At 73.3% G+C, this 56,119-nt stretch carries 54 protein-coding genes (2 of these 54 only partly in view); 38 read left to right on the plus strand and 16 right to left on the minus strand.

What is annotated here, in order from left to right:
• Together ACIRRS_RS20705 and ACIRRS_RS20710 are read right to left on the minus strand one after the other, a co-directional pair.
• A protein-coding gene (locus tag ACIRRS_RS20705) for a PKD domain-containing protein (protein WP_402972616.1) crosses the window boundary here: on the minus strand, positions 1-779 show its start. It extends 1,678 nt beyond the left edge of the window; only the first 779 of its 2,457 coding nucleotides appear in the window; it begins with the start codon at positions 777-779; the stop codon falls past the left edge of the window.
• 221 nt (positions 780-1,000) lie between these two features.
• Positions 1,001-3,442: a PKD domain-containing protein gene (locus tag ACIRRS_RS20710; protein ID WP_402972618.1), complete on the minus strand. Its 2,442-nt coding sequence runs from the start codon at positions 3,440-3,442 to the stop codon at positions 1,001-1,003.
• A gap of 203 nt (positions 3,443-3,645) precedes the next feature.
• Between ACIRRS_RS20710 and ACIRRS_RS20715 the strand changes: the two genes are divergently transcribed.
• The 6 genes from ACIRRS_RS20715 to ACIRRS_RS20740 all read left to right on the plus strand — a co-directional run bounded on the left by ACIRRS_RS20715 (position 3,646) and on the right by ACIRRS_RS20740 (position 10,680).
• Positions 3,646-4,971: a radical SAM protein gene (locus tag ACIRRS_RS20715; RefSeq protein ID WP_402972620.1), complete on the plus strand. Its 1,326-nt coding sequence runs from the start codon at positions 3,646-3,648 to the stop codon at positions 4,969-4,971.
• Positions 4,968-5,972 (plus strand): aminotransferase class I/II-fold pyridoxal phosphate-dependent enzyme, encoded by a 1,005-nt coding sequence (locus ACIRRS_RS20720; RefSeq protein ID WP_402972622.1) that lies wholly within the window; start codon positions 4,968-4,970, stop codon positions 5,970-5,972. The genes ACIRRS_RS20715 and ACIRRS_RS20720 overlap by 4 nt, the downstream gene beginning before the upstream one ends.
• 7 nt (positions 5,973-5,979) lie before the next feature.
• On the plus strand, positions 5,980-6,672 hold the full coding sequence (locus ACIRRS_RS20725; protein ID WP_402972624.1) for an SMI1/KNR4 family protein: 693 nt from the start codon (positions 5,980-5,982) through the stop codon (positions 6,670-6,672).
• A 42-nt stretch (positions 6,673-6,714) separates the two neighbouring features.
• Complete coding sequence (locus ACIRRS_RS20730) at positions 6,715-7,452, plus strand: ABC transporter ATP-binding protein (protein ID WP_402972626.1); 738 nt, start codon at positions 6,715-6,717, stop codon at positions 7,450-7,452.
• Entirely contained in the window at positions 7,446-9,806 is a 2,361-nt protein-coding gene (locus tag ACIRRS_RS20735; protein WP_402972628.1) for an FtsX-like permease family protein, read from the plus strand. The genes ACIRRS_RS20730 and ACIRRS_RS20735 overlap by 7 nt, the downstream gene beginning before the upstream one ends.
• A 115-nt stretch (positions 9,807-9,921) precedes the next feature.
• Positions 9,922-10,680, plus strand: coding sequence for a DUF4239 domain-containing protein (locus tag ACIRRS_RS20740; RefSeq protein ID WP_402972630.1), 759 nt, complete (start codon positions 9,922-9,924; stop codon positions 10,678-10,680).
• 4 nt (positions 10,681-10,684) lie between these two features.
• Here ACIRRS_RS20740 and ACIRRS_RS20745 read toward each other — a convergent pair whose 3' ends face one another.
• Positions 10,685-11,587 carry a 5'-3' exonuclease H3TH domain-containing protein gene (locus ACIRRS_RS20745; RefSeq protein ID WP_402972936.1) on the minus strand — a complete coding sequence of 301 codons (903 nt, stop codon included), beginning with the start codon at positions 11,585-11,587 and terminating at the stop codon, positions 10,685-10,687.
• 66 nt (positions 11,588-11,653) lie between these two features.
• Positions 11,654-12,697 (minus strand): cation diffusion facilitator family transporter, encoded by a 1,044-nt coding sequence (locus ACIRRS_RS20750; RefSeq protein WP_402972632.1) that lies wholly within the window; start codon positions 12,695-12,697, stop codon positions 11,654-11,656.
• Positions 12,698-13,153: 456 nt separating this feature from the next.
• On the opposite strand from ACIRRS_RS20750, the gene ACIRRS_RS20755 reads away from it, so the two are divergent.
• Genes ACIRRS_RS20755 through ACIRRS_RS20775 form a run of 5 tightly spaced genes read left to right on the plus strand, consistent with a single transcriptional unit; the run spans position 13,154 to position 17,808 of the window.
• Positions 13,154-14,059: a class I SAM-dependent methyltransferase gene (locus ACIRRS_RS20755; protein WP_402972634.1), complete on the plus strand. Its 906-nt coding sequence runs from the start codon at positions 13,154-13,156 to the stop codon at positions 14,057-14,059.
• Positions 14,060-14,072: 13 nt separating this feature from the next.
• A complete protein-coding gene (locus ACIRRS_RS20760; RefSeq protein ID WP_402972636.1) occupies positions 14,073-15,548 on the plus strand; it encodes an MFS transporter in 1,476 nt (491 codons plus the stop codon).
• A gap of 13 nt (positions 15,549-15,561) precedes the next feature.
• Complete coding sequence (locus ACIRRS_RS20765; protein WP_402972638.1) at positions 15,562-15,837, plus strand: acyl carrier protein; 276 nt, start codon at positions 15,562-15,564, stop codon at positions 15,835-15,837.
• Positions 15,834-17,054 (plus strand): beta-ketoacyl-[acyl-carrier-protein] synthase family protein, encoded by a 1,221-nt coding sequence (locus ACIRRS_RS20770; RefSeq protein ID WP_402972639.1) that lies wholly within the window; start codon positions 15,834-15,836, stop codon positions 17,052-17,054. The genes ACIRRS_RS20765 and ACIRRS_RS20770 overlap by 4 nt, the downstream gene beginning before the upstream one ends.
• 13 nt (positions 17,055-17,067) lie before the next feature.
• Positions 17,068-17,808, plus strand: coding sequence for an SGNH/GDSL hydrolase family protein (locus ACIRRS_RS20775; RefSeq protein ID WP_402972641.1), 741 nt, complete (start codon positions 17,068-17,070; stop codon positions 17,806-17,808).
• Between the two features lie 58 nt (positions 17,809-17,866).
• On the opposite strand, the gene ACIRRS_RS20780 is transcribed toward ACIRRS_RS20775, so the two are convergent.
• Positions 17,867-18,580: a gamma-glutamyl-gamma-aminobutyrate hydrolase family protein gene (locus ACIRRS_RS20780; protein WP_402972643.1), complete on the minus strand. Its 714-nt coding sequence runs from the start codon at positions 18,578-18,580 to the stop codon at positions 17,867-17,869.
• 165 nt (positions 18,581-18,745) lie between these two features.
• Here ACIRRS_RS20780 and ACIRRS_RS20785 point away from each other — a divergent pair, with 165 nt between their 5' ends.
• The 3 genes from ACIRRS_RS20785 (at position 18,746) to ACIRRS_RS20795 (ending at position 22,282) form a co-directional block, all read left to right on the plus strand.
• The gene (locus ACIRRS_RS20785) at positions 18,746-20,131 is read left to right on the plus strand and encodes a glutamine synthetase family protein (protein ID WP_402972645.1); all 1,386 of its coding nucleotides are present in this window, start codon (positions 18,746-18,748) and stop codon (positions 20,129-20,131) included.
• A gap of 5 nt (positions 20,132-20,136) precedes the next feature.
• Positions 20,137-20,940, plus strand: a complete 804-nt coding sequence (locus ACIRRS_RS20790) for a 3-oxoacyl-ACP reductase (protein ID WP_402972647.1) — start codon at positions 20,137-20,139, stop codon at positions 20,938-20,940.
• 112 nt (positions 20,941-21,052) lie between these two features.
• Positions 21,053-22,282: a DUF2510 domain-containing protein gene (locus ACIRRS_RS20795; RefSeq protein ID WP_402972649.1), complete on the plus strand. Its 1,230-nt coding sequence runs from the start codon at positions 21,053-21,055 to the stop codon at positions 22,280-22,282.
• 166 nt (positions 22,283-22,448) lie between these two features.
• On the opposite strand, the gene ACIRRS_RS20800 is transcribed toward ACIRRS_RS20795, so the two are convergent.
• A complete protein-coding gene (locus ACIRRS_RS20800) occupies positions 22,449-23,369 on the minus strand; it encodes a lytic polysaccharide monooxygenase (protein WP_402972651.1) in 921 nt (306 codons plus the stop codon).
• A 264-nt stretch (positions 23,370-23,633) separates the two neighbouring features.
• The gene (locus ACIRRS_RS20805) at positions 23,634-24,845 is read right to left on the minus strand and encodes an alanine racemase (RefSeq protein ID WP_402972653.1); all 1,212 of its coding nucleotides are present in this window, start codon (positions 24,843-24,845) and stop codon (positions 23,634-23,636) included.
• Between the two features lie 90 nt (positions 24,846-24,935).
• Here ACIRRS_RS20805 and ACIRRS_RS20810 point away from each other — a divergent pair, with 90 nt between their 5' ends.
• Positions 24,936-25,709: an SseB family protein gene (locus ACIRRS_RS20810; RefSeq protein WP_402972655.1), complete on the plus strand. Its 774-nt coding sequence runs from the start codon at positions 24,936-24,938 to the stop codon at positions 25,707-25,709.
• A gap of 51 nt (positions 25,710-25,760) precedes the next feature.
• On the opposite strand, the gene ACIRRS_RS20815 is transcribed toward ACIRRS_RS20810, so the two are convergent.
• Positions 25,761-26,138 (minus strand): DUF1844 domain-containing protein, encoded by a 378-nt coding sequence (locus tag ACIRRS_RS20815; RefSeq protein WP_402972657.1) that lies wholly within the window; start codon positions 26,136-26,138, stop codon positions 25,761-25,763.
• Between the two features lie 461 nt (positions 26,139-26,599).
• On the opposite strand from ACIRRS_RS20815, the gene infC reads away from it, so the two are divergent.
• The 8 genes from infC to ACIRRS_RS20855 all read left to right on the plus strand — a co-directional run bounded on the left by infC (position 26,600) and on the right by ACIRRS_RS20855 (position 35,138).
• Positions 26,600-27,364: a translation initiation factor IF-3 gene (infC, locus tag ACIRRS_RS20820; RefSeq protein WP_402972937.1), complete on the plus strand. Its 765-nt coding sequence runs from the start codon at positions 26,600-26,602 to the stop codon at positions 27,362-27,364.
• A gap of 137 nt (positions 27,365-27,501) precedes the next feature.
• Positions 27,502-27,696 carry a 50S ribosomal protein L35 gene (gene rpmI, locus ACIRRS_RS20825; RefSeq protein ID WP_396284618.1) on the plus strand — a complete coding sequence of 65 codons (195 nt, stop codon included), beginning with the start codon at positions 27,502-27,504 and terminating at the stop codon, positions 27,694-27,696.
• Positions 27,697-27,803: 107 nt separating this feature from the next.
• The gene (gene rplT / locus ACIRRS_RS20830; RefSeq protein WP_030395970.1) at positions 27,804-28,199 is read left to right on the plus strand and encodes a 50S ribosomal protein L20; all 396 of its coding nucleotides are present in this window, start codon (positions 27,804-27,806) and stop codon (positions 28,197-28,199) included.
• Positions 28,200-28,320: 121 nt separating this feature from the next.
• Positions 28,321-29,187: a TrmH family RNA methyltransferase gene (locus ACIRRS_RS20835; RefSeq protein WP_402972660.1), complete on the plus strand. Its 867-nt coding sequence runs from the start codon at positions 28,321-28,323 to the stop codon at positions 29,185-29,187.
• Positions 29,188-29,352: 165 nt separating this feature from the next.
• Positions 29,353-30,456, plus strand: a complete 1,104-nt coding sequence (locus tag ACIRRS_RS20840; RefSeq protein WP_402972662.1) for an ATP-binding protein — start codon at positions 29,353-29,355, stop codon at positions 30,454-30,456.
• A 159-nt stretch (positions 30,457-30,615) separates the two neighbouring features.
• Positions 30,616-31,737, plus strand: a complete 1,122-nt coding sequence (pheS, locus tag ACIRRS_RS20845) for a phenylalanine--tRNA ligase subunit alpha (protein ID WP_402972664.1) — start codon at positions 30,616-30,618, stop codon at positions 31,735-31,737.
• Positions 31,737-34,238, plus strand: coding sequence for a phenylalanine--tRNA ligase subunit beta (pheT, locus tag ACIRRS_RS20850; protein ID WP_402972666.1), 2,502 nt, complete (start codon positions 31,737-31,739; stop codon positions 34,236-34,238). Before pheS ends, pheT begins: the two co-directional genes overlap by 1 nt.
• A 168-nt stretch (positions 34,239-34,406) precedes the next feature.
• Entirely contained in the window at positions 34,407-35,138 is a 732-nt protein-coding gene (locus ACIRRS_RS20855) for a hypothetical protein (protein WP_402972668.1), read from the plus strand.
• A gap of 412 nt (positions 35,139-35,550) precedes the next feature.
• On the opposite strand, the gene ACIRRS_RS20860 is transcribed toward ACIRRS_RS20855, so the two are convergent.
• Complete coding sequence (locus ACIRRS_RS20860; protein ID WP_402972670.1) at positions 35,551-36,420, minus strand: 3-hydroxybutyryl-CoA dehydrogenase; 870 nt, start codon at positions 36,418-36,420, stop codon at positions 35,551-35,553.
• Between the two features lie 306 nt (positions 36,421-36,726).
• Between ACIRRS_RS20860 and ACIRRS_RS20865 the strand changes: the two genes are divergently transcribed.
• Positions 36,727-37,545, plus strand: a complete 819-nt coding sequence (locus ACIRRS_RS20865; RefSeq protein WP_402972672.1) for an SDR family NAD(P)-dependent oxidoreductase — start codon at positions 36,727-36,729, stop codon at positions 37,543-37,545.
• A 36-nt stretch (positions 37,546-37,581) separates the two neighbouring features.
• Here ACIRRS_RS20865 and ACIRRS_RS20870 read toward each other — a convergent pair whose 3' ends face one another.
• Positions 37,582-38,493, minus strand: coding sequence for a polysaccharide deacetylase family protein (locus ACIRRS_RS20870; protein ID WP_402972673.1), 912 nt, complete (start codon positions 38,491-38,493; stop codon positions 37,582-37,584).
• Between the two features lie 219 nt (positions 38,494-38,712).
• Here ACIRRS_RS20870 and ACIRRS_RS20875 point away from each other — a divergent pair, with 219 nt between their 5' ends.
• Together ACIRRS_RS20875 and ACIRRS_RS20880 are read left to right on the plus strand one after the other, a co-directional pair.
• A complete protein-coding gene (locus ACIRRS_RS20875) occupies positions 38,713-39,591 on the plus strand; it encodes an SAM-dependent methyltransferase (RefSeq protein WP_402972675.1) in 879 nt (292 codons plus the stop codon).
• 9 nt (positions 39,592-39,600) lie between these two features.
• Positions 39,601-40,146, plus strand: coding sequence for an HD domain-containing protein (locus ACIRRS_RS20880; protein ID WP_402972676.1), 546 nt, complete (start codon positions 39,601-39,603; stop codon positions 40,144-40,146).
• 3 nt (positions 40,147-40,149) lie between these two features.
• Here ACIRRS_RS20880 and ACIRRS_RS20885 read toward each other — a convergent pair whose 3' ends face one another.
• Positions 40,150-40,527 (minus strand): RNA-binding S4 domain-containing protein, encoded by a 378-nt coding sequence (locus ACIRRS_RS20885; protein ID WP_402972678.1) that lies wholly within the window; start codon positions 40,525-40,527, stop codon positions 40,150-40,152.
• Positions 40,528-40,597: 70 nt separating this feature from the next.
• Positions 40,598-41,002 carry a VOC family protein gene (locus ACIRRS_RS20890; RefSeq protein ID WP_402972680.1) on the minus strand — a complete coding sequence of 135 codons (405 nt, stop codon included), beginning with the start codon at positions 41,000-41,002 and terminating at the stop codon, positions 40,598-40,600.
• 82 nt (positions 41,003-41,084) lie between these two features.
• On the opposite strand from ACIRRS_RS20890, the gene ACIRRS_RS20895 reads away from it, so the two are divergent.
• Positions 41,085-42,254: a methyltransferase gene (locus ACIRRS_RS20895; protein WP_402972682.1), complete on the plus strand. Its 1,170-nt coding sequence runs from the start codon at positions 41,085-41,087 to the stop codon at positions 42,252-42,254.
• Here the strand turns inward: ACIRRS_RS20895 and ACIRRS_RS20900 are convergent.
• Genes ACIRRS_RS20900 through ACIRRS_RS20915 form a run of 4 tightly spaced genes read right to left on the minus strand, consistent with a single transcriptional unit; the run spans position 42,244 to position 45,883 of the window.
• The gene (locus ACIRRS_RS20900; protein WP_402972684.1) at positions 42,244-42,951 is read right to left on the minus strand and encodes a response regulator; all 708 of its coding nucleotides are present in this window, start codon (positions 42,949-42,951) and stop codon (positions 42,244-42,246) included. The genes ACIRRS_RS20895 and ACIRRS_RS20900 overlap by 11 nt on opposite strands.
• The gene (locus ACIRRS_RS20905; RefSeq protein ID WP_402972685.1) at positions 42,944-44,221 is read right to left on the minus strand and encodes a sensor histidine kinase; all 1,278 of its coding nucleotides are present in this window, start codon (positions 44,219-44,221) and stop codon (positions 42,944-42,946) included. Before ACIRRS_RS20905 ends, ACIRRS_RS20900 begins: the two co-directional genes overlap by 8 nt.
• Before the next feature lie 5 nt (positions 44,222-44,226).
• Positions 44,227-44,967 (minus strand): ABC transporter permease, encoded by a 741-nt coding sequence (locus ACIRRS_RS20910; RefSeq protein WP_402972686.1) that lies wholly within the window; start codon positions 44,965-44,967, stop codon positions 44,227-44,229.
• A gap of 1 nt (position 44,968) precedes the next feature.
• Positions 44,969-45,883, minus strand: coding sequence for an ABC transporter ATP-binding protein (locus tag ACIRRS_RS20915; RefSeq protein ID WP_402972687.1), 915 nt, complete (start codon positions 45,881-45,883; stop codon positions 44,969-44,971).
• 163 nt (positions 45,884-46,046) lie between these two features.
• Here ACIRRS_RS20915 and argC point away from each other — a divergent pair, with 163 nt between their 5' ends.
• The 11 genes from argC to ACIRRS_RS20970 all read left to right on the plus strand — a co-directional run.
• On the plus strand, positions 46,047-47,075 hold the full coding sequence (gene argC / locus ACIRRS_RS20920) for an N-acetyl-gamma-glutamyl-phosphate reductase (RefSeq protein ID WP_402972689.1): 1,029 nt from the start codon (positions 46,047-46,049) through the stop codon (positions 47,073-47,075).
• Positions 47,072-48,244, plus strand: a complete 1,173-nt coding sequence (gene argJ, locus ACIRRS_RS20925; protein ID WP_402972691.1) for a bifunctional glutamate N-acetyltransferase/amino-acid acetyltransferase ArgJ — start codon at positions 47,072-47,074, stop codon at positions 48,242-48,244. Before argC ends, argJ begins: the two co-directional genes overlap by 4 nt.
• Positions 48,245-48,334: 90 nt before the next feature.
• The gene (gene argB, locus ACIRRS_RS20930) at positions 48,335-49,210 is read left to right on the plus strand and encodes an acetylglutamate kinase (protein ID WP_402972939.1); all 876 of its coding nucleotides are present in this window, start codon (positions 48,335-48,337) and stop codon (positions 49,208-49,210) included.
• Positions 49,207-50,442 carry an acetylornithine transaminase gene (locus ACIRRS_RS20935; RefSeq protein ID WP_402972692.1) on the plus strand — a complete coding sequence of 412 codons (1,236 nt, stop codon included), beginning with the start codon at positions 49,207-49,209 and terminating at the stop codon, positions 50,440-50,442. Before argB ends, ACIRRS_RS20935 begins: the two co-directional genes overlap by 4 nt.
• Before the next feature lie 23 nt (positions 50,443-50,465).
• On the plus strand, positions 50,466-51,014 hold the full coding sequence (locus ACIRRS_RS20940; RefSeq protein WP_402972694.1) for an arginine repressor: 549 nt from the start codon (positions 50,466-50,468) through the stop codon (positions 51,012-51,014).
• A gap of 126 nt (positions 51,015-51,140) precedes the next feature.
• Positions 51,141-52,565, plus strand: a complete 1,425-nt coding sequence (argH, locus tag ACIRRS_RS20945) for an argininosuccinate lyase (protein WP_402972696.1) — start codon at positions 51,141-51,143, stop codon at positions 52,563-52,565.
• Between the two features lie 105 nt (positions 52,566-52,670).
• Positions 52,671-52,928 carry a hypothetical protein gene (locus tag ACIRRS_RS20950; protein ID WP_402972698.1) on the plus strand — a complete coding sequence of 86 codons (258 nt, stop codon included), beginning with the start codon at positions 52,671-52,673 and terminating at the stop codon, positions 52,926-52,928.
• Between the two features lie 209 nt (positions 52,929-53,137).
• Positions 53,138-53,641, plus strand: a complete 504-nt coding sequence (locus ACIRRS_RS20955) for a GNAT family N-acetyltransferase (protein ID WP_402972700.1) — start codon at positions 53,138-53,140, stop codon at positions 53,639-53,641.
• Between the two features lie 549 nt (positions 53,642-54,190).
• On the plus strand, positions 54,191-55,216 hold the full coding sequence (locus ACIRRS_RS20960) for a methionine ABC transporter ATP-binding protein (protein ID WP_402972702.1): 1,026 nt from the start codon (positions 54,191-54,193) through the stop codon (positions 55,214-55,216).
• 5 nt (positions 55,217-55,221) lie between these two features.
• Positions 55,222-55,953 (plus strand): methionine ABC transporter permease, encoded by a 732-nt coding sequence (locus ACIRRS_RS20965; protein ID WP_402972941.1) that lies wholly within the window; start codon positions 55,222-55,224, stop codon positions 55,951-55,953.
• A gap of 57 nt (positions 55,954-56,010) precedes the next feature.
• Positions 56,011-56,119: the 5' end (the start) of a MetQ/NlpA family ABC transporter substrate-binding protein gene (locus tag ACIRRS_RS20970; protein ID WP_402972704.1), read on the plus strand. It continues 716 nt past the right edge of the window; the window shows 109 of its 825 coding nt (coding positions 1-109); it begins with the start codon at positions 56,011-56,013; the stop codon falls past the right edge of the window.

Here is a 56,119-nt window from a genome sequence, read left to right on the forward strand (position 1 = left end):
GAGACGTCGTTGCCGCAGTTCTTGGCGAAGGTGTTGCTCGCCACGAGGGTGCCCGGTGCCCCGGTGACGAGGAGGCCGCCGCTGTGGCTGTTCACGATCACGTTGGTGGTGATGACCGTCCCCGTGACCCCGGTGTCCACGGTGATGCCCGTCGTTCCGTTGCCGTTGACCCTGTTGCGGCTGACCGTGGTGGCGGCGCTCTTTCCTGTGATGCGCAGGGAAGGGGTCGGAGCAGGGTAGGACGGGTTGCCGTTGAAGTCGGGATTGCCGCCGAGGATGGTGTTGCGGTTCAGGACGATGCGCTCGGAGTCCTGGACGAGCACGCTCTCCTGCGGCGCCTCGAACTGGAAGCCGGACACCGTGATGTCGTGCACCCCGGAGAGCACGAGCGAGTGCGGGGCCGGCAGAGTGCCCGCCGTCCAGGAGTGGGTGCCGACGATCGTCTGCGGTGTGCCGTACGGAATGTCGGACTTGATGGTGATCGGCTTCCCGGGCAGGCCCGAACGCTTGACCGTCACCATCTCGGGATAGACGTTGCCCGGCGTGGCCTGAACCTGAACCGTCTGGCCCGGCTCCGCGAGGTCCACGGCGGCCTGGATGGTGCAGAAGGGCCGGTCCTGGGTTCCGGTGCCGGTGTCGGTGCAGAACTGTCGGTTCTGCGCGTTGTCGACGTAGAGCACGCTCTGGTCCGCCGCGTGTGCGACCGATGGAAGGACGAGTCCGGCTATCGCCGAGCCGGCTACCGCGGCGGCGAGGCCGACGCGATGACGAACGGTCACAGTTGCTCCCCCTTGGGCGAATGACCCCGGATGTGTCCAATTCGGGAAGCACGTGTGGTGGTTGTGTTCCCGGCTGCTCGGCGAAGAATATCGTCAACGATCGAGCGGCTGTCACTCGGATAAATCGGCCCGGGTCAGGTCGTTGAGTGGACGTCAACTCCGGTACGCCGAAAGGCCGGCGCACGTTTCCGTGTGCCGGCCTTCCGAGGGTGGAGCAGGGATCAGTAGTACAGGGTGAAGATCGGGTCGGCCGCGCCGGTGTTCGGGTTGTTCAGCGCGAAGACGTGGCTGCTGGGCCGGAAGATGCCGTACGTCGTACGCCCGGTGCGCTGCCAGTCGCCGACGACGGGGAGGTCTCCGGTGGCGCCGAACGAGGCGGTGGAGACGCTGCCGTCGTCGTGGCGCAGGATGAAGGTGTTCGACTCGCCGGGGTTGACGCCCGGGCGGAAGAGGCCGAACTGGGCGTGGTGGACGCCGTCCCAGTCCCCGACGATCGGGATGTCGCCCGCGTTGCCGAAGGACATGGCCGTCACGCCGCCGTTGTCGTGGCGCACGGCCAGGGTGCGGGTGCTGGGGCGGAAGATGGCCAGCTGGTCGTGGCCGTTGTGGTCCCAGGCGCCGGCCACCGGGATGTCGCCCGGCTCGCCGAAGGGGACGGCGATGACGGACCCGTTCTGCAGCTGGAGGGCGAAGGTGGAGATGCCGGGCCGGTAGATGCCCAGCTGGCACTGGCAGGTGTTCTCCCAGGCGCCGACGACGGGGATGTCCCCGGCGTCGCCGAAGGAGGCGTTGCCGCTCGGCTTGCCGGTCGTCTTGGCGTAGTCGATGTGCCAGTGGCCGTTGTCGAAGAGGCCGACCTGGGTGGTCGGGCCGCCGAGGTAACCGGCGAACGGCACGCCGCGCTGGGGGCCGTTGACCCAGGTCGAGGTGGTGGCGGTGGTGGTGCGCCCGTGGTTGTCGAGGACGGTCTCGGTGATGTTGTACGTGCCGCCGACGCCGTAGACGTGGGTCAGGCCGTTGGGCGCGGTCGGCCCGTCGGTGACGACGGGGGCGCTGCCGTCGCCGAAGTCGACGGTGTACCGGGTGACCGGCCACGGGCTGACGGTGTTGTCCTGGAAGGACACCCGCGCGGTGGCGACGTCGTCGGTGGAAGCCCGCGGGTTGACCGTGATGGCGGGGACCGGGGCGAGCGTCAGGGTGTTGACGTCGGTGCGGACCAGGCCGGACTTGCTGGTCGCGGTGGCCGTGAGCGTGTAGGTGCCGGGGCCCGGGTAGTCGTGGTCGATCAGGTTGGAGCCCTGGACCAGCGTCACCTTGTCGCTGCCGTCGCCGAAGTCGAGCGTGGCGCTGTCCGGGGCCCAGCCGGGGGTGTACTGCACCTGGACGCGGTAGCCCAGCGGGTGGCCGGCGGGGGTGGTCCCCCAGGCCTTGACGGAGACGGCGGTCTCGTCCTGGAGCTCGACGGCGCCGCGGTCGTAGTAGCCGACGCCGGTGCCGGTGTTGGCGATCTGCGGGTCGTCGGCGCGCGGGTTGTCGTAGAAGTCGGTGTCGAGCATGCCGGGCGCGGTCGCGTCGGCCGCGTCCGTGATGCCCTCGACGGCGCGCGGCTTGACGTCGTAGTCGAACTTGGGGTCGACGGCGTTGTCGTGGGCGCCCTGTCCGGTGGCCCGGAAGTCGGCGGGCGTGGCGTACGCGGTCGCGCCCCACTGGTAGGCGAGGCCGCCGTTCGCCGCCGGCACGATGCTGTTGTAGTCGACCCTGGTGCCCGTGACGGAGTCGGCGGAGACCGACAGGGCGGTGGCGGACTTGAGGGCCGGGTCCGAGCAGTGACCCGCCGGGACCTTGGTGACGATGTTGTTCACCACGGCGGCGCCCGAGGAGTTCCCGGTCAGGAGCACGTCGTTGCCGCAGTTCTCGGAGAAGCTGTTGCTCGCCACGACGGTGCCCGGGGCGTCGGTGACCGTGATGCCGCCGGCGGGGTTGGAGACGATGGCGTTGGTGGTGACGACCGTCCCGGTGACCCCGGCCTCCACGGCGACGCCGACCGTGCCGATGCCCCCGACCGTGTTGCGGCTCACCGTGGTGGCGTTGCTCTTCCCGGTGATGCGCAGGGCGGGCGTCGGGCCCGGGAAGGACGGGGTGCCGCCGGACGCGGGGCTGCCGCCGAGGAGGGTGTTGCGGTTCAGGACGATGCGCTCGGAGTCCTGGACGAGCACGCTCTCCTGGGAGGCGTCGAGCCGGAAGCCGGACACGGTGATGTCGTGCACCCCGGAGAACACGAGGGCGTGCGCCGCCGCCGGAACGCCCGTCCTCCCCGGCGCGACGCCGAGGGTGGTCGTGGGCGTGCGGTAGGGGATGTCGGCCTTGATGGTGATCGGCTTGCCGGGCAGGCCCGAGTGCTTGACCGTGACCGACTCGGCGTACTCGCCGCCGAACCGGACCTGGACGGTCTGCCCCGGCTGTGCGACGTCCACCGCGGCCTGGACGGTGCAGAACGGTCGGTCCTGCGCCCCGCTGCCGGCGTCGCTGCAGTTCTGCGGGCGCGTGTTGTCGACGTAGAGCACGCTCTGGTCGGCCGCGTGCGCGACCGACGGAAGGACGGTCCCGGCTATCGCCGAGCCGGCTACCGCGGCGGCCAGGCCGATGCGATGACGAATGGTCACGGATGCTCCCCCTTGGGCGAATGACCCCGGATGTGTCGGCTTCGGGAAACTCTCGTGACAGTTCGAGTTCCCGATTGCCCGGCGAAGAGTATCGCCGATGGTCAGAGGGCCGTCACGCGGGTATTCGGTGGGGGGAAATGAGCTGGTTCGTTCCTCGATTTAATCGGTGACGGGGGAGGGGCCCGCTCGTGGATGATGACCGGATGAACCGCACAGACCAGCGATTCCACGTCATCGTGCTGTCGAACTTCGCGAGGGGCTTCGACAAGTACGCCCTTTCCTACGGTAAAGCCGGTATTCCGGAGAGCACGTTTCCCGACCGCTTCCACCTGCTGACGCGGGCGGAGCTGGGGATCGGGGTCGGCAAGGCGCGGCGGCTGCTGGAGCGGCTGGCGATTCCGGGGGACCGGCTGCTGGTGCTGGAGACCGCGGTGGACCCGGGCGAGCTGGTGCCCAACGAGGCGACCGGGCTCGGGATGGAGCTGTGGGAGCCGTCCATTCGCCTGTCGGGCGTTTATGAACTCGGCGAGGGGGGTGAGGGTTTCGCGTTGCGTCCGACGACCGTCGAGGACGCGATGGCGGATTCCCTGCGCCTGCACGCGGTGGCGCACCGGCCGTACGGTGAGTTGCGGCCGCGGTCGGTTTCGGTGCTGCCCGTGGCGTCGGCGTGCCAGGCGCGGTGCTCGTTCTGCTTCTCCGCCGCCTCGATATCCAGTGACCAGGCGCCGGCGCGGGTTCCGTGGGAGCTGGTGGGCGACTGGTTGGAGCGGGGCCGGGCGGCGGGGGCCGAGCGGGCGGTGATCACCGGGGGCGGGGAGCCGACGCTCATACCGTTCGAGCAGCAGGTGCGGCTGGTGTCCGCGTGTGCGGCGGCGTTCCCGAAGGTCGTCCTGATCACCAACGGGCACACCCTGGCGAAGGGCGGGGATGCGGAGAGGGCCGAGCGGTTGGAGGCCCTGAACGGTGCCGGGCTGAGCGTGCTGGCGGTGTCGCGGCACCACCAGGACGACGGGGTGAGCGAGCGGCTGATGATGCTGCGGACGCCGGTCGGCGAGGTGGTCGACACCTGGCGCGCGGGGCGGGACCGGTGGCCGGGCCTTCGGCTGAGGCTGATCTGCGTGCTCCAGCGCGGCGGGGTGGAGGACGAGGCCGGGGTCGCCGCGTACCTCTCGTGGGCCGCGGCCCTGGGGGTCGAGGAGGTGTGCTTCAAGGAGCTGTACGTCTCCACGAGCACCGAGTCGCTCTACTTCGACCGCAACGCCAACGTCTGGAGCCGGGACCACCAGGTCTCGCTCTCCGTCGTCACCCGGTTCGCCGAGGGGCACGGCTTCGGGGCGGCGAGCCGCCTGCCCTGGGGCGCTCCGGTGTACGACGGCACGTGGGACGGCGCTCCGATGCGCATCGCCGCGTACACGGAGCCCAGCCTGTACTGGGAGCGGAGCAACGGGATCGCGCGCAGCTGGAACGTCCTGGCCGACGGCCGCTGCTACGCCTCCCTGGAGGACCGGGCGAGCGAGGTGGCGGCGTGAGGTTCGACGAGTTCCAGGCCTACCGGCAGCGGCAGTTGGAGGAGGGGGCGCCGGGGTCGCTGCTCGACGCCGCCGAGACCAACCTGTACCGGGCGCTCGCGGCGATCCGGCCCGAACCGCCCGTCGGAACGCACACGGTGTACCGGTGCGACCTCGCCCGGGCTTGGCTGCGGCGGTTCGAGCTGCCGGAGGAGTGGTCGCGGCGGGCGATGGTGTCGCGCGGGGTCCGGCACGGGCTCGGCGTGGTGTTCCGCCAACTGCACGACGAGCGGGCGCGGTTGTGGCTGCCGAGCGACGTGTACCCGGTGTACTTCGAGCTGGCCCACGCGGCGGGCCTGACGCCCGACGCGTACCCGACGCTGCCGGCGCCCGTCCTGCCGGACGCGCAGGCGGAGGACCGGCCCGAGTACCTGCTGATCGCCAACCCCACCAAGCCGCTGGGCCGTTGCCTCTCCGAGGCCGAGTGCGATGCGCTGATCGCATGGCTGGAGGGCGCACCGGGCCGCCGCCTGCTGATCGACGCCGTCTACGACCTGGGCGCCCCGTTCTCCGCCGGAACGCGGCGGCTCCTGGGCACCGGGCGGGCGATCCTGCTGCACTCGGTGACCAAGGGGTGGCTGTGGCCCCGCACGTTCGGCGTGGTCCTGCTGGGCGAGGGGGACGCCGAGTTGGCGGCGGCGTTCCGGGAGAACGCGCCGAGCCAGGAGCAACTGCGCATCGCAGAGAGCCTGTTGGGCGAGCATGCGGGCACTCCCGGGCGCGTGGCCGATGAACTCGCCGTACGGGCCCAGCGGTTGCTCGACCGCCTGCCGCCCGAGCTGCGAGCGGCGATCCTCGAGGAGAGCCTGACCAGCCCCGGCAACTACTTCTTCCCGGTCGACATCCCGGCCGAGACGCTCCAACGCGATTACGGCGTACTGGCGTTGCCCGCGAGTGTGTTCGGCGAGACCGCCTGGCAGGGCTCCGTCCTGACCAGCCTGTCCGACACCTTCGGGTCCTGAAGGAGAGGTGGAGGTTCGGATGGACTGGTCGGGTGCGCGGGAGCGCGTCTTGGCGGTGGGGCGGGCGTACGACGAGTTCGAGCCGGTGCTGAGCCAGGCGCAGATCGCCGAGGTGGAGGCCCGGATCGGTGTCGAACTGCCGGAGGACTACCGCTCGTTCCTCGCGCAGGTCGGAGCGGGAGGCCCCGGGCCGACGCAGGAACTCATGTCGTTGGAGTGCGTCGACGGAGAGTGGGGGTGGACCGGCTACCCCTGGAGGCCGGACGTCAGCGGGCCGTTCGTCGAAGGCGAGGACTGGGCCGCTGAACAGGTGGCGACCCTGCGTGCGGCCGGTCACCAGCCCGGCGCCCCCGACGAGGCGGAGGGCTACCTCGCCGACTACCGCGAGGTCTTCGGTGCCGACTCCGGCGACGAGGTCTGGCACCGCCAACGCACCCGCGGCGCCGTCCTCATCGGCGACAGCGGCTGCGCCATGACCACCTGGCTGGTCCTCGTCGGCCCGCACCGCGGCGAACTGCGCTTCCGTGACTGCGAGGTCGACCCGCCCTTCGACCCGTGCCTCGATCCGGACGGCAGCCCCCACACCTTCGGGACCTGGTACCTGGAGTGGCTCGCGATCCGGGAGCGCCACGCATCAGGGATTCCTCAGGGGTCGGATTCCGGGTGGCCCCTGAGGTGCGGGGGCTTCGCGGCCGGGTAGCTTCGGGCGGCGGTGATCAGTGTTCGAAGGGAAGGCGGGGACGTGGGTTCGGTCGAGGTCGTGCGGCTGGAGGGGGTGCGCAAGGAGTACCGGCGGGGGGATAGCCGGGTGGTGGCGCTGGACGGGGTGGAGGTCGGCTTCGGGGCGGGGTCGTTCACGGCGATCATGGGGCCGTCCGGGTCGGGGAAGTCGACGCTGCTGCAGTGCGCGGCCGGGCTGGACCGGGTGGACGAGGGGCGGGTGCTGCTGGACGGGGTGCCCGTGCACGAGTTGTCGGAGCGGGCGCTGACGGTGCTGCGGCGGGAGCAGATGGGGTTCGTCTTCCAGTCGTTCAACCTGATCCCCGCGTTGACGGCCCGGCAGAACGTCGAGCTGCCGCTGCGGCTGGCCGGCCGCCCGCTCGATGCGGCGGTGGTCGAACGGGGGCTGGCGGATGTCGGGTTGGCCGATCGGGGAGGGCATCGTCCGGCCGAGCTCAGCGGCGGGCAGCAGCAGCGGGTGGCCATCGCCAGGGCGCTGGTGACGAGGCCGAAGGTCCTGTTCGCCGACGAGCCGACCGGCGCCCTCGACTCCCGTACGGCCGGGGACGTGCTCGCCCTGCTGCGCGAGGTGGTCCACCGGCACGGCCAGACGGTGATCATGGTGACCCACGACCCGGTCGCCGCCTCGTTCGCGCAGCGCGTCCTGTTCCTCAAGGACGGCGCGGTGACGGGCGAGTTGGCGTCGCCGACCGCCGAGGGTGTTGCCCTGCGGATGGCGTCGCTGGAGGCGTCGTGCTGAGGCTCGCCCTGGCCACCCTGCGCCACCGGATGACGAGCTTCGTCGGCGCCTTCCTCGCCCTCGCGCTCGGCACCACGATGATCGGCCTGATGGCGCTGACCCTCGCGGCCACCTTCGGCACGCCGCACCCCGGGCCGCAGCGGTTCCAGAACGCCCGTACGGTCATCGCCCCGCTCGGCTTCGACGGACAGCCGATGAAGGCCCCGGCGGTGCTGCCGGAGGACCTCGTCGAGAAGGTGCCCGGCGCGATCCCCGACCGCAGCTTCCCCGTACACGGCGTGGCCCAGGCCACCGGCCACCCCTGGTCCTCGGCGGCCTTCGCCGGCTACCGACTGACGGCCGGGGCCGCACCCCAGGCCCCCGACGAGATCGTGATCGGGGGTGGCGCGAAGGAGAGGATCGGCAGCCGACAGGGTGAGTACCGCGTCGTCGGCGTCACCGACGCCCGCTGGTTCGAGGACGCCGTCTTCTTCACCGACGCGGAGGCCCGGCGCCTCTCCCCGGGCGTCAACGCCCTCGTGACCGATCGGGCCCCGAAGGACCTCACCACGGCCGTCGTGCTCACCGGAGGCGACCGCACCCGCCTCGACCCCGACCCCACCGGCGGCGCCCAGGCCCTCGCCAACGCCCAGGCGATGGCGGGCAGTACGACCGGACTCGCCGTCTGCGTCGCCGTGTTCGTTGTCGTCGCGACCTTCGCCTTCGCCACCGAGCAGCGCCGCCGCGAGCTTGCCCTGCTGCGCCTGGTCGGCGCCGCGCCCGGGCAGGTGCGGCGGATGGTGCTGGCCGAGGCGCTGCTGGTCGGTGTCGCGGCGGCGCTGGTCGGCTGTGCGCTCGCCCCGCTGGGGGCGGGCCCGCTGCGCGCGTGGATGGTCGACCACCACGTGGCGCCGGCCTGGTTCACCGTCCCCCTCAACCCCGTCCCCCTCCTGATCGCCTTCGTGATCGGGGTCGCCGCCGCGATGGCCGGCTCGGCGGCCACGCTCGTCCGCGTCTCGCTGATCCGCCCGATCGAGGTGCTGCGCGAGAGCGCGCTGGAGCGCCGCGCGATGACGCCGCTGCGGTGGCTGCTGGGCGGGGCGATGCTGGTCGGGGCGGTCGTGGCGGGGGTGGTGATCGCCCGTACGGAGCCTTATCTGGCCGCCAGCGCCCGCAAGTTCGAGGCCGTCCCGCTCCTGTACGTCGGTGCGGTGGCCCTGCTCGCGCCGGTGCTGCTGCGCCCGGTGACGGCCCTGCTGACGGCACCCCTGCGCCGTTCGGCGAAGGCCGGGCCGCTGCTGGTGCGGGAGAACCTGCTGACCTCCCGGCGGCGGACGGCGGCCACGGTGGCGCCGATCGTCGTGGCGGTCGGGCTGGTCGGCACGCTGCTGACGATGCAGGAGTCCGGGGACGCGTCCGTGCTCGCCCGGCAGCGCCAGGAGGTGCACGCGGAGGCCGTCGTGACCGGCGCCGACGCCCGTACGGCGGAGCGGCTGGCGGCCGTGCCGGGACTGCGGGTCACGCCGGTCGTCCCGATGAACATCCGCCTCGGTACGGCCGGGAACGAGCAGATCGACTCGCTGAGCGCCGTCGCCGTGCCCGCCCGGGCGCTCGGTACGACGGTGACCCCGCCGGTGCTCGCGGGCTCGCTGGCCTCGCCGCCGCCGAACTTCCTGGTCCTCGACGAGAAGGCGGCCACCTCGGACGGCCTCGCGGTCGGCGACGAGGTGCTGACCCTGCTGCCGACGGGCGCCCGGGTGCGGACGGTCGTCACGGCGATCGTCGCGCGCGGGCTCAAGGGCGACGACACGTACGTCTCCGCCGATCTGGCGGGCGGGCAGCCGAGCCTGGTCTACCTCGACTCGCTTGACTCGGTCAGGCGATCGGCGGTGGAGGAGGCCCTGGCGGGTACGGGCGCGCGCCTCGCCACGTACGAGGCCTACCTGGACGCCCAGCGGGTGAAGGCCGCCGAGCAGACGGACACCGCCGCCGTCGTGATGCTCGGGATCGCCTTGGCGTACGCCATGATCACGGTCGCCAACACCCTGGTCATGGCGGTGGCCGGGCGGCGCCGCGAGTTCGCCCTGCTGGGCCTGGCGGGCGCGGTGCGCGGCCAGATCGTCCGGATCGCGGCGGCGGAGGCGGCCGTGGCGCTGGTCGTCGGCACGGTGCTGGCGGCCGTGGCGACGGGGCTCGCCGCGGTGACCCAGCACGCCTCGCTCGGCCGGTTGGTGGCGCACGCGCCCACCGTCCTCCCGTGGGCGCGGCTCGGCGAGACGGTGGCGCTCTGTGCGCTCGTCACCCTGGCCACCGCCGCGGTGGCGACCGGCCGGGCGACGGGGCGGCGGCACCGGGACGAACACACGGCCGCGTAGCGAGAGCGCAGGAAGTCGGCCCCGCCGACTTCCTGCGCACGGCCGCCCCCGGAACCACTGCTCAACGGGTCAACCGCGCGTGCGAACCGTCACCCCTCGTGAGAGGAGTAGCAGCATGGACTGGGTCGACGTCATGCTGCTGGTCGGCCCGCTGGTGGCCACGATCGGCGGGCTCTGGGCACTGCAGCGGTTCGTGCCGCACCCGGTGCGGGTGGCCCACAACGACGTGGCGGGCTTCATCTTCGCCGTGGTCGGTGTGCTGTACGCGGTGCTGCTCGCCTTCGTGGTGATCTCGGTGTGGGAGAACGTGGAGAAGGCCAGGGAGCACACCTTCGCCGAGGCGAGCGCCCTGGCCGGGGTGTACTGGAACTCCCGGCAGATGCCGCTGCCGGAGGGCGGCGCGCTGGAGCGGCTGTCCGTGCAGTACGCGCACACGGTGATCGACTCCGAGTGGAAGCTGATGGAGTCCCACCGGACCGATCCGGAGGTCACCGCGCTGATGTACCGGATCCGGGAGACCGCCGCGAACTCCGACCCGGCGCCGGGCAAGCAGATGGTGGTCTACGACCACACCACCCAGGGGGTGGAGGTCCTGGCGGCCGAGCGACGGGTCCGGCTGGACATGATCGAGGACTCGGTGCCCCCGCTGCTCTGGGCCGCGATCGTCCTGGGTGCGGTGGTGACCGTCGGGTTCACGTTCCTGTTCGGGGTGGCCCGGCTCCGGGTGCACGTGGTCATGGCGCTGAGCCTGGTCGTCCTGATCTCGGTCTCGATCATCGCGATCCGGGCGCTGGACTACCCCTTCGGCGGCCTGTACCGGGTGGAACCGACCGCCTTCGAGGTGTTCCTGAGCAACCTTCCCGCCCCGCGCTGACGGCTCACCGCGCGGCGAGCGTCTCCACCAGCCGCTCCAGCGACGTCCCCAACCCCCAGCGGGCGGCGAGGTGTTCGAGCGCCATCGGGTCCAGCGGCTCCTGCGGCAGGGCCGGGTCGAAGTCCGGCAGGGGCGCGTCCTCGGCGACGCGGACGACGGTGGGGGCGACGTCGAGGTAGGCGGCGCCCTCGACGATGTTGCGGCGGCGGGCCGGGGTGAGGCGGGAGCCGATGTCCAGGGCCGCCGCGCGGATGGCGGCGAGGTCGCCGTACTCGTCGATCAGCTGGGCGGCGGTCTTCTCGCCGATGCCCTTGACGCCGGGCAGCCCGTCGGACGGGTCCCCGCGCAGGGCGGCCATGTCGGCGTACCGGGCGCCGCGCACGCCGTACTTCTCCAGGAGCAGCGCGTCGTCGGTGATCTGCAGGTTGCCCATCCCCTTGACGGGGTAGAGGACGGTGATCTGCCGTGCGTCGTCGACGAGTTGGAAGAGGTCGCGGTCGCCGGTGACGATCTGCACCGGGCCCTTCGCGCGGGCGGTGAGGGTGCCGATCACGTCGTCCGCCTCGTAGCCGGGGGAGCCGACGCGGGCGATGCCGAGGGCGTCGAGGACCTGCTCGATCACCGGGACCTGCGGGGCGAGGGTGTCGGGCACCTCCTCCTCGCCGTCGACGGCGGCCTCGGCGACGCGGTGGGTCTTGTACGAGGGGATGAGGTCGACGCGCCACTGGGGGCGCCAGTCGGCGTCCATGCAGGCGACCAGGTGGTCGGGCCGGTGGTCGTGGACGAGCCGGGCGATGAAGTCCAGCAGGCCGCGGACGGCGTTGACGGGCTCGCCCTGCGGGGAGCGCAGGGTGTCCGGCACGCCGTAGTAGGCCCGGAAGTACAGGCTGGCGGAGTCGAGGAGCATCAGTCGCGGTGCGGTCACGTGTCAGATCATGCCGCACCGCGCTGACGGAAGGCGGGCGGACGGGCCTCAGTGCTCGTGCGGCCCGGCGCGGTGGACGGGGCCGTGCGAGTCGGCGCAGTGCTCGGCGGCGGTGTCGCCGTGTCCGGCGATCTGGAGCAGCGCGCCCGCCTCGTCCTCGCCGACGTGGTCGACCTGGAGCGTGGAGTGGGTGATGCCGTACTCCTCGGAGAGCCGCCGCTGCAGCGAGCGCCGCACGGCGTGGCAGTCGCCGCCGGGGGTGACGAGGATGTGCGCCGACAGGGCGGGCTGGTTGGAGGTGATCTCCCAGATGTGCAGGTCGTGGATCTCCTCGACGAGCGGTTCGCCGACGAGCCGGTCCGCCACCGCGTCGGGGTCGATGCCGGCGGGGGCGGCCTCCAGGAAGATCCGTCCGGAGTCGCGGACGAGCCCGACGCCCGCCTTGAGCATCAGCGCGACGACGATCAGCGAGGCGATGGAGTCGGCGCGGGCGAAGCCGGTGGTCACCATGACGAGGCCGGCGACGGCGGTCGCGATGAAGGCGTACAGGTCGGTGAGGACGTGCTGGAAGGCGCCCTCGACGTTCAGCGAGCTGCGGTTGGCCTTGGACATGCACCAGGCGGCGGCGATGTTGACGACGACGCCGATCAGCGCGGTGACCAGCACCAGCGAGCCGGTGACCGCCGGCGGTTCGAACAGCCGGGTGATCGCCTCGTAGCCGAGCCAGGCGGACAGCACCAGCAGCGTCACGCCGTTGGCCTGCGCGGAGAGGATCTCGGCGCGCTTGAGCCCGTACGTGTAGCCGCCGCGGGCGGGGCGGGCGGCCAGGCGCATGGCGACCAGGGCGAGGACGATCGAGGCGGCGTCGGTGAGCATGTGCGCCGCGTCGGAGATCAGGGCCAGCGACTGGGCGGCGAAGCCGACGACGACCTCGCCGGCCATGAAGACGACGATCAGGGCGAGGGCGCTGACCAGCCAGCGGCGGTCGGCGTCGGCGGAGACGCCGTGGGAGTGGCCACCGTGGCCTCCGTGCCCGTGGGAGTGCTTGTGGTCATGCGCATGATCATCGTGGGAATGCTCGTGGCCGGCCATCGAAGCCCTCTCTGGACGCGTGGGTGGAATGTGTACCCGGAAACGGGCGGAAGCGATCGCCTCCGCACTCGAAGTGAACCGCAGAATCGACAAAGATCCAAAGGTTGTACTGGTGACCGTTGTCGTTGCCGCTCACGCCCGCCACCCGGCCCCTTCGCGGGGGTGGCTTGCCATCGGCATAGTCCCAGGTCAGGGCCGTGATTCGACGCTCACCCGGACGGGTGAGGCGGGTTTGCGCGGGGGTGCGCCGGTCCACGACGATCATGGCCCGTGAAGATCGCCACCGCGGGGCCCCGTCCGCCGGATCGGCGAACCCGAGGGGATTGCGGATCAGCTGACGCACCGTCATCGCGCGGTCGGGTCCGTCCATCAGAAGCCGATCCCGGAGCCGATCCCGGAGCCGATCCCGAAGCCGATCCCGAAGCCGATCCCGAAGCCGATCAGAACAGGACCCGCGTGACGATCACCACCGCCGGCACCACCGCCGAGGACATCGCCTTCCACTACGACCTCGGCAACCAGTTCTACGCCCTCTGGCTCGACGAGACCCTCGCCTACACCGCCGCCAAGTGGGACGGCGTCCCCGCCGGGGAGCCCGACGCCACCGCCCTGCCCCGCGCCCAGCGCGCCAAGCTCGACCACCACCTCGACCTCGTCGGCGCCCGCCCCGGCGACGGCCTGCGGCTGCTCGACGTCGGCTGCGGCTGGGGCGCGATGCTGGAGCACGCGGGCCGCGACGACCGCGTCGCCCACGCCACCGGCCTCACCGTCTCGCCCGCCCAGTACGCGTTCCTCGCCGCTCGCGCCCTGCCCGGCGCCGAACCCCGCCTGGAGAGCTGGGAGGACCACCGCCCCGAGCGCCCGTACGACGCCGTCGTCGGCATGGGCTCCTTCGAGCACTTCGCCACCGCCGCCATGACCCGCGCCGAACGGCTCGGCGTCTACGCCCGCCACTTCGAGGCCTGCCACGGCTGGCTGCGCCCCGGCGGCCGGATGTCCCTGCAGACCATCGCCTACGACGGCGCGGTGGACGGCGCCGGCGCGATCGGCGAGTTCGTCGGCTCCGACGTCTTCCCCGGCGCCAGGCTGCCCCGACTCAGCGAGATCGCCGCCGCCTGCGACCCGTACTTCTCGATCGTCGCCCTCTCCGCCTCCGCCGAGGACTACGCCCGCACCCTCGCCTCCTGGTCGGCCCGGCTGCTGCGGGCCCGCGCCGAGGCCGAACGGCTCGTCGGCCCGGAGGGCTACCGGCGGTACCGGCGCTACCTGCGCGCCAGTGAGATGACCTTCCTGCGCGGCGCCGTCACCCTCTACCGGATCGGCCTGCGGCGGCGGGACGAGCCGCTGCGGCTGCCGGCCTGAGGCCGCCGTGACCATGCGTCCGAGCAGTGTGAGCGGTGCGGGCAGTACGAGGAGCGCGGGCAGTACGGGCAGTACGAGCGGTGCGGGCCCCTGGGCGGCGGTCGCGGTGGTCTGCGCCGCGCTGTTCCTGCTCGGCCTGGACTTCACCGTCCTCAACGTCGCGATCCCGGGCCTGCGCGCCGACCTCGGCCCCACCCTCGCCGGGACCCAGTGGATCGTCGACGGCTACGCCCTCGCCCTCGGCGGCTGCGTCCTCGCGGGCGGCGCGCTCGGCGACCGCTACGGGCGGCGGCGGGCCTTCCTCACCGGCCTCGCCCTGTGCGGGGCCGCCTCCGCCGCCGGGGCGCTGGCCGACGGACCGGGCGCGCTGGTCGCCGCCCGCTGCGGGATGGGCCTGGGCGCCGCGCTGTTCATGCCCGCCACGCTCTCCACCGTCGTCCACGTGCTGCGCGAGCCGGCCGCCCGGCGGCGGGCCATCGGGCTCTGGGCCGCCGTCGCCGGGGTCGGCGCGGTGTTCGGGCCGGTCGCGGGCGGGCTGCTCGTCGACCGGTACGGCTGGCGCTCGGCGTTCTGGCTGAACGTCCCGGTGATCGCGGTGATCGCCCTGGCCGCGCTGTTCCTCGTCCCCGAGTCCCGCGCCGCCGGGGCCGGACGGCTGGACGGGCCGGGCGCGCTGCTCTCCTGCGCCGGCCTGCTGGCGCTGGTCTGGGGCCTCATCGAGGCCCCGGGCCGGGGCTGGACGAGCCCCGCCGTGCTCGCCGCGTCCGCTCTCGCCGCGCTGCTGCTGACCGGCTTCGTTCGGCGCCAACTGCGCTGCGCCGCACCGATGGTGCCCGTACGGCTGCTGCGCGGCGGGCCGGTCTGGCCGGCCACGACCGTGCTCGCGCTGATGTCCTTCGCGATGTTCGGCGCGATGTTCCTGCTCACCCTCTACCTCCAGCAGGTCCGCGGCCTGAGCGCCTGGCAGGCCGGGCAGCGGATGGTGCCGCTGTCCGCCTCGCTCGCCGCCGGGGCCGTGCTCGGGCCGCTGCTGGCCCGGCGGTTCGGTGCCCGGACGCCCTGTGCGGGCGGGCCGGTGCTCATGGCCGTCGGATTCCTCCAACTCGCGGGCCTGGAGGCCGGATCGGGCGACGGGCCGGTGCTGCTCTTCGAGGCGCTGGCCGGGCTGGGCGCCGGACTGGTCGCGCCCGTGGCCACCGAGGTGGTGATGAGCGCCGTGCCGATCGGCGCCGCGGGCGTGGGCTCCGCGCTCAACGACGCCACCCGGCAGGTCGGTTCGACCCTCGGGGTGGCGGTGCTCGGCTCCGTCCTCGCCACCTCGCTGGACGGCGCGGCCCCCGCCGCCTTCGCCCCGGCGTTCCTCGACGGGCTCGCCGACGCCGCCGCAGTCGGCGCGACGGCGGCCGCCCTCGCCGCCGCGCTCGCCTGGGTCGGGCTGCCCGGCCCGGTGGTCGCCGTCCTGCACCGACTTCCCAACCCGCCCCGCTGAAAGGACAGTTCACATGGCCGGCTCCTCCTACGAGACCATCCGCTCCTGCCTCGTCGACGAGTTCGAGGTCGCCCCCGCGCTCGTCACCCCCGACGCCAGCCTCGCCTCGCTGGCCCTGGACAGCCTCGCCCTGGTCGAGCTGTCGCTGGTCGTCGAGGAGCGCCTGGGCATCACCGTCAGCGACCTCGTCCCCGACCGGACCCTCGGCGAGCTCGCCGCCCACGCGGACGCGGCCCGGGCCGACGCCGTGCGCGCGGACGCCACCCTCGCGGCGGAGGGCGCGAGTTGAGCCCCCGCGCCGTCGCCGTCACCGGCCTGGGCCTGGTCACCCCGGCCGGCTGCGGCGCCGAGGCCGTCTGGAACCGCTTCCTCGACGCCCGCCCCACCGCCCGCCGCGACCCCGAACTCGCGGGCCTCGCCGTCGACTTCTCCTGCCCGGTGGCCGACTTCGACCCGGCCGCCCTGCTCGGCGGCCGGCTGGCCCGCCGCCTCGACCGCTACAGCCAGATGGCCGTGGCGGCCGCCCGGCAGGCCGTGGCCGACGCCGGGCTCGACCCGGGGGAGTGGGACGGCACCCGCGTCGGCGTCGTGCTCGGCGTCAGCGCCAACAGCGTCCACACGTACGCCGTCGAGTACGCCCGCCTCGCCGAGGGCCGCGCCGACCGGGTCTCCCCGCTGATGCTGCCGCGCTCCATCCCCAACATGGCCGCCGGGGAGGTCAGCCTCGACCTCGGCGCCCGGGGCCCCGCCCTGGTCGTCAGCACCGCCTGCGCCTCCGGCACCAGCGCCCTCGCCCTGGCCGCCGACCTCCTCCGGGCCGGTACCTGCGACCTCGTCCTCGCCGGCGGCACCGACAGCCCGCGCACGCCGATGACCGCCGTCGCCTTCGACCGCCTCGGCGCGCTCTCCCGCCGCCGCCACGACCCCGAGGGCGCCTCCCGCCCGTTCGACGCCGACCGCGACGGCTTCGTCCTCGGAGAAGGCGCCGGCGTCCTCGTCCTCGAACGCGCCGAGCACGCCCGCGCCCGGGGCGCCCGCCCGTACGCCCACCTGGCCGGGCACGGCTCCGCCGCCGACGCCCACCACCCCACCGCCCCCGACCCCGACGGCGAGGGCCTCGCCCGGGCCGCCCGTGCCGCGCTCGCGGACGCCGGGCTGGCCCCGTACGAGATCGGGCACGTCAACGCCCACGGCACCGGCACCGCCCTCAACGACCCCGCCGAGGCGGCCGCCCTGCGCCGCGTCTTCCACCGGCCGCCGCCCGTCACCGCCAACAAGAGCGTCATCGGGCACTGCATGGGCGCGGCCGGCGCCATCGAGGCGGCGCTCACCGTGCTCACCCTGCGGCACCGGCTGATCCCGCCCACCGCCAACCTCGACCGGCTCGACGACGGGATCGGCCTCGACGTGGTCGCCAAGGCCCCCCGCCCCCTCGACGCGCCCGCCGCCCTCACCGTCTCCAGCGGCTTCGGCGGCCACAGCGCCGCCGTGGTCCTCACCGCCTAGGAGCCCGCCCGCCATGCGCCGCCTCGTCCTCCGGTTCGCCCGGCTGTACCTGCACCTGCTCGCCCACCGGCCACCCCGGGACTGGAGCGTCCCGGTCGCGGACGGCCGCTACGGACCCGAACCCCCCTCCGGCGAACGGCCGTTGACCCTCCTCATGCTCGGCGACTCGCTCGCCCAGGGCTTCGGCGCCCAGCGCCCCGGGCAGACGCTCGGCGCCCTGCTCGCGCACGGCCTCGCGGAGGGCACGCGCCGGCCCGTCGACCTGCGGGTGCACGCCCGCGCCGGCTCCACCACGGCCGCCACCGGCCGCCAACTGCACCGCGCGGTGCGGCTGCGCCCCGGGATCGCCGTGCTGATCGTCGGCGGCAACGACATCCTGCTGCCCGTGCCCGTCGGCCGCTCCGCCCGCCAACACGCCCACCTCGCAGGGGCGTTGAAGGAGGCGGGTTGGGAGCTCGTCCTCGTCCCCTGCCCCGACCCCGGCTACGCGCCGGGCCTGCGCATCCCCGTCCGTTGGATCGGCCGCCGCCGCGCCCGCCGCCTCGCCGAGCGCCACATCCGTACGGCGCACCGCCTCGGCGCCCACCTCGCCCCCACCTCGGGGCCCGAGTTCCGCGACCACGCCCCGCGCCTCCTCGGCCCGGACGGCATCCACCCCTCCCCGGCCGGCTACGCCACCCACGCCGCCCGCATGCTCCCCGTCCTGCTGGCGGCCGCCGGCCGCCTCCCGGCCCCCGCCCCGGCGGCGACCTGACGCCGGGCCCGCGCCCCGACCGGCGGCGCGGGCCCGACCCGCCTCTCCCCGTGGGGAGTCACCCCACCGACACCGCCGTCGCCGCCCGCACCAGCGCCTGCATCACCCGCAGGTCGTCCCCCTGCTCCGGGTGCCACTGCACCCCCAGCGCGAACCCCGGCCCCTCCACCGCCTCCACCGTCCCGTCCGGCGCGTGCGCCGAGACCCGCAGCCCCTCGCCCAGCCGGGCCACCGCCTGGTGGTGGTACGTCGGCACCTCCAGCTCGCTCTCCGGCAGCAGCCCCCCGAGCAGCGTCCCCGGAACCGGCCGCACCAGGTGCGTCCCGTACGCCCCCGGCCGCCCGGTGTGCACGTCCGGCACCACCACATCCGGCAGGTGCTGCACCAGCGTCCCGCCGCAGACCACGTTGAGCACCTGCATCCCCCGGCAGATCCCCAGCAGCGGCATCCCCGCCGCCAGCGCGGCCCGCAGCAGCGCGACCTCCCAGCGGTCCCGCTCCGGCGAGTCCACCTCCGCGGCCGGATGCGGCTCCTGCCCGTAATAGGCCGGGTCGATGTCCGGCCCGCCCGCGACCACCAGCGCGTCCAGCCGCGCCAGCACCTCGGGCGCCCGCTCCGGCGCGTCCGGCGGCAGCAGCACCGCGATGCCGCCCGAGTCCCGTACGTACGCGGTGTACCGCTCGGGCACCAGGGCGACCCTGCGGTCCCGCCAGCTGTTCCAACTCGCGTCCACCAGATAGGTGCTGACGCCGATCAAAGGCCTGCGATCCATGGCGCGCATTCTGCACCCGCGGCCCCCGCGCCACCGTCCGCCACGCGGCCGGGCACCCGAAAGCGCGCCACACCCGCCCGCCCTCTTCCGCCCCGAGAGCCCCAGGCCGTACGGTTCCCTGTGACCGGTTGATCTCGAAGAGTGATCGATGAGGACGGTTCCTCCATGCCCGATCCCGCCACCTCGCCCACCCCGCCCCGCGCGCCGCTGACCCTGGACGAGCTGCGCACCCTGGTGGACGCCGGCGAGGTGCACACGGTCGCGCTGGCCTTCACCGACATGCAGGGCCGCCTCCAGGGCAAGCGGTTCGCCGCCCGGTTCTTCCTGGACGAGGTCCTCGAACACGGCGCCGAGGCCTGCGACTACCTGCTCGCCGTGGACGTGGACCTCAACACCGTGGACGGCTACGCCTTCTCCTCCTGGGCCACCGGCTACGGCGACTTCGCGATGCGCCCCGACCTCGCCACCCTGCGGCTCACCCCCTGGCAGCCCGGCACCGCCCAGGTCACCGCCGACCTCGCCCGCCACGGCGGCCACCCCGTGGACGCGGCCCCGCGCCAACTGCTGCGCCGCCAGCTCGCCCGCCTCGCCGAGCACGGCCTCGCGGCCGACGTCGGCACCGAGTTGGAGTTCCTGGTCTTCCGCGACACCTACGAGTCGGCCTGGCTCGGCGGCTACCGCGGCCTCACCCCCGCGAACCTCTACAACGTCGACTACTCGATGCTCGGCACCGCCCGCGTCGAACCCCTGCTCTCCCGCATCCGCAACGACATGGCCGCCGCCGGCCTGGTCGTCGAGTCCGCCAAGGGCGAGTGCAACCTCGGCCAGCACGAGATCGCCTTCCGCTACGCCGACGCGCTCACCACCTGCGACCAGCACAGCGTCTACAAGACCGGCGCCAAGGAGATCGCCGCCCAACTCGGCTGCGCGCTCACCTTCATGGCCAAGTACGACGAGCGCGAGGGCAACAGCTGCCACATCCACCTCTCGCTGCGCGACGCCGTCGGCGCGCCCGCCTTCGCCGACCGCGACGGCCGGATGACCGACACCATGCGGCACTTCCTCGCCGGACAGCTCCTCGCCCTGCGCGAGTTCAGCCTGCTGTACGCGCCGAACATCAACTCGTACAAGCGCTACCGCCCCGGCTCCTTCGCCCCGACCGCCGTCGCCTGGGGCCGCGACAACCGCACCTGCGCCTACCGCGTCGTCGGCCACGGCCCCGGCCTGCGGATGGAGAACCGGGTGCCGGGCGGCGACGTCAACCCGTACCTGGCCGTGGCCGGGATGATCGCCGCCGGACTGCACGGGCTGCAGCGCAAGCTGGAGCTGCCCGCACCCTGCCTGGGCAACGCCTACGCGGTGGAGGAGTACGCCCGGGTGCCCGGATCGCTGCGCGAGGCCGCCGAGTTGTGGGCGGAGAGCGAGCTCGCCCGGGAGGCCTTCGGCGGCGACGTGGTCGAGCACTACCTGAACATGGCCCGGGTCGAACAGGCCGCGTACGACGGCACGGTGACCGACTGGGAGCGCTACCGATCCTTCGAACGGATGTGAGGCCCATGAATGACACCCCGACGGGCGACAGGGGCGAGGTGGTCTGCCGCCGGCTGGTCGGCCGCACCGCCGTGGTGACGGGCGCGGGCAGCGGGATCGGCCTGGCCGCCGCCCGCCGGCTCGCCTCGGAGGGCGCCAGGGTGGTCTGCGCGGACCTCGACGAGGAGAGCGGCCGGGCCGCGGCCAAGGAGGTCCGCGGGCTGTTCGTGCACACCGACGTCACCGACCCGTACATGGTCGAGGCGCTGTTCGACGAGGCCTACGAGACGTACGGCAGCGTGGACGTGGCCTTCAACAACGCGGGCATCTCCCCGCCGGAGGACGACTCGATCCTCACCACCGGCCTGGACGCCTGGCGCAAGGTGCAGGAGGTCAACCTGACCTCCGTCTACCTGTGCTGCAAGGCGGCCCTGCCGTACATGCGCCGCCACGGGCGGGGCTCGATCATCAACACCGCCAGCTTCGTCGCCCGGATGGGCGCGGCCACCTCCCAGATCTCCTACACCGCCTCCAAGGGCGGAGTGCTGGCGATGTCCCGCGAGCTGGGCGTGCAGTTCGCCCGCGAGGGCATCCGGGTCAACGCGCTCTCCCCGGGGCCGGTGGACACCCCGCTGCTGCGCGAGCTGTTCGCCGAGGACCCGGAGCGGGCGGCCCGCCGCCTGGTGCACATCCCGCTCGGCCGCTTCGCCCGCGCCGAGGAGATCGCCGCGGCGGTGGCCTTCCTGGCGAGCGACGACTCCTCGTTCATCACGGCGAGCGAGTTCCTGGTGGACGGCGGGATCTCCGGGGCGTACGTCACGCCGCTCTGACCGGCCGCACCGGGGTGGGGGCGGGGCTTCTCACTGGAATCTCATCGAAAACCGGCGGAATTCGAGGCCGCGCTGATTTCGCGCTTATCCGGCGGGCTTTAGATTCTCTCCTGTGAGTGAGCAGATTCCCGCCGGGTGGTACCCGGACCCGAAGGAGACCGGCGAGCCGAGACCGCAGCGCTGGTGGGACGGCAAGGGCTGGACGGCCTCCACCCGGCCCGCGCCGTCGGACGCCCCGACCCCGACCCCGCCGCCGGCCGCGCCGGAACCCCCGGCCGCCGAGCCGACCTCCGGGGGCGAGCCGACCGAGCCGACCGAGCCGGTCGAGGCGGGCACGGCGGAGCAGCCCCGGGTGCTGGAGGGCGAGGTCCTCGCCAGCGGCCCGACCGTGCGCTACCCGGAGCCGCCGCCGGTCGGCGCGGTCTGGGGCGCACCCGTCGAGGCGCCGCGCAAGCCCCGCCGCAAGCCCTCCAAGCTCGTGGTGGCCACGGTCGTGGCCGCCGTGCTGGGCCTGGGCGCGGGCTCGGGGATCACCTACCTGGCGATGGACGGCCGCGACCACGACCGCCCGCTGCGCTCCGCCCCGCAGGCGGCGCCCGGCGACGGCAACGGGCCCTTCGGCGGCCTGCCCGGCTTCGGCAACGGCGGCGGCTCCAACGGCGGAAACGGCGGCAGCGGCGGCAGTGGCGGCAGCGGTTCCACCGGCGGTGACGGCTCCAACGGCGGCTCCACCGGGGGCAACGGCAAGGGCGGCGGCAAGACCAAGCCCGGCGCCGGCACCGCGATCGACATCGTGAACCGGCTCTCCCTGAAGGTCCCGTCCGGCTGGACGGGTGAGATCACCCCCGACGGCTACGCCATGCTGTCCGTCGGCGAGTACGCCTGCGCGGACGACCCCACGAAGTCGTGCTCCCTCGGGGGCGTGAACACCGGCCGGATCGACGGCGGCGGCAGCGACGCCCAGGCGGCCGCCAAGGCGGACATCGAGCAGGCCGTCAAGACCTCCTACGGCGACGTCACCGGCCACCAGGAGCTCAAGAACGAGGCCGTCACCGTCAACGGCCAGAACGGCTGGCTCGTCCGCTGGAAGGTCAACGCGGCCAAGGGCAACGACGGTTACGTCCAGACCGCGGTCTTCCCGTCCAGCGACGGCAAGAGCCTGATCTCGGTGCACTTCGGCTTCGACGTCGCCGACAAGGCCCCGGACGTGGCCCTGATGGACACCATCCTCAAGGGCATCACCGACTACAAGGGCAAGCTCCCCGCGCTGCCGGCCCCGAACGGCGGCCAGAGCGGTGGCAGCGGCGGCGGCCAGAGCGGCGCGGGCGGCACCAGCACCTGAGCGAACCCGGGCCACTCACCACGACGCGGCGGCCCGCCCGGAGGAACCCCCCTCCGGGTGGGCCGCCGCGTCGTGTGTCCACGGGGCGGGTGGAACGAACCGCCCCGAGGGGCGTCACGGAGCCGGACCGGACGGGGGTGTTTCCGGTCCGGCTCCGGGTCCGGCGTCAGGCGTCGCGTCGAACAGCCTCGATGCGACGGCGCCGGAGCACCATGGCGGCCCAGCCGACGCCGATCGCGCCGGCACCGGCCAGCAGCAGCGGCCCGGTGGCCGAGGTGCCGACCGCCGCGGAGGCGGTCGGGACGATCTGGCCGGCCGGGGCGCCCGGGTCCCCGCCGTGCCCGTGGTGCGCCACCGTCGACTTGGAGGAGTCGGCGGCGATCTGCGCGTCGCTGGGCGCGGCCGGGGCGGCGAGCGCGGAGACGGCCGGGGCGGTACCGGTGCCCGGGGTGCCGCCGAAGTCGACGTCCGAGCAGCTGTAGAACGCCTCCGGGCTGTCGCTGCGCTGCCACACGGTGTAGAGGATCTGGCGGCCCGTGCGCTGCGGCAGCGTGCCGGAGTAGTTGTAGAACCCGTTGGTCGCGTTGCGGTCGACCTGCACCTGGGCGACCGGCGTCGGGTCGAGGTCCGACCACTTCAGCGGCTGGGTCGGGTTGAAGCCCGCCTTGGTGATGTAGACCGTCTGGGTGCCGACGTGCGGCGCGGTGGTGCGGAACTGGAAGGAGAACGCGCCCGGCTTGACGGCGGTGGCGGGCCAGTCGGTCCGCGGCCAGTCCAGCGCCGCGTACTTGTCGCGGTTGGCCGAGCAGAGCCGGCCGTCCGGGATCAGCGCCTGGTGGTTGCCGTTGGCGTTGGCGATGTTGACCTCGTTCCAGTCGTACAGCGGCTGGGTGCCACTGGCCGCGACGAGGTCCTTGCAGACCTGGGAGACGGGGTGCTCGGGGCCTTCCGCGTAGCAGGCGGCGACGCGGCTGACGGGGTTGGTCATGGTGCCGTGCGCGCTGGCGGTCCCGGCGGTGGTCAGCGCCACCGCGAGGGACGCGGCGCCGATCACGCCGACGGACAGGGCGTTTCGCTTGATGGACATGGGGTGGGGACTCCTCGACCGTCGTTCCGGGCGGGTGTGGGGGAGAGCGGGCACGCCTGCCCGTTCGGGAGCCGCAGGCCCGGAGCGCGGCCCCCGGCCGAAGCGTAGGATTGGTCTGGACCAGAAGGCAATAGGCCTGACATTGACCGATGTTGACGGACCGTGCGCCCGTGAGCAGCGCAAAGGCCCGATGGGGCACCTGGGTTAGGTGTTCCATCGGGCCCGCTTAAGGCTGCCGAAAGGGTGGTGCGCCCGCGTGCGCGCCTACAGGAACGTCCGGCCCTCGCCCCGGTACGTCGGGACGGTCCGGACGACCTCCTCGCCCTCGATCAGGTGCAACTCCCCGAAGCGCTCGCACAGTTCGCCCGCCTTGGCGTGCCGGAACCACACCCGGTCGCCGATCAGCAGGTCGTCCGCCGCCGAGCCCAGCAGCGGCGTCTGCACCTCGCCCGCGCCCTCCATCGGGTCGTAGCGCAGGCCGGCCGGCAGGTACGGCACGGGGGAGCGGTCCGGCCCGGCCGCGCCCGAGGCGGGGTAGCCGCCGCCGAGCACCGTCACCACGCCCACGCCGGGCCGGCGCACCACGGGCTGGCCGAACAGCGCGGCCGGACGGCCCCGGAACGAGCGGTAGTTGTCGAAGAGCCGCGGCACGTACAGCCCGGAGCCGGCGGCCACCTCGGTGACGGCCCGCTCGGCGGCCGTGGACTCCACGCTGCCGGTGCCGCCGCCGTTGACGAACTCCAGCTCGGCCACCCGCCGCAGCCGCCGCACCGTCTCCGCCCGGCGCGCGGCCAGTTCGGCCCGCGCCCTGTCCTGCATCAGCCGGATCAGCCGTGAGTACACCGGCCGTCCCGGCACGCTGTCGCCGACCCCGGCCACGTGCCCCTCGTACGCCATCAGCCCCACCACCCGGAAGCCCGGTCGGCGCTGGACGAGCGCGGCGAACGCCTCCAGCTCCTCCGGGTCGCGCAGCGGCGATCGCCGGGCGCCCACCCGGACCCGGCCGCCCAGCAGGTGCAGCGCGGTGTCCAGCTCCAGGCAGACGCGCACCTCGGCGTCCCCGGCCCGGGCCCCGTCGATCAGGTCCAGCTGGGCGGGGTCGTCCAGGACGACGGTGATCTCACGTGCCAGCTCCTCGGAGGCCGTCAGCTCGGCGAACCCGGAGCGGTCGGCGGAGGGGTAGGCGAGCAGCACGTCGCGCAGGCCCGTCCGGACCAGCCAGATCGACTCGTCCAGGGTGAAGCTCATCACCCCGGCGAAGCCCTCCACCGCCAGCGCCCGCTCCAGCAGCTCCCGGCAGCGCAGCGACTTGCTGGCCACCCGGATCGGCTTCCCGCCCGCCCGGCGCACCAGGTCGGCGGCGTTGGCGTCGAACGCCGCGAGGTCGACGACGGCCACCGGGCCGTCCAGGTGGGCGGTGGCCCGGTCGTACCGGAGGCGATCGGAGACCGGGGCGGGTGCGTCGAGCAGGGCCATGCGCGCAGGCTGCCACACCGCGCTACCAACCGGTAGGGGTCGCGTGCGGAGAAATGTCCCGAAGAGCGCGCGCTGTCATAGGGTCGCCGGGTGGACCGCAAAGACTTCTCCAACCCGGCGTTCGCCGGCAAGAGCATCCCGAACCCCGGCTTCTCCGAGGACGACGGCGGCGCCGACCCCGCCCTGGCCGCCGCCCTCGCCCGCTGGTCGCAGGACGGCTCCGCCGAGCCCGAGGTGCTGGCCGCGCTGACCCCGACCCGGCTGATGGTGCCGATCGTCGCGATCCTCGGCGAGGTCGAGGTCGACGACCACGGGCACAAGCACGACAAGAGCAGCGACATGGCCGTCCCCGTACTGGAGGCCCCGGACGGGCGCCGCGCCCTGCCCGCCTTCACCTCGCTGGAGTCGCTCGCCCGCTGGCGCGCCGACGCCCGCCCGGCGCCGACGGCGGCCCCCCAGGCCGCGATGGTCGCCTTCTCCGAGCGCGCGGACACCCTGCTGATCGACCCGGCCGGCCCCGTCCCGTACGCCCTCGGCGGCGCCCGGCTGCGCGCCCTCGCCGAGAACCGCCGCTACCTGCCGCCGGCGGCCGACCCGGAGGTCCGCGAGGCCGTACGGGCGCTGCTGGCCGCCGAGCCGCAGGTGCTCACCGCGCTGCTCGCGCCCTCGGAGGACTCGGACGGGGTGCTCGCCCTGGTCTTCGACCCGGCGCTGGACCGCGACGGCCTCCAGGAGGCGGCGCAGCGCGTCGTACGGGCGGTGGCGGCGGACCCGCTGCTGCGGGTGCGGCTGGACCGGGGGCTGGACCTCGCGGTGCTGCCGGCCGACGCGGCGCTGCCGGGGGAGCCGCTCTACCGGCGGTAGACGGGGAGCAGACCACCGCCTCACGTGAGTCGGTGATCAGCTCCCCGGATGTCAGGAGTAGACCGGCCCCGTGAACTTCTCGCCCGGCCCCGCGCCCGGTGCGTCCGGCAGCAGCGAGGCCTCGCGGAAGGCCAGCTGCAGCGAGCGCAGCCCGTCGCGCAGCGGCGCGGCGTGGAAGTTGCTGATCTCCGGGGCGCCGGCGGTCACCAGCCCGGCCAGGGCGGTGATGAGCTTGCGGGCCTCGTCCAGGTCCTTGTCCTTCTCGCCGCCCTCGGCGAGGCCGCACTTGACGGCGGCGGCGCTCATCAGGTGCACCGCGACGGTGGTGATCACCTCGACGGCCGGGACCTCGGCGATGTCCCGGGTGAGGTCGTCGAAGCCGATCGCGTCGTCGTCCGCGCCGGGGTTCTGGGTGGGCTCGCTGCTCAAGGGGGGCTCGTTCCGTCGTGCCGTGATGGGTACAAGGGGGAGCGTACAAGGGGCCCCGGGCAGGGGCGGAATGGCGTTCGACCGCACGGAGCTGTATGATTCGAGACTGACCGGCCGGGAGTTCGCGAGAACACTCGGCCAGCAAGTGGAGGCTCCACCGAGGAGGCCCGAGAGGGCAACCGCGAAAGTCTCCCACCTTGTCGGCCTCCAGGTCGACGGGTCCCGGTCCGCGACGGGCGCCGAGGCGCCGGGTCGCCCGCAGCGCCCCTCACCGGGTGCCGCCCCCGGATTGTGTGGAGCCCCGCTTGTACCGAGCGGGGCTTTTTTCGTGTCGCGGTGCACACGGTGCCGAGAGGTGCCGGGCAGCGCAGCACGAATGAAGCCCCGCCCAGTGGTCGAGTCCACTACGTGCGACCGCCGTCCGACGGCCGCAGCGCAGAAGGTGCAACCGAGGAGGCCCCATCAGCACCGAGCCCCGCATCAACGACCGGATTCGCGTCCCGGAGGTGCGACTCGTCGGTCCCAGCGGCGAGCAGGTCGGCATCGTGCCGCTTGCCAAGGCGCTGGAGCTTGCGCAGGAGTACGACCTCGACCTGGTCGAGGTCGCGGCGACCGCCCGGCCGCCGGTGTGCAAGCTCATGGACTACGGCAAGTTCAAGTACGAGTCGGCCATGAAGGCCCGTGAGGCGCGCAAGAACCAGGCGCACACGGTCATCAAGGAGATGAAGCTCCGGCCGAAGATCGACCCGCACGACTATGACACCAAGAAGGGTCACGTCGTTCGGTTCCTCAAGCAGGGCGACAAGGTCAAGATCACGATCATGTTCCGTGGTCGTGAGCAGTCCCGCCCCGAGCTGGGCTTCCGCCTGCTTCACCGCCTCGCCGAGGACGTCCAGGACCTGGGCTTCATCGAGTCGTCGCCGAAGCAGGACGGCCGGAACATGATCATGGTTCTCGGCCCGCACAAGAAGAAGACCGAGGCGATGGCCGAGGCCCGCGCCCTCGCCGACGCTCGCAAGGCCGAGCGCCTGGGCCGCACCGCCGGCCCCGAGGACGACGCCGCCGAGCTCGATGCCGAGGAGCTCGACGCCGAGCTCGGCGCCGAGGAGCTCGACGCCGACACCGTCGACGCAGTCGAGACCGAGGCGCTGGACGCCCCGGCCGAGGACGAGGCCCCCGAGGTCGAGGCCCCGGTCGAGCAGCCGGCCGCCCCCCAGGGCGCCTGAGCCGCGAGGCTCGGACCCAGGGGTCGGCCTCAAGGGTGACGGGGCGTCCCGCCCGGTCACCACAGATCCATCCAGTTCACGCCCGCGCGGCGCAGGTCGCGCGGGCGGGGACGGGACCGACGAGGAGATACGGCGAAATGCCGAAGCAGAAGACGCACAGCGGCGCCAGCAAGCGCTTCAAGATCACCGGCTCCGGCAAGGTGCTGCGCGAGCGCGCCGGCCGCCGCCACCTCCTGGAGCACAAGCCCTCCACGCTGACCCGCAAGCTGGCCGGGACGATCGAGCTGGCCCCCGGCGACGCCAAGAAGATCAAGAAGCTTCTCGGCAAGTGATCGCCCTCCCGCCCGGTGAGAGCCGTGCGGGGCAGCTGATCCTTCCCGACCCATTCGAATGACGGACCGCGTGAAGTAGTCCGTGGTCCAACCCAAGGAGTAATCAAGTGGCACGCGTCAAGCGGGCAGTCAACGCCCACAAGAAGCGCCGGGTCATCCTGGAGCGCGCCAGCGGCTACCGTGGCCAGCGTTCGCGCCTGTACCGCAAGGCCAAGGAGCAGGTCACCCACTCGCTGGTCTACAACTTCAACGACCGCAAGAAGCGCAAGGGCGACTTCCGTCAGCTGTGGATCCAGCGCATCAACGCTGCGGCCCGTGCCAACGGCATCACCTACAACCGCTTCGTGCAGGGCCTGAAGGCCGCCAGCGTCGAGATCGACCGCAAGATGCTGGCCGACCTGGCCGTCAACGACCCGGGTGCGTTCGCCGCCCTGGTCGAGGTCGCCCAGAAGGCGCTGCCGGCCGACGTGAACGCCCCGAAGGCCGCCGCCGACGCCGCCTGATCTTCCGAGATCGGTTGAGCTTCCGACCGGACCCGCAGGCTCGCCTGCGGGTCCGGTTCTGCTTTCGCCCCCCTGCTTTCGTCCTCCTGCTTTCGTCCCCCAGGTCCTAGAGAACGAGACCATGCCGAGCACCGACACCCCCCTGCTCACGTCCCTGCGCTCGCCACGCGTCGTCGCGGCCCGCCGGCTCGCCAAGCGGAACCAGCGCACCAAGGAGCGCCGCTTCCTGGCCGAGGGCCCGCAGGCCGTCCGGGAGGCCGTCGCCTTCGGCAGGCTGCCTGGCACGGAGGACCACGCCGTGGTCGAGGTCTACGTCACCCAGGAGGCCGCCGAGCGGCACGCCGGCATCGTCGAGGCGGCCCTGGAGGAGGGGCTGCCGGTGCTGACCGCCACCGAGGAGGTCGTCGCCGACATCTGCGACACCGTGACCCCCCAGGGCATCGTGGCGCTCTGCCGCTTCATCGACACGCCCTTCGACGAGGTGATCGAGGCCCGCCCGCAGCTGGTCGCCGTGCTGGCGCACGTGCGCGACCCCGGGAACGCGGGCACCGTCCTGCGGACGGCCGACGCGGCCGGCGCGGACGCCGTCGTGCTCACCGACGCCTCGGTGGACCTCTACAACCCCAAGGCCGTCCGGGCCTCCGTGGGCAGCCTGTTCCACCTGCCGGTGGCCGTCGGCGTGCCGGTGGAGGAGGCGATCGGACGCCTGCGCGAGGCGGGCGTACGGGTGCTCGCAGCGGACGGCGCGGGGGAGCGCGATCTGGATCAGGAGCTCGACGAGGGCACCCTGGGTGCGCCGGGCGCGTGGGTGTTCGGGAACGAGGCGTGGGGGCTCCCGGAAGAGACTCGCGCGCTGACCGACGAGGTGGTGCGGGTGCCCATCCACGGCCACGCCGAGAGCCTCAACCTGGCCACCGCGGCGGCCGTCTGCCTGTACGCCTCGGCCCGGGCGCAGCGTTCGCCGGGCGGCTGCCGGGCCGACGCCTGACCCCCGGGGGCGGCGCGCGGGACGCCGCACCCGGCGCGAACCGCGCGGCACGCCCCGCGACGCGCCGGGATCACCCCACCGCAGGCCCTACACCCGGGGCCTGCGAGGCGCTAGGGTCTGGCTCTGTGGGGGCAACGGCACAGTGGGTAATCGGGGAGGACACCCATGGTCGGCAGCGGGCCTGAGCTGGACCCGGACGACCTGCCCGACGGCCTGGTGGTCGCGGACGCGCTGGGCCGGGTGGTCCGCTTCAACAGGGCCGCGGCCGCGCTGACCGGCGTGCCTCCGCAGGCCGCGCTGGGCGGGCTCCTGGAGGACGTCCTCCCGCTGGAGGACCTCGACGGGCGCCGCTGGTGGCAGCTGACCGACCCGTACGGCGGGCTGGCGATCCGCACCCGGCAGCCGGAGCGCAACCTGCTGCTCCCGGGCGGCCGCGAGGTGCTGGTCTCCGCCCGGTACGTCCGGGGCGAGCCCGGCGGGCCGCTGGAGCGGCTGGTGATCGCCCTGCGCGGCACCGAGGAGCGCCGGCGCACCGAGCGCAGCCACGCCGAGCTGATCGCCACCGTCGCGCACGAGCTGCGCTCCCCGCTCACCAGCGTCAAGGGCTTCACGGCGACGCTGCTGGCCAAGTGGGAGCGGTTCACGGACGGGCAGAAGCGGCTGATGCTGGAGACGGTCGACGCGGACGCGGACCGGGTCACCCGGCTGATCGCGGAGCTGCTGGACATCTCCCGGATCGACGCGGGCCGGCTGGAGCTGCGCAAGCAGGTCGTGGACGTGGCGGCGGCGGTGCACCGGCACGTGGAGCGGACGGTGGCCACCGGCATCGGTGAGGAACGCTTCGACGTCCGCATCACCGAGCCGCTGACCGTGCTCTGGGCGGACCCGGACAAGCTGGACCAGGTCCTCGCCAACCTGCTGGAGAACGCGGTGCGCCACGGCGAGGGAACCGTCACCATCGAGGTGGCCCCGGCCAAGGAGGTCGTCGAGGCCCCCGCCTGGGAGCGCTCCGGCACCCCTCCCCGCATCGTGGAGGGCACAGCGGTCACGGTGAGCGACGAGGGCAGCGGAATCCCCGAGGAGTCCATGCCGCGCGTCTTCACCCGCTTCTGGCGCGGCTCCAAGCGCGGCGGCACGGGCCTGGGCCTCTACATCGTCAAGGGCATCGTGGAGGCCCACGGCGGTTCGATCCGGGTCGACCGCGCCCCCGGCGGCGGGGCCCGGTTCCGGTTCATCCTGCCCGCGGGCGTACCGGACTTCATGCTCTGAAGGAGCACGAACGACGAACACGGCATGCTGTGACGAGCCCGGGCGGGGACCGTGGCGGCACAGCGCCGCCGAGCGGCGCTACACGCTGCGACTACACTCGACCCTTGGCGTTGGCCCATAGACCTGAGCACGGACGAGCAGGAGCACGGGAAGATAGAGATGTCGGCACCCAACAAGTCGTACGACCCCGTCGAGGTCGAGGCCCTCAAGCCCGAGGTGGTGGAGCAGGCGCGTGACGGGGCGATCGCCGCCTTCGCCGCCGCCGCCAGCCTGGACGAGCTGAAGCAGGCCAAGGTCGCCCACACCGGCGACCGTTCCGCGCTCTCCCTCGCCAACCGCGAGATCGGCGCCCTGCCCCCGCACGCCAAGGCCGCCGCGGGCAAGCTCATCGGCCAGGCGCGCGGCGCCGTCAACCAGGCGCTGGCCAAGCGCCAGGCCGAACTGGAGGCGGAGCGCGACGCCCGCGTGCTGGTCGAGGAGGCGGTGGACGTCACGCTGCCGTACGACCGCGCCCCGCGCGGCGCCCGGCACCCGCTGACCACCCTGGCCGAGCGCATCGAGGACACCTTCGTCGCCATGGGCTACCAGGTCGCCGAGGGCCCCGAGGTCGAGGCGGAGTGGCTCAACTTCGACGCCCTCAACCTGGGCCCGGACCACCCGGCCCGCTCGATGCAGGACACCTTCTTCGTCCGGGCCCCGGACGGCTCCGCCGACTCCGGCGTGGTGCTGCGCACCCAGACCTCCCCGGTCCAGGCCCGCACCATGCTCGACCGCGAGCCCCCCGTCTACGTGGTCTGCCCGGGCCGGGTGTACCGCACGGACGAGCTGGACGCGACCCACACCCCGGTGTTCCGCCAGGTCGAGGGCCTCGCCGTCGACGAGGGCATCACCTTCGCCGACCTCAAGGGCACCATCGAGGTGCTGGTCGAGAAGCTGATCGGCACCGGCCTCGAACTGCGCTGGCGCCCCTCGTACTTCCCGTTCACCGAGCCGAGCGCCGAGATCGACCTGCAGTGCTTCGTGTGCCACGGCGAGAGCGTCGGCAACCCGGACCGCCCGTGCCGCACCTGCTCCTCCGAGGGCTGGATCGAGCTCGGCGGCTGCGGCGTGGTCAACCCGCGCGTGCTGGTGGCCTGCGGCGTCGACCCGAACCGCTACAGCGGGTTCGCCTTCGGTCTGGGCCTGGAGCGGATCCTGATGAACCGTCACAACGTCGCCGACATGCGCGACATGGTCGAGGGCGACGTGCGCTTCACGCTCCCCTTCGGGATGGAGATCTGATGCGCGTCCCGCTTTCCTGGCTGCGCGAGTACGTCGACCTCCCGGCCGGTGAGACCGGCCGCGACGTCGCCGAGCGCCTCGTGCGGGCCGGCCTGGAGGTCGAGACCGTCGAGACCCTCGGCGGGGACCTCAAGGGCCCGCTGGTGGTCGGCGAGGTGCTCTCCATCGAGGAGCTGTCCGGCTTCAAGAAGCCGATCCGGCACTGCTTCGTCAACGTCGGCGACGCCAACGGCACCGGCGCGCCGCAGGAGATCGTCTGCGGCGCGCGGAACTTCGCCGTCGGCGACAAGGTCGTCGTCGTGCTCCCGGGCGCCGTGCTGCCCGGCCCGTTCCCGATCGCGGCCCGCCAGACGTACGGCCACACCTCGGCCGGCATGATCTGCTCCGCCCGCGAGCTGGGCATGGGCGACGACCACGACGGCATCATCGTGCTGCCGCCGGAGTTCGAGCCCGGCACCGACGCCATCGAGCTGCTGCAGCTGGTCGACGACGTGCTGGACATCGCCGTCACCCCCGACCGCGGCTACTGCCTGTCCATGCGCGGCGTGGCCCGCGAGGCCGCCGCCGCGTACGGGCTGCCGCTGGCGGACCCGGCGCTGCTGGACGTGCCCCCGGCGAACTCCTTCGGCTACCTGGTCAAGGTCAACGACCCGGTCGGCTGCGACCGCTTCGTGGCCCGTACGGTCGTCGGCGTCGACCCGACCGCCAAGTCCCCGATCTGGCTGCAGCGCCGGCTCCAGAAGGCGGGCATCCGCCCGATCTCGCTGACCGTCGACATCACCAACTACGTGATGCTCGAGGTCGGCCAGCCGCTGCACGCCTACGACAAGCAGCGCGTGGACGGCCCGCTGGTCGTGCGCCGGGCGGAGCAGGGCGAGACCCTGACCACCCTGGACGGCGTCAAGCGCGAGCTGTCCGCCGAGGACCTGCTGATCTGCGACAACAGTGGCCCGATCGGCCTGGCCGGCGTCATGGGCGGCGCCTCCACCGAGATCCTCGACCCGGCCGCCGGGCCGGGCACCACCGAGGTGATCATCGAGGCCGCGCACTTCGACGCCGTCGCCGTCGCGCGCAGCGCCAAGCGCCACAAGCTGCCCTCCGAGGCGTCCAAGCGCTTCGAGCGCGGCGTCGACCCGGAGGCCGCCCGCGCCGCCGCGCAGCGCGCCGTCGACCTGCTGGTGCTGATCGCCGGAGGCTCCGCCGAGGCCGGGGTCACCGACATCGCGGCCCCGCACCCGGTGCGCACCATCACCATCTCCGCCGACCTGCCCGACCGGGTCGCCGGCACCGGGTACGGCCGCGAGACCGTCACCCGACGGCTGCAGGAGATCGGCTGCTCCGTCGCGGGCGCCGACATCCTGGAGGTCACCCCGCCGACCTGGCGCCCCGACCTCACCGACCCGTTCGACCTCGCGGAGGAGGTCATCCGGCTGGAGGGCTACGACAACGTCCCCGCCCGGATGCCCAACGTGCCGCCGGGCAAGGGCCTGACCGAGGCCCAGCGCGTCCACCGTCGCGTCGGCGTGGCGCTGGCCGGCGCCGGCTACGTCGAGGTCAACAACTACCCGTTCCTCGGCGAGGCCGCCTTCGAGGCGCTCGGCCTGGAGGCGCAGGACCGCCGCCGCCGTACGGTCACGCTGGTCAACCCGCTCAACGACGAGGAGCCGGCGCTGCGCACCACGCTGCTGCCGGGCCTGCTCGGCGCGCTGCGCCGCAACGTCGGCCGGGGCAACACCGACCTCGCGATCTACGAGACCGGCACCGTCTTCCTGCCCAAGGACGAGCTGAGCGTGGCTCCGCGCCCCGGCGTCGACCGCCGGCCGAGCGCCGAGGAGCTGGCCGCGCTGGACGCCGCGCTGCCGGACCAGCCGCGCCGCGTGGCCGTCGCCCTCGCGGGCGAGCGGTTGCCGTCGGGCTGGTGGGGCAAGGGCGACCAGGCCTCCTGGGCGGACGCGGTCGAGGCCGCCCGCACGGTGGCCCGCGCCGCGGGCGTCGAGCTGACCGTGCGCCAGGGCCGGCTGGCGCCGTGGCACCCGGGCCGCTGCGCCGAGCTGGTGGTCACGGGCACCGACCGCGTGGTCGGCCACGCGGGCGAGCTGCACCCGCGCGTGGTCAAGGCGCTCGGGCTGCCGGCCCGTACCGCCGCGATGGAGATCGACGTCGACCTGCTGACGGCCGACGGCTCCGAGAAGGTCTCCGGCCCGGCCGTCTCCGGCTTCCCGGTGGCCACCCAGGACGTCGCGCTGATCGTCGACACCGCCGTCCCGGCCGCCGAGGTCGAGGCCGCGCTGCGCTCCGGCGCGGGCGAACTGCTGGAGGCCATCCGGCTGTTCGACGTGTTCACCGGCGAGCAGGTGGGCGAGGGCAAGAAGTCGCTGGCGTACGCGCTGCGCTTCCGCGCCGCCGACCGCACGCTGACCGCCGACGAGGCCACCGCCGCCCGCGAGGCGGCCGTCGCCGAGGCCGTGGCCCGTACGGGCGCGGCGCTGCGCGGCGCCTGAGCCCCGTAGGGCCTTGAAGGGCCCCGCCCGGACCATCGAGGTCCGGGCGGGGCCCTTTGCGTCTCCCCGACCGGCTGGATGCTCCTCCCGGCCCGGAGCCTCACCGCCGCGACCTGTGACCCGTTAATCGGGTGACGCCCGAACAGCCGTGCTGCTAGCGTCCGTCGCGTGGCAAAGCTGAATCAGATCATCGCGGTGGAGAAGGGCGTCAAGTCCAAGTCCTTCCAGGAACTCACCCAGTCCCACCAGGACTTGCAGAAGCCCGCCCTGCTGGCCGGCATCGCCCGGACGTACCGGCCCAAGGACGAGGAGGGCGAGCAGCTGCCGCCCGAGTCGACCAGGGTCCAGGTCAAGTCCGAGGACGTGCTGCGCACCACCGCGGCGACCCTGACCAGGCTGTTCGACGTCACCGCGACCAAGGACTGGGCGAACACCGCCGCCCGGGCCGACGTCGTGGTCGACGGGCGCACCCTCGTCGCGGACGTCCCGGTGTCCTACCTGCTCTTCCTGGAGAAGCAGTTGACGGACCTTCGGACGTTCGTCCGCAAGCTGCCCGTCCTGGACGCGGCCGAGTCCTGGAGCCACGACGTCTCCACGGACTCCTGGAAGACCGAGGCGGTGCGCACCATCCGCACCAAGAAGGTCCCGCGCAACCACGTCAAGGCCGAGGCCACGGAGAAGCACCCGGCGCAGGTCGAGGTGTACTACGAGGACATCGCCGTCGGCTACTGGACGACCGTCAAGTTCTCCGGCGCCCTCCCGGCGCGGCGGGTGAACGAGCTGCTGGAGCGGGTGGAGAAGCTCCAGCAGGCCGTCCAGTACGCCCGCGAGGAGGCCAACGGCGCCGAGGTCGACGACCGCAGGGTCGGCGACGCGGTGTTCGGCTACCTGTTCGGGTAGCCCCACGATCCCCCCGTTTGAGCGCGGGGGTGGCGCGAAGAGCGCAAGCTGACACTGAAGTTGAAGCTGATATCAGGGAACACGGTGGAGGTTCGATTCCTCCCCCCGGCACCAACTCCCGCCGGGGTGGCCCAAATGGCAGAGGCGCCCCTGTGAACCTCAGACTCTCGCTCTAGTCTCAGCATTCGCCGCCGAGTGCCGGATCGACCGGATGTGAGCTGAAAGCGTCGGATGTGGGTTCGACTCCCGCCTGCGCCTCTTACGTGGCGCGGTAGCTTCAATGGCAAAGCGCGACGCTGTGAACCTGACCCGCATCCTTAAACGTGCCGGTGCAGAGCAATTGGGTGGCACCTCAGGGGCCCGGGTAGCTGGATACCGCTCCCGGGCCCCGTCACGTTTCCCGTGCCCGCTGTCAGGCGGTGGCGGTGTAGTCGTAGAAGCCGCGGCCGGACTTGCGGCCCAGCAGGCCCGCGTCGACCATCCGGGACAGCAGCGGGGGAGCGGCGTACAGCGGCTCCTTGTACTCGTCGTACATCGACTCGGCGATGGAGACGATGGTGTCCAGGCCGATCAGGTCGCACAGGCGCAGCGGGCCCATCGGGTGGGCGCAGCCGGCCTCCATGCCCTTGTCGATGTCGGAGGCGGTGGCCACGCCCGACTCGAACATCCGGACCGCGGAGAGCAGGTACGGGACCAGCAGGGCGTTGACGACGAAGCCGGCGCGGTCGCGGGCGCGGATCGGCTCCTTGGCGAGGACCTGGGTCGCGAAGGCCTCGACGCGCTCGGTGGTGGCGGCGGAGGTGGTGAGGGTCGGGATGACCTCGACCAGCTTCTGCACCGGAGCCGGGTTGAAGAAGTGCAGGCCGATGACCTGCTCTGGGCGGGAGGTGGCGGCGGCCAGCTTCACGATCGGGATGGAGGAGGTGTTGGAGGCCAGGATCGCGTCGCGGCGCTCGACGACCTTGTCCAGGGTCTCGAAGATCTTGACCTTGACGTCCTCGCGCTCGGCGACGGCCTCCACGACCAGGTCGCGGTCGGCGAAGTCGGCGAGGTCGACGGTGAAGGACAGCCGGGAGATCGCCTCGTCCCGCGCCTCCTGGCTCAGCTTGCCGCGCTTGACCGCCGTGTCGAGGGAGTTGGTCAGCCGGGTGCGGCCGAACTCCAGGGCCTCGCCGCTGGCCTCCGAGACCAGGACGTCCAGCCCGGCCCGGGCGAACACCTCGGCGATGCCCGACCCCATCAGGCCGCAGCCGATCACTCCGACGCGCGCGATGTCACTCACTCAGTTGCCCTTCGGTGGAGCTGGGGGTCGCCCAGCGTCTGGGTGGCCCGGCGAGCCGCCGGTCAAGGGGCCGGTGTGCCGGATTGGGTGCACCGGGCACCGCCCCGACGACGTTACTACTCCCTACCGGCCAGTAGGTCACCCCCTCCCCGCCATGGTGCCACCCTCCTCTAGTGCGCCCGTAGTCCCCAGGAAGTCCCCCGAAGGAGTGAGGCGGACGGCCCGGCGCGTGTGACCGGGGCCCGTACCGCCGCCCGGCCGACAGAATGCCGCAGACGGGGGCCGGGGACGGGAAGGGAGCACGGGGTGCCGACGGGATCGCTGCAGGGGCAGGTGGCCCTGGTCACCGGCGCGGGCCGGGGAATCGGCCGGGAGATCGCCATCGGGCTGGCCGCCGAGGGCATGGCGGTCGGCCTGGTCGGCCGTACCCACGAGACGCTGACGGACACGCTCAAGGAGTGCGTCAAGCGCGGCGCCCGGGGCGTGGCGGTGACGGCCGACGTCACCCGGCCCGGCTCGGTGCGCGAGGCCGTCCGGGTCGTCGAGCGGGACCTCGGGCCGGTCGACCTGCTGGTCAACAACGCCGGGATGGTGGACAAGGCCGAGGTGCCGATCTGGGAGACGGACGCCAACCAGTGGTGGCAGGTGATCGAGACCAACCTGCGCGGCCCGTACAACCTGCTTCGCTGCGTCCTGCCCGGCATGGTGCAGCGGCGCGGCGGCCGGGTGGTCAACCTCAACTCCGGCTTCGCGCTGCGACCGGACGGTGAGTACACCGCGTACGCGACGTCCAAGGGCGCGCTGCTGCAGCTGTCCGACAACATGGCGGACTCGCTGGCCCGGCACGGCGTGGTCGTGCTCGACATCAGCCCGGGCGCGGTGGCCACCGACATGACCGCCGGGATGCCGATGTTCCGGGGGATGAAGACCTGGGGTTCCATCCCGTACATGGTCGCCGTCACCGTGGACGCCGCCCGGGGCCGCTTCGACGGCCTGCACGGGCGGTTCATCCACGCCGGGAGGGACGACCTGGAGGAGCTGGTCAACCGGGCGGAGGAGATCCGGGCCACCGACGCCCGGACGCTGCGGCTGCGGCCGTACAAGGACGACGATCCGATGGTCTGATCGCCCGGCTGTGCGGGGCGCATCACGCGGTGGCCCTCACGCGCACAGCTGGCTGGCGGTCACCGGCTTGAGCCCCGTCTTGGCGAGCCCGTCCAGGATTCCCGGCAGCGCGTCGATCGTGCACTGGTGCCCCATGTGCAGGGCCACCACCGAGCCGCCGCGCACCGAGGCCAGCACCCGGCGCTGCAGTTCGGCGGCGCTCGGGTCGTTGTAGTCGCGCGGGTCGACGTCGAAGGACAGCACGTGCTCGTAGCCGACGGCCTTGGCCTGGTCGCGCACCGTCGGCGTGGCGTACTGCGCGGCGGAGGGCCGGAACCAGCGCCCGATCGAGCCGGTCAGGCGCATCAGCCGGTCCGCGCACTGGGCGATCTCGGCGCGGGCCTGGTCCGGGGTCATCGCCGAGATGTTGAGGTGGTTCTGGGTGTGGTTGCCCAGCTCGTGGCCGCCATCCAGGATGCGCCGGGCCATCTGCGGCTGCTGGTCGAGCCAGCTGCCGACCACCATGACGGTCAGGTGGACGCCGCGCTGCTCGGCGGCGGCCAGCAGGGCGGTGGCCAGCTTCGGGTCCCCGCTGCCGTGGAAGGTGAGCGCCACGTTCTTGCCGGTGCGCGGCCCCGAGACCACCTCCACCGGGGTGCCGGGCGCCAGCGGCGGCAGCACGGGCGGGGTCGGCCGGGCGGCGGCGGCCGCAGCGGCGGGCGTCTCCCCGGCGGCCTCCGGCGAGGCGGCGGGCGGCGCGCTCGGGGCGGCCGAGGCAGGGCCCTCGCCGCCGTTCCAGGCCGGGTCGGTGGTGTGTGTCGGGTCGGCGCCGCCGGGGTGCGCGGCGAGCGCCTCGTGCTCGGCCCGGCGGTGCCCGCCGCTCCCGCAGGCGGCGAGGAGGCCTCCGGCGGCGGTGAGGGCGGCGACCCGGGCGGCGGTGCGCAGTACGGTGCGGCGGTCGGTGCTCATCGGCAGCCAGCATAGAGACGGTGGGCGGGCGGAGCGATCCGGGCAGGGGGCGCGCGGAATTGTCCGCACCCATTTTGACGTGCACACACTCCTATTTCCGGGCCTTGCGTAAATGTGAACTCCCGCTGTTTCCACGGCAACTCCACGGATACGATCGCGGCGCACCGCGCGTAGAGCGACGGTGCGGCCGGACGGCGTCGAACACGGGGGTGGAACGGGATGTACGAGGACACCGCGGCCGTCGATCAGGCGACCGACTGGGAGTGGGCGAGGGTCGACGACTGGCAGCCGCCCACCGAACTCGACACCGGCACCCCGCACACCGCGCGCATGTACGACTACTACCTGGGCGGCAAGGACAACTTCGAGGCCGACCGCCGCGCCGCCCAGGCGGCCATCGCCGCCTACCCGGCCCTGCCGCTGCTGGCCCGCACCAACCGCCAGTTCCTCGGCCGCGCCGTGGAGTTCGTCGCCGGGCGCGGCGTGCGCCAGTTCATCGACATCGGCACCGGGATACCGGCGGTCGGCTCCACCAGCGAGGTCGCCCGGCGCGTCGCCCCGGACGCCCACGTCGTGTACGTGGACAACGACCCGATCGTCGCCACCCATGCCCGCGCCCGGGTCGCCGCCCACCCCGCCGGCCGCACCGCCGTCGTCGAGGCGGACCTGCGCGAGCCGGAGTCGATCCTCGACCACCCGCTCCTGCGCGACGCGATCGACCTCTCCCGGCCCGTCGGCCTGATGCTCCTCTCCGTCCTGCACTTCATCCGCGACGAGGAGGGCGCGCAGGCCGTCGTCCGCACCCTGCGCGACGCGCTCGCCCCCGGCAGCGCCCTGATCCTCTCCCACGGCAGCCCCGACTTCGCCTCCCGCGAGAGCAGCGCCGAGGGCGTGCGCATCTACAGGGGTGCCAGCTCCCCCCTCGTCCTGCGCCCCCGGGGCGACGTCGAACCCTTCTTCGGCGACTTCGCGTTCGCCGGCCCCGGCCTCGTCCAGTTGCCCCTCTGGCGCGCCGCCCCCGGCCACGTCCGCACCGCCGAACTCCCCGAGGGCTGGCAGGACGTCTCCGCCTACGCGGGCGTCGCCTTCAAGAGCTGAGGGAAACCCGTGACCACCCCGCCCCCGCTGCCCCCCGACGTCGCCGACCTCCTGGCCGGGGCGGGCGCCCCGCCCCGCCTCGTCGCCCACCTCGCGCTGGTGCGCGAAGTCGCCGAGCGCATCGCCGCGTTCTGCGAAGAGCAGGGCCTGGAGTTCGACCGCGAGGCCGTCCTCTTCGGCGCGGCCACCCACGACATCGGCAAGACCGTCCACCCCGAGGAGCTGTCCGTCCCCGGCAGCGCCCACGAGCCCGCCGGGTACGCGCTGCTGCGCGAGCGGGGCGTCCCCGAGCGGCTGGCCCGCTTCGCCCGCACCCACGGGACCTGGGACGCACCGGGCGTCACCGTCGAGGACCTGCTGGTGAGCCTCGCCGACAAGGTCTGGAAGGACAAGCGGGTGCGCGACCTGGAGGACCTCGTCGTCGCGCGCCTCGCCGCCGCCACCGGCCGGGAGCCCTGGGAGACCTTCCTCGCCCTGGACGACCAGCTCACCGCCATCGGCGAGGACGCCCCGCGCCGCCTCGGCGTGCAGGCGGCCCACCCGGTCGTCCGGTAGCGGTCAGAAGCCCCCGCGGAACTGGTCCAGTTCGCGGCGCTCGCGCTTGGTGGGCCGGCCCGCGCCCCGGTCGCGTTCGGCGACCTGAGGGGTGAACTCGCGGGGCGGGCGCGGCGGGCTGTTGTCGGTGAGGCACTCCGCGGCGACGACCGCGCCGACCCGCTTGCGGATCAGCTTGCGGACGACGACGACCCGCTCGTACCCCTCCTCGCGCACCCGGACCTCGTCCCCGGGCCGCAGCGCCTGCGCGGGCTTGGCCCGGTCGCCGTTGACCCGGACGTGCCCGGCGCGGCAGGCGGCCGCCGCCAGGGCGCGGGTCTTGGCGAGCCGGACGGACCAGATCCAGGCGTCCACCCGTACGTTTCCCTCGTCTTCGGCCATCCCCGAAGCCTACGCGAGGCCCCGTGAGCCGCTGCGGGCCTCCATGGGCCTCCGTGGGCCTCCGTGGGACTCAGGCGGCCGCCGGAGCCTCCTGGACGGCCCAGCCGTTGCCGTCCGGGTCGTTGAAGAACACGAAGGAGTTCCACGCCTCCCCGCGCCCGTTCACCCGGGCCCCCGCCTCGAAGTGCTGGACGGGGCTGACGGCCACGCCCCGCGCGGCCAGCTCGGCGTGCGCCTTCTCGATGTCGGGCACCACCAGTTGGAGGCCCTTCACCGATCCGGGCGGGGCCTCGATGACCCCGGAGCCGACCACGATCGAGCAGGGCGAGCCCGGCGGGGTCAGCTGCACCACCCGCACGCCGTCGCGCAGCCGGGTGTCGTGGTCGACCGTGAACCCGGCCTGCTCCTCGTAGAAGGCCTTCGCGCGCCCGACGTCCGCCACCGGGACCACCACGACTTCGAGCTTCCAGTCCATCGCCCTCACCCCTCTCGGCCGGGCTCTTCCAGTATCCGTCCGAACCGTTCCCCACACGCCCGTCCGATAGCCTGAGAACACGATGAATCCGGACAGCACCAGCGCTTTCACCACCCCGTGGGGCACCTTCGACCTCACCCGCCACCCCGTCGACCCCCGCGAGCGCCTGCGCGCCTGGGACGCCGCCGACGAGTACCTGCTGCGCCACCTCGCAGACGAGTCCGTCGAGCTGGACGGCCGCCGCGTCGTCGTCCTCGGCGACCGCTGGGGCGCGCTGACCACCGCGCTGGCGCCGTACGGGCCCGTCCAGATCAGCGATTCGCACCTCGGCCGGGAGGCGACCCGCGCCAACCTCGCCCGGCGTGGAGCGGCGGTCACCGAGCGGAGCCTGCTGACCACCCGCGACACCCCGCCCGAGCGGATCGACGTGCTGCTGGTGCGCGTCCCCAAGAGCCTGGCGCTGCTGGAGGACCAGCTGCACCGCCTCGCCCCGGCCGTCCATCCGGGCACGGTGGTCGTCGGCGCGGGCATGGTCACCGAGATCCACACCTCCACGCTCCAGCTGTTCGAGAAGGTCCTCGGCCCGACCCGCACCTCCCTCGCCGTCCGCAAGGCCCGGCTGATCTTCTGCACCCCCGACCCGGCCCTCGCCCCCGGCCCCAGCCCGTGGCCGCACCGCTACGCGCTGCCGCCGGACGTGGGCCCCGCCTCCGGCCGTACGGTCGTCAACCACGCCGGCACCTTCTGCGCCGAGCGCCTCGACATCGGCACCCGCTTCCTCCTCGCCCACCTGCCGACGCCCGCCCCCGGCGCCCGGGTGGTCGACCTCGGCTGCGGCAACGGCGTGGTCGGCACGGCCGCCGCGCTGGCCGGGCCGGGCGCGGAGCTGGTGTTCGTCGACGAGTCGCACCAGGCCGTGGCCTCCGCCGAGGAGACCTTCCGGACGAACCTGGGCCCGTCCGCCCCGGCCGAGTTCCTGGCCGCCGACGCCCTCGACCCGGCCCTGTTCGCCCCCGCCTCGGTGGACCTGGTGCTCAACAACCCGCCGTTCCACAGCCACCAGGCCACCACCGACGCCACCGCCTGGCGGATGTTCACCGGCGCCGAGCGGGCCCTGCGCCCCGGCGGCGAGCTGTGGGTGGTCGGCAACCGCCACCTCGGCTACCACGTCAAGCTGCGCCGCCTCTTCGGCAACTGCCAACTCGTCGCCGGGAACCCCAAGTTCGTCGTCCTGCGCGCCGTCAGGCGTTAGGGCCCGTCTTGCCGATCCTCCCGGGCTGATCGACAAGACGGGCCCCCGACCCCAGGATGCCCCGGTCGTACCCCGCCGCGACGGCCGCCGCCCGGTCGTTGACGCCCAACTTGGCGTACAGGTGCGTGAGATGGGTCTTGACGGTGGCCTCGCTGATGAACAGCGCCCGGGCGATCTCCCGGTTCGCCGTGCCCCGGGCGACGAGCGCCAGCACCTCGCGCTCGCGGGCGCTCAGCGGCGCCTGAGCGGGAGACGAAGGGGTGCGCACCCGGGAGACCAGCCGGGAGGCGACGGCGGGGGAGAGGACGGTACGGCCCTCGGCGGCGGCACGCACCGCCGTGAACAGCTCCTCGCGCGGGGCGTCCTTGAGCAGGTACCCGGTGGCGCCCGCCTCGATCGCCGGGAGGGTGTCGGAGTCGGTGTCGTACGTGGTGAGCACGAGCACCTTGCTCCGGGCGCCCCGCCGGGCGAGTTCGGCGATGGCCTCGACCCCGCCCCCTCCCGGCATCCGCAGGTCCATCAGCACCACGTCCGGGTCCAGCCGTTCGGCCAGCTCCACCGCCTCGACCCCGTCGGAGGCCTCGCCCAGCACGTGGAACTCGGGGGCGGTCTCGAACATGCCGCGCAGCCCGTCGCGGACCACGGGGTGGTCGTCGACGAGGATCAGGGTGATCATCCGATCGGTCCGTTCAGTCATGGCGCACCAACGGTACGCGGGCGGAAACGGCCGTGCCGCCACCGGGCTCCGACTCCAGGTCGACCCGCCCCGCGAGGCGTTCGGCGCGGGCGCGCATCCCGCCGAGCCCGAAGCCGCCGGACTCGCTGCGCGGGGGCAGGTCGAGCGGGTCGAAGCCCCGGCCGTCGTCGCGCACGTCCAGGGTGACCTCGTCGTCCATGTAGGAGAGGGTGACGCCGACCCGGGCGGCCTCCGCGTGCCGGGCGGCGTTGGCCAGGGCCTCCTGGGCGATGCGCAGCAGCGTCGCCTCGATCTCCTCGTGCAGCGGCTCGGCGGTGCCCGTGACGGTGAACTCGGCGCGGACGCCGACCCGTTCGGACCATTCGTCCACCGTTTTGCGCAACGCCTCGCCCAGCGCGTCGTGTTCGAGCGCGCCGGGTCCGAGCCCGTGCACCGAGCGGCGGGCCTCGCCCAGGCTCTGCCGGGCCAGCGCCTGGGCCCGGTCGAGGTGCCGTTGGGCGGCGGCCGGGTCCTCGGCCGAGGAGACGGCCTGCAGTTGGGTGATGATCCCGGCGAGCCCCTGGGCGATGGTGTCGTGGATCTCGGCGGCCATCCGCCGCCGCTCCTCGTCCACGCCCGCCTCCCGCGCCTGGACCAGCAGTTGGGCGTGCAACCCGGCGTTCTCGTCGAGGGCCTGGGCGAGCCGGGCGTTGGTGCTCTCCAGCTCGGCCATGGTGGCGGCCTTGGCGCGGGCCTCCGCGGCCTCCCGCTCACCGAGGTTGCCGAAGATCGTGGACAGCGCCGCGTGGACGGCGAAGACGACCCCGAAGAGCAGCCACTGGCCGCCCGAGCGGGGTGGCAGCCCGCCGGACTGGGAGCCGGCCACCGTGACGGCGGTGACGAGCAGCCCGAACCTGACCTGACGCGGGGGCAGCAGGCGGATGGCGTCGAAGTAGCCCATCGTCGCGTAGATCGAGAAGAGCGGGTTCATCCAGGTCAGGACGAAGCCGAGCACCGTGCGCAGCCCGAAGTAGAGCCGCCCCGCCGGTGCGTGCTCCGGCACCCGCGGTCGCAGCCGTCCCCACCACAGCTGCAGTCCGAGGGCGACGGGGACCAGGGCCCCGGCCGCGATCATCCCGCCGCGCGTCATCAGGACGGGTGCGGTGGCCGCGCTGATGGAGGTGGCGAGGGCGAGGAGCCCGTACGGGCCCCAGCGGAAGAACGTGCCCCACCGCTCCGCGGCCGTCGTGCTGCCCGCGCCCCGCATCGCCGTCCCCCATCCGTCGACCATCGTCGTCACTCCCAGCGGAACCAGCGGACGGCCACGCCGACCAGCAACGCCCCCCACAGCCCGGTGACCCCGAGGTGCGACCAACTGGGCCAGTGCCCCACCGTAGCCTGGTCGAGCGCCTGGGAGGCCGCCCCGATCGGCGTCAGTTCGACGATCCGCCGCAGCACTTCGGGCATCACGGACACCGGGACGTAGACCCCCGCCGTGAACATCAGGGGGAAGAAGACGACCGTCCCGAGGGTCTGCGCGACCTTCGCGGTGCGCGACAGCGCCGAGATCGTGGCGCCCAGCGCCAGCCCGGTGAACACCGTCACGGCGAGCGCCAGCACGTACCCGGCGGGCTGCCGGGGCAGGGCGACGCCGAACGCGATCCGGCCGACGGCGAGGGCCAGCAGCACGGAGACCAGGATCGCCGCGCCGTGCACCAGGATCTGCACGGTGAGCAGGGACTTCGGGCTGGCCGGGGTGGTGGACATCCGGCGTAGGATGCCGCGCTCGCGGTACCCGGTGAGCACGCCCGGCATGGTCTGCGCCCCGGCCATGATCACCGACAGCAGGACGACGATCGGCACGTACAGGTCGACGGTGCGGCGCCCGCCCAGCTCGGGGTGCGCCTGCCGGAAGGCGGGGATCAGCCCGAGGATCGTCAGCAGCAGGGTCGGGAAGGCGATCAGCCAGAAGATCACGGCGGGCTCGCGGCGGAACAGCCGCGCCTCCGTGCGCAGGATCGCGGTGGTGGCGGACACGTCAGGCCTCCTGGTGGGCGGTGAGGTCGAGGAAGGCGTCGTCCAGCGTGGCGTCGACGACGCGCAGCCGGCCGGCGGTGACGCGGTGCCGGGCGAGCAGGGACAGCACGGCCGAGACGGTCTCGTCGGTGCCGGTGATCACGATCCGCCGGTCCGCCTCGCGGCCGACCTCGACGGCGGCCAGGCCCGGCAGGTGGGCGAACTCGCGCTCGTCCAGCGGCTCGGAGAGCGTGAAGGACATGACGGTCGAGCTGGCGGCCCGGCCGATCAGGCCCTGCGGGGTGTCCAGGGCGGCGACCCGGCCCCTGTCGATGACGGCGATCCGGTCGCAGAGCCGCTGCGCCTCCTCCATGAAGTGGGTGACGAGCAGCACCGTCACCCCGGAGTCGCGCACCTCCTCGATCAGCCGCCAGGTGTCGCGGCGGGCGCGCGGGTCGAGCCCGGTGGTGAGCTCGTCGAGGACGACGACCCTCGGGCGGCCGATCAGGGCGAGCGCGATGAACAGCCGCTGCTTCTGGCCGCCGCTGAGCTTGCCGAAGCGGGCGTCGAGCCGGTCGGAGAGGCCGAGGCGCTCGGCCAGGTGCCGCCAGTCGGCGGGCTTGCGGTGGAAGGCGCCGTACAGCTCCAGCGCCTCGCGGACGGTGAGCTTGGCCTGCAGCTCGCTCTCCTGGAGCTGCACGCCGAGGACCCGGGTGAGGCGCTCGCGCTCGGTCGCCGGGTCGAGCCCGAGGACCCGTACGGTGCCCGCGTCGGGCGTGCGCAGCCCTTCGACGCATTCGACGGTGGTGGTCTTGCCGGCGCCGTTGGGGCCGAGGATGCCGAAGATCTCGCCCTCCTCGACGGCGAACTCCACGCCGTCGAGGACGGTGCGCCCCCCGTAGGCCTTGCGCAGGCCGCTGACTTCGATGACTGACATGCTTCGATGCTGGCGGGAGGGCCCCTCCCGGGGCATCGCCCATCGCGCTCGAAGCGGCATCAACCGATCGGCTGATGCCGGGGTACGACCGCGGGGCCCGAACCGAGCCTTGCATGGATGTTCCGCCACGCGTATATTCATGCCACGACCTAGGAGGAACGCCATGGCTTTGCGAGTCGCCGTCGCCGGCGCGAGCGGATACGCGGGCGGCGAGGTGCTGCGCCTGCTGCTCGGCCACCCGGAGGTGGAGATCGGGGCGCTGACCGGCGGCTCGAACGCGGGCACCCGCCTGGGCGCCCTCCAGCCGCACCTGTGGCCGCTCGCCGACCGCGTGCTCGAACCCACCACCCCCGAGGTGCTGGCCGACCACGACGTGGTGTTCCTGGCGCTGCCGCACGGCCAGTCCGCCGCCGTCGCCGAGGCCCTCGGCCAGAACGTCCTGATCGTCGACTGCGGCGCCGACTTCCGGCTCAGGGCCGCCTCCGACTGGGAGCAGTTCTACGGCTCCGCCCACGCCGGCACTTGGCCCTACGGCCTGCCCGAACTCCCCGGCCACCGCGCCGCGTTGAAGGGCAGCAACCGCATCGCCGTCCCCGGCTGCTACCCGACGGCCGTCTCCCTCGCCCTGTTCCCCGCCTACGCGGCGGGCCTCGCCGAGCCGGAGGCCGTCGTGGTCGCCGCCTCCGGCACCTCCGGCGCGGGCAAGGCGGCCAAGACCCACCTGCTCGGCAGCGAGGTCATGGGCAGCGTCAGCCCGTACGGCGTCGGCGGCGTGCACCGGCACACCCCGGAGATGTCGCAGAACCTCACCCCGCTCGCGGGCGAGCCCGTCAGTGTCTCCTTCACCCCCACGCTCGTCCCGATGCCGCGCGGCATCCTCGCGACCTGCTCCGCCAAGGCCCGGCCGGGCGTGACGGCGCAGAGCCTGCGCGCCGCCTACACCGAGGCGTTCGCGGGCGAGCCCTTCGTCCACCTGCTGCCCGAGGGGCAGTGGCCGCAGACCAGCAGCGTCTACGGCGCCAACACCGCCCTCGTCCAGGTCGCCCTGGACGCGGCTGCCGGGCGGATCATCGCGATCAGCGCGATCGACAACCTGGTCAAGGGCACCGCCGGCGGCGCGGTGCAGAGCATGAACATCGCCCTCGGCCTGCCCGAGGAGCTCGGCCTCCCGATGAACGGAGTCGCACCGTGAGCACCACCCCGAACCTCGGCGTCACCGCCGCCCAGGGCTTCCGCGCCGCCGGGGTGACCGCCGGCCTCAAGGCCTCCGGCGCCCCGGACCTCGCGCTGGTGGTCAACGACGGCCCCTCGTACGCCGCCGCCGGCGTCTTCACCGCCAACCGCGTCAAGGCCGCGCCCGTCCTCTGGTCCGAGCAGGTCCTCAAGGGCGGCCAGGTCTCCGCCGTCGTCCTCAACTCCGGTGGCGCCAACGCCTGTACGGGCCCGCTCGGCTTCCAGGACACCCACGCCACCGCCGAGAGGGCCGCCGAGGTGCTCGGCCTGAACGCCGGCGAGATCGCCGTCGCCTCCACCGGCCTGATCGGCGTGCGTCTGCCGATGGACCTGCTGCTGCCCGGCGTCACCGCCGCGGCCGGCGAGCTCAGCGCCACCGGCGGCGAGGCCGCCGCCGTCGCCATCAAGACCACCGACACCGTCCACAAGACCGCCCAGGTCACCAGCCCGGCGGGCTGGACGGTCGGCGGCATGGCCAAGGGCGCGGGCATGCTCGCCCCGAGCCTCGCCACCATGCTCGTCGTCCTCACCACCGACGCCGTCGCGGACACCGCCGCCCTGGACGCCGCCCTGCGCGGCGCCACCCGCACCACCTTCGACCGGATCGACTCCGACGGCTGCATGTCGACCAACGACACCGTGCTGCTGCTCGCCTCCGGCGCCTCCGGGGTCACCCCGGACGCGACCGAGTTCGCCGAGGCCGTCCGCACCGTCAGCGCCGACCTCGCCCGCCAGCTGATCGGCGACGCCGAGGGGGCGAGCAAGGACATCCGCATCGACGTCACCGGCGCCGCCACCGAGGACGAGGCCGTCACCGTCGCCCGGACGATCAGCCGCAACAACCTGCTCAAGTGCGCCGTCCACGGCGAGGACCCCAACTGGGGCCGCGTCCTGGCCGCCATCGGCACCACCGACGCCGCCTTCGAGCCGGACGAGCTGGACGTCGCCATCAACGGCGTCTGGGTCTGCAAGTCCGGCGGCGTCGGCGAGGACCGCGACCTGGTGGACATGAAGGGCCGCGAGGTCGTCATCACCGCCCACCTCAACGCCGGTACGGCGAGCGCCTCGCTGTGGACCAACGACCTCACCGCCGACTACGTCCACGAGAACAGCGCCTACTCCACCTGATCCGCGACATCCGGTTCCTACGAGGGAAATCCCGTGCAGATCGCACCCAAGGGCGAACAGGCCCGCAACAACACCGCGTTGCCCAAGGCCATGACGCTCATCGAGGCCCTGCCGTGGCTGGAGCGCTTCCACGGCAAGACCATCGTGATCAAGTTCGGCGGCAACGCCATGGTCGACGAGAGCCTCAAGGCCGCCTTCGCCCAGGACGTCGTCTTCCTGCGCTACGCGGGCCTGCACCCCGTCGTCGTGCACGGCGGCGGCCCGCAGATCAGCGCCCAGCTCGAAAAGCTCGGCCTGGAGTCCAGCTTCACCAACGGCCTGCGGGTCACCACCCCCGAGACCATGGACGTGGTCCGGATGGTGCTCGCCGGCCAGGTGCAGCGCGAACTCGTCGGCCTGCTCAACGAGCACGGCCCCTTCGCCGTCGGCATGACCGGCGAGGACGCCCACACCATGACGGCCGTCAAGCGCTACGCCGTGGTGGACGGTGAGCAGGTCGACATCGGCCTGGTCGGCGACATCGTCAACATCGAGTCCGGCGCGGTGAAGGCGCTGATCGCCGACGGCCGCATCCCGGTCATCTCCTCGATCGCGCGCAGCGCCGACGGCCACGTCTACAACATCAACGCCGACACCGCCGCCTCCGCGCTGGCCGTCGCGCTCGGCGCCGAGATGCTCGTCATCCTCACCGACGTCGAGGGCCTCTACAAGGACTGGCCGAGCTCCGACGACGTGATCAGCCAGCTCGGCGCGAGCGAGCTGGAGCGGCTGCTGCCAGGCCTGGCCAGCGGGATGCTCCCCAAGATGGAGGGCTGCCTGCGCGCCGTACGCTCCGGCGTCGGCACCGCCCGCGTCCTGGACGGCCGGGTGCAGCACAGCCTGCTGCTGGAGATCTTCACCGACGAGGGCATCGGCACGATGGTCGTGCCGGACGACGAGACGACCGTGACCGGGGGACTGGCATGACCGCGAACGACCAGACGGCGAACGACCGGACCGCGAACGACCAGCTCAAGGACCGCTGGCAGCACGCCTTCACCGACAACTACGGCACCCCCCGCATCCCGCTGGTGCGCGGCGAGGGCGTCAGGTTCTGGGACGCGGACGGCAAGGAGTACACCGACCTGCTCGGCGGCATCGCCGTCAACGCCCTCGGCACCGCCCACCCGGCCGTCGTCGAGGCCGTCACCCGGCAGATCTCCACCCTCGGCCACGTCTCCAACCTCTTCATGGCCGAGCCGACCATCGCCCTCGCCGAGCGGCTCCTGGAGCTCGACGGCCGCGAGGGCGGCCGGGTGTTCTTCTGCAACTCCGGCGCCGAGGCCAACGAGGCCGCCTTCAAGCTCAGCCGCCTCACCGGCCGCACCCGCCTGGTCGCCCTCGAAGGCGGCTTCCACGGCCGGACGATGGGCGCCCTCGCCCTCACCGGCCAGCCCTCCAAGCAGGCCGGCTTCCACCCGCTGCCCGGCGACGTCACCCACGTCCCCTTCGGCGACATCGAGGCCCTGCGCGCGGCCGTCACCACCGAGACCGCCGCCGTCGTCCTGGAGCCGATCCAGGGCGAGAACGGCGCGATCCCGCTGCCCGAGGGCTACCTGAAGGCCGCCCGCGAGATCACCCGCGCCACCGGCACCCTGCTCGTCCTCGACGAGATCCAGACCGGCGTCGGCCGCACCGGCCACTGGTTCGCCCACCAGGCGTACGAGGGCGTCGAGCCGGACGTCGTCACCCTCGCCAAGGCCCTCGGCGGCGGCCTGCCCATGGGCGCCGTGCTCGCCTTCGGCCCCGCCGCCGACCTGCTCGCCCCCGGGCAGCACGGCACCACCTTCGGCGGCAACCCCGTCGTCGCCGCGGCCGGCCTCGCGGTGCTGGACACCATCGAGTCCGAGGGCCTGCTGGAGCACGTCCGCAAGATCGGCGACCGGCTGCGCCACGGGGTCGAGGCGCTCGGCGACCCGCTGGTCTCCCACGTGCGCGGCGCGGGCCTGCTGCTCGGCATCGTCCTCACCGAGCCGGTCGCGGCGAAGGTGCAGGCCGCCGCCCAGGAGGCGGGCTTCCTCGTCAACGCCGCCGTCGCGGACGCCGTACGCCTCGCCCCGCCGCTGGTGCTGACCGAGCAGGAGGCGGACGCCTTCCTCGCCGCCCTGCCCGGCATCCTCCGGACGGTGCGCGAGAGCGCCCCGGCCGTGGCGAGCTGACCGTCGTCCGGGAGAATAATCACATGACCGCTTCCCTCTCCGGCCCGTCCGCCACCGGCCCGACGCCGCAGGTCCCCCAGACCCGCACGGCGCGCCACCGGCGGATCGTGGACCTGCTCACCCGCCAGCCCGTGCGCTCGCAGAGCCAGCTCGCCAAGCTGCTCGCCGACGACGGACTCGTGGTCACCCAGGCCACCCTCTCCCGGGACCTGGACGAGCTGGGCGCGGTCAAGATCCGCAACCGGGACGGCGCGCTGATCTACGCCGTCCCGGCCGAGGGCGGGGACCGCACCCCCCGCGCGCCGATGGGCGAGTCGGCCAGCGAGGGCCGGATGGCCCGCCTGGCCGGCGAGCTCATGGTCTCCGCGACGGCCTCCGGCAACCTCGTCGTGCTGCGCACCCCGCCCGGGGCCGCGCAGTTCCTCGCCTCGGCGATCGACCAGGCCGAGGTGTTCGAGATCATCGGCACCATCGCCGGCGACGACACCGTCCTGCTGATCAGCCGGGACCCGGCGGGCGGCCAGGCCCTGGCCGACCACCTGATGCAACTGGCCCAGGCCAAGGCGCAGTAGGGCTCTTCTCCACCGCCGACCCCGTCCACCAGGGCGGGGTTGGCGTTTCATGCGCCATCGTGCATACTTATGCCCAACATCGTAAACCTGTACGTCTGCACGTCCCCCCGTTAGGAGCTCGACGCGATGACCGCCGACCAGTCCGCCGACGTCCGCCTCTGGGGCGCGCGCTTCGCCGACGGCCCGTCCGAGGCGCTGGCCAAGCTCTCCGCCTCGGTCCACTTCGACTGGCGCCTCGCGCCGTACGACATCGCCGGCTCCAAGGCGCACGCCCGCGTCCTGCACAGGGCGAACCTGCTCTCCGAGGACGAACTCACCGCCATGCTGGCTGGGTTGGACCAGCTGCTCGCCGACGTCGAGTCCGGCGCCTTCACCGGCACCATCGCCGACGAGGACGTCCACACCGCCCTGGAGCGCGGCCTCCTGGAGCGCCTCGGCGCCGACCTCGGCGGCAAGCTCCGGGCCGGGCGCTCGCGCAACGACCAGATCGCCACCCTGTTCCGGATGTACCTGCGCGACCACGCCCGGATCATCGGCGGCCTCGTCCTCGACCTCCAGCACGCCCTGGTCGGCCTCGCCGAGGCGCACCCCGACACCGCGATGCCGGGCCGCACCCACCTCCAGCACGCGCAGCCCGTCCTCTTCGCCCACCACGTCCTCGCGCACGTGCAGGCCCTCGGCCGGGACGCCGAGCGGCTGCGCCAGTGGGACGCCCGCACCGCCGTCTCCCCGTACGGCTCCGGCGCGTTGGCCGGCTCCTCGCTCGGCCTCGACCCGCAGGCCGTCGCCGCCGAACTCGGCTTCGAGGGCGGCTCGGTGGGCAACTCCATCGACGGCACGGCCTCGCGCGACTTCGTCGCCGAGTTCGCCTTCGTCACCGCGATGATCGGCATCAACCTCTCCCGCGTCGCGGAGGAGGTGATCATCTGGAACACCAAGGAGTTCGGCTTCATCACCCTGCACGACGCCTTCTCCACGGGCTCCTCGATCATGCCGCAGAAGAAGAACCCGGACATCGCCGAGCTGGCCCGCGGCAAGTCCGGCCGCCTCATCGGCAACCTCACCGGTCTGCTGGCCACCCTCAAGGCGCTGCCGCTGGCGTACAACCGGGACCTCCAGGAGGACAAGGAGCCGGTGTTCGACTCCTGCGACACGCTGGAGGTGCTGCTGCCCGCGTTCACCGGGATGATGGCCACCCTCACCGTGCACCGGGACCGGCTGGAGGAGCTGGCCCCCGCCGGGTTCTCGCTCGCCACCGACATCGCCGAGTGGCTGGTCAAGCAGGGCGTGCCCTTCCGGGTCGCGCACGAGGTCGCCGGCGCCTGCGTCAAGGTCTGCGAGGCCGCGGGCATCGAGCTCTCCGACCTGACGGACGAGCAGTTCGCGGGGATCTCCCCCCACCTCACCCCCGAGGTCCGCTCGGTGCTCAGCGTGCACGGCGCCATCGCCTCCCGCGACGGGCGCGGCGGTACGGCCCCCTCCGCGGTCGCGGTCCAGCTCGCCGAGGTCAAGGCGGACCTGGCGCGGCAACAGGAGTGGGCGCGGGCCTGACGGCCTGCCGGGGGAGGGGCGCGGCGGCAGGACCGTCGCGCCCCTCTCGCGTGCGCGCGCCCGAACGTCCGTAACCGCGCCCGCCCCGGCCCGGTCAAGCACGGTGTGTGCACCCCCGACCCGCTCGTCCCCTCCGCCGAGGACGTCTTCCTCGCCGAGCACCGCCGCCGCGTCGTCCGCGAGACCGTCGCGGCCCTGCCCGGCCGCTGCCCCCAACTCGTCGCCGCCCTCGTCGAGGACCCGCCGCCGACGTACCGCGAACTCGCCGCGCGCCTCGGCATGCCCCGCGGCTCCATCGGCCCCACCCGCTCCCGCTGCCTCGCCTGCCTGCGCCAACTCCTCCTCGCGGAGCGCTACCCGTGACGGCCGGTCGAGCGTGACCCGGGCCACCACCCTCCTCGTCCGCGGCGTGACCTTCACCACCCCTGAGCCTCCGGAAGGTTGAGCGCAACTGACACCCGGGTAGAGCGCTGGCGAACGAGAGCTCTTGACGGTGGCGCGATCACTCGGATACTGAGCGTGAGCGCGCCACCCTCTGCGCGCCGGGCACGACGATGGGGAGGCCCCAGCACATGGGCATGAGCGTGATCATCTCGGCGGCCGTCGCCGAGGACGCGGAGCAGATCCTCAAGCTCCAGTACCTCGGCTACCAGCCCGAGGCGGAGCTGTACGGCGACTGGGCCATCGAGCCCCTGACCCAGAGCCTGGAGAACCTGCGCGACGAACTGCTCCAGCAGCACGTCTTCGTCGCCCGCCTGGGCGACGAGGTGGTCGGCACCGTCCGCGGCCGCCTCGACGCGGAGGGCGTCGGCCGGATAGAGCGCCTGGTCGTCCACCCGCGCATGCAGCGCCACGGCCTCGGCGGCCGCCTGCTGGACGCGCTGGAGCGGCGCCTCGCCGAGGACGGCCCGGTGGAGGCCTACCGCCTGTTCACCGGCCACCGCAGCCTCGGCAACCTGCGGCTGTACGCCCGTCAGGGCTACCGCCAGACCGGCGTCGAGCAGGTCAGCAGCCGGCTCAGCTTCGTCCACCTGGAGAAGAAGCCGACCGCCCTCCCGCTCGCCGCGACGGCCTGAGCCGTACCCCGCACCCCGCTCGGCGCCGCCACCATCCGGACTCCCGGTGGCGGCGCCGAGTCGTGTTTCCGCAGGTAACGGGCACGTATGTCCGCATTGCGGACAACCGGCCGAAACAATTGGGCACGAATCGACCCATCTGATTTACTGGCTCACATGACTGCGACGACGAACTGGACCCCCACCGGCACCCTGCCGGCAGGTGAGCGTGCCATGTGTCGTCGAATGTGTCACCGCTGAGGGCCACCGCCCCCGGCACCCCGTCGCGGGTGCCCACTCCTCGCGCCCCGAAGCGAGACTCCGACGCCGTTCCGTCCGTGTGAGCGTCGTCCCCTCCTCCCGGAACCCTTCCTCCTGCGCGTCCGCACGCCCGCGGCCGCCCGGTGACTCGTAAGGGCCACGCCGTCGCGCGGCCCGGCCGTCCACCGGCCACGATCAAGGAGTGGCAGGCCCGGACCCCCCTCGGCGCAACGCCGTGACAACCACCGCCGACCCCACCCGGTCGGGTGGTCGCTCCACGCCGCCCGCCCCCGACCCACGGAAGCCCCTGTGATCACCACCACGGACCTCACGAAGGTCTACCGCTCCCGAGGCCGCGAGGTCACCGCCCTCGCCGGCGTCGACCTGCACGTCCGCCCGGGCGAGGTCTACGGAGTCGTCGGCACCAGCGGTGCCGGCAAGTCCACCCTCATCCGCTGCGTGAACATGCTGGAGCGCCCGACCTCCGGCACCGTCACCGTGGACGGCCTCGAACTCACCGCGCTGCCCGGCGGCGAGAACCGCGCCGGCCGGGAGCTGCGCGAGGCCCGCCGCCGCATCGGCATGGTCTTCCAGCACTTCAACCTGCTCTCCTCGCGGACGGTGCAGCAGAACGTCGAACTCCCGCTGGAGATCATCGGCCTCGACCGCACCGAGCGCCGCCGCAAGGCCGGCGAGCTGCTGGAGCTGGTCGGCCTGGCCGACAAGGCCCGCAGCTACCCGGGCCAGCTGTCCGGCGGTCAGAAGCAGCGCGTCGGCATCGCCCGCGCCCTGGCGGGGGACCCGAAGGTGCTCCTCTCCGACGAGGCCACCTCGGCGCTCGACCCGGAGACCACCCGCTCGATCCTCAAGCTGCTGCGCGACCTCAACCAGCAGCTCGGCCTGACGGTCCTGCTGATCACCCACGAGATGGACGTCATCAAGTCCGTCTGCGACTCCGCCGCCCTGATGCGCGGCGGCCGGGTGGTCGAGTCCGGCGCGCTGACGGACCTGCTGGCCGAGCCCGGCTCCGAGCTGGCCCGCGAGCTGTTCCCGCTGAGCGAGTTCGGCACCGGCCGCGCCGGATCCACCGTGCTGGAGATCACCTTCCAGGGCGACACCCCGGCGCAGCCCTTCGTCTCCCAGCTGGCCCGCACCTACCAGATCGACATCAACATCCTCGGCGCGGCGGTGGAGACCATCGCCGGCCGGATGGTCGGCCGGATGCGGGTCGAACTGACCGGCGGCCACCAGGACAACGTGGTGCCGATCGGCTACCTGCGCGAGCAGGGCCTGCAGGTTGACGTGATCGGCGCGGCGGACGGAGCGGTGGCATGAGCGGCCTGACCTGGGACCAGATGCAGGACCTGATGGGGCCCGCCACCCAGGAGACCTTCCAGATGGTCGGCGTGTCGACCGCCTGCACCGTCCTCCTCGGACTGCCCCTCGGCATCCTGCTGGTGCTCACCTCCAAGGGAGGGGTGCTCCAGAACCAGCCGGTGAACAAGGTGCTCGGCGCGATCGTGAACCTCACACGGTCCATGCCGTTCATCATCCTGATGATCGCCCTGATCTCCTTCACCCGCTGGCTCACCGGCAACTCCCTCGGCTGGCAGGCCGCCACCGTGCCGCTGACCGTCGGCGCGATCCCGTTCTTCGCCCGGCTCGTCGAGACGTCCCTCCGCGAGGTCGACCGCGGCCTGATCGAGGCCGTCCACGCGATGGGTGGCGGCACCTGGACGCTGGTGCGCAAGGTGCTCGTCCCCGAGGCCCTGCCCGGCATCGTGGCCTCCGTCACCACCACCGTCATCGCGCTCATCGGCTACTCCGCGATGGCCGGCACCGTCGGCGGCGGCGGCCTCGGCGACCTCGCCTACCGCTACGGCTACCTGCGGTTCGAGACCACCTTCATGTGGATCATCGTCGCGGAGATCGCGCTCATCGTCACCGTGATCCAGCTGGCCGGCGACTGGGCCGTGCGCAGCCTGGCCAACCGCGGCCGCGGCGGCGGACGCACCCGGCTGCTGCGCCCCCGCCCCGCGACGACCTCCGACAAGGACCTCGTCGCCCCCTGAACCTCCCTCGTCCGACCCCGGACGCGGCTCCCCGTTCCACGCAGAAAGGCACTTTTCGTGCGCAACACCGTGAAGTTCACCAGCATCCTCGCCACCGCCGGCCTCGCCCTCTCGCTCGCCGCCTGCGGCAGCTCCGGCTCGTCCTCCTCGGACGCCAACGCGCCGC

This window comes from Kitasatospora sp. NPDC101183, assembly GCF_044767945.1.
In the GTDB taxonomy this organism is placed as follows: Bacteria; Actinomycetota; Actinomycetes; order Streptomycetales; family Streptomycetaceae; genus Kitasatospora.

Bases quoted from the DNA above. Each gene is read 5' to 3' on its own strand.
- ACIRRS_RS20715 (WP_402972620.1), top strand. From the start codon at position 3,646: ATGAACCGCACAGACCAGCGATTCCACGTCATCGTGCTGTCGAACTTC.
- ACIRRS_RS20740 (WP_402972630.1), top strand. From the start codon at position 9,922: ATGGACTGGGTCGACGTCATGCTGCTGGTCGGCCCGCTGGTGGCCACG.
- ACIRRS_RS20745 (WP_402972936.1), bottom strand. From the start codon at position 11,587: ATGCTCCTCGACTCCGCCAGCCTGTACTTCCGGGCCTACTACGGCGTG.
- ACIRRS_RS20750 (WP_402972632.1), bottom strand. From the start codon at position 12,697: ATGGCCGGCCACGAGCATTCCCACGATGATCATGCGCATGACCACAAG.
- ACIRRS_RS20760 (WP_402972636.1), top strand. From the start codon at position 14,073: ATGCGTCCGAGCAGTGTGAGCGGTGCGGGCAGTACGAGGAGCGCGGGC.
- ACIRRS_RS20765 (WP_402972638.1), top strand. From the start codon at position 15,562: ATGGCCGGCTCCTCCTACGAGACCATCCGCTCCTGCCTCGTCGACGAG.
- ACIRRS_RS20775 (WP_402972641.1), top strand. From the start codon at position 17,068: ATGCGCCGCCTCGTCCTCCGGTTCGCCCGGCTGTACCTGCACCTGCTC.
- ACIRRS_RS20780 (WP_402972643.1), bottom strand. From the start codon at position 18,580: ATGGATCGCAGGCCTTTGATCGGCGTCAGCACCTATCTGGTGGACGCG.
- ACIRRS_RS20785 (WP_402972645.1), top strand. From the start codon at position 18,746: ATGCCCGATCCCGCCACCTCGCCCACCCCGCCCCGCGCGCCGCTGACC.
- ACIRRS_RS20790 (WP_402972647.1), top strand. From the start codon at position 20,137: ATGAATGACACCCCGACGGGCGACAGGGGCGAGGTGGTCTGCCGCCGG.
- ACIRRS_RS20800 (WP_402972651.1), bottom strand. From the start codon at position 23,369: ATGTCCATCAAGCGAAACGCCCTGTCCGTCGGCGTGATCGGCGCCGCG.
- ACIRRS_RS20805 (WP_402972653.1), bottom strand. From the start codon at position 24,845: ATGGCCCTGCTCGACGCACCCGCCCCGGTCTCCGATCGCCTCCGGTAC.
- rpmI (WP_396284618.1), top strand. From the start codon at position 27,502: ATGCCGAAGCAGAAGACGCACAGCGGCGCCAGCAAGCGCTTCAAGATC.
- ACIRRS_RS20835 (WP_402972660.1), top strand. From the start codon at position 28,321: ATGCCGAGCACCGACACCCCCCTGCTCACGTCCCTGCGCTCGCCACGC.
- ACIRRS_RS20840 (WP_402972662.1), top strand. From the start codon at position 29,353: ATGGTCGGCAGCGGGCCTGAGCTGGACCCGGACGACCTGCCCGACGGC.
- pheS (WP_402972664.1), top strand. From the start codon at position 30,616: ATGTCGGCACCCAACAAGTCGTACGACCCCGTCGAGGTCGAGGCCCTC.
- pheT (WP_402972666.1), top strand. From the start codon at position 31,737: ATGCGCGTCCCGCTTTCCTGGCTGCGCGAGTACGTCGACCTCCCGGCC.
- ACIRRS_RS20870 (WP_402972673.1), bottom strand. From the start codon at position 38,493: ATGAGCACCGACCGCCGCACCGTACTGCGCACCGCCGCCCGGGTCGCC.
- ACIRRS_RS20875 (WP_402972675.1), top strand. From the start codon at position 38,713: ATGTACGAGGACACCGCGGCCGTCGATCAGGCGACCGACTGGGAGTGG.
- ACIRRS_RS20885 (WP_402972678.1), bottom strand. From the start codon at position 40,527: ATGGCCGAAGACGAGGGAAACGTACGGGTGGACGCCTGGATCTGGTCC.
- ACIRRS_RS20890 (WP_402972680.1), bottom strand. From the start codon at position 41,002: ATGGACTGGAAGCTCGAAGTCGTGGTGGTCCCGGTGGCGGACGTCGGG.
- ACIRRS_RS20895 (WP_402972682.1), top strand. From the start codon at position 41,085: ATGAATCCGGACAGCACCAGCGCTTTCACCACCCCGTGGGGCACCTTC.
- ACIRRS_RS20900 (WP_402972684.1), bottom strand. From the start codon at position 42,951: ATGACTGAACGGACCGATCGGATGATCACCCTGATCCTCGTCGACGAC.
- ACIRRS_RS20905 (WP_402972685.1), bottom strand. From the start codon at position 44,221: ATGGTCGACGGATGGGGGACGGCGATGCGGGGCGCGGGCAGCACGACG.
- ACIRRS_RS20915 (WP_402972687.1), bottom strand. From the start codon at position 45,883: ATGTCAGTCATCGAAGTCAGCGGCCTGCGCAAGGCCTACGGGGGGCGC.
- argC (WP_402972689.1), top strand. From the start codon at position 46,047: ATGGCTTTGCGAGTCGCCGTCGCCGGCGCGAGCGGATACGCGGGCGGC.
- argB (WP_402972939.1), top strand. From the start codon at position 48,335: ATGACGCTCATCGAGGCCCTGCCGTGGCTGGAGCGCTTCCACGGCAAG.
- ACIRRS_RS20935 (WP_402972692.1), top strand. From the start codon at position 49,207: ATGACCGCGAACGACCAGACGGCGAACGACCGGACCGCGAACGACCAG.
- ACIRRS_RS20940 (WP_402972694.1), top strand. From the start codon at position 50,466: ATGACCGCTTCCCTCTCCGGCCCGTCCGCCACCGGCCCGACGCCGCAG.
- argH (WP_402972696.1), top strand. From the start codon at position 51,141: ATGACCGCCGACCAGTCCGCCGACGTCCGCCTCTGGGGCGCGCGCTTC.
- ACIRRS_RS20955 (WP_402972700.1), top strand. From the start codon at position 53,138: ATGGGCATGAGCGTGATCATCTCGGCGGCCGTCGCCGAGGACGCGGAG.